Raw genomic sequence first — 57,671 nt, 5'->3', positions numbered from 1 at the left:
TCGGCCCTCGCGCTCGCCGTGGGCGAGAAGGCGGCGCAGCGTGTCCATCAGGCTGCGGCGGTTGGGCAGCCCGGTGAGCGCGTCGGTCGAGGCGTGGGCGGCCAGCTCGGCGTTGGCCTTGCGGAGCTCCACGACCAGCATTTCGCGTTCGACCTGCTGGGCGATCAGCCTGGCAAAGAGCTGGAGCACCGCCTCCGCATGGGGCGCCAGCGGCTGCGCCGTCGCGCTCGCGGCGCACAAGGTGCCGTACAGGCCGTTGCTGTCGGTGCGCACCGGGGTGCTCACGTAGGTGCGGATGCCCAGCTCGCGGGCCGCCTCGGAATCGGCCCAGCGGGTGGCCACGTCGTCGGTGTAGGGGCGGCCTTCTTCGAGGGCGCGCCGGCACAGCGTGTCGGACCAGGGCACGGACAGGCCCTCGGGGATGTTCATGGCGCCCGCGTTGCGGGCGAAGAGCACGCGCTGCAGGCCCTCGCTCAGGTCGATGGTCGTGAGGTAGGTCGACTCCAGGCCCGTGACCACTTCGAGCATTTCGAGCATCGGACGCGCCAGGTCTTCGAGTGTCTTGGCCGAAGAAACCGAGTCGGAAAGCCGTTCAATCAGAGATTCCATGCCCCGTATTTTGACGGCGATAGAGCAATGGTTAACCTTTCATCGCACTAAAACCCCGGAGACCCGTTGTGCCGACCCCAATCGGTGGGCTCAGGACGCCAGTGCTTCCATCAACTCGGTCTCGATCGCGAGCTGCGTTTTCTGGCCCTGGAGTTCCGGACCGCTGATGAGAAAGGTGTCTTCCACCCGCTCGCCCAGGGTCGTGACCTTGGCCAGCTGCAGGTTCAGGTGGTGGCGCGCCAGCACCCGGGCCACCGAGTACAGCAGGCCGGCGCGGTCGCTGGCCGAGATGTTGAGCAGCCAGCGCTGCGCCTTGTCGTCGGGCAGCAGGCTGATGCGCGGCTTGATCGGAAAGCTGCGCACCCGGCGCGACACGCGGCCCATGCTGGGCGCGGGCAGGGCGCCGGCCTCCGTGAGCGTGTGCCCCAGGCCCGACTCGACCATGCTGATCAGGTCGCGGTAGTGGTCGGGCAGGAAGGTGGTGACCACCTGGAAGGTGTCCAGCGCATAGCCGTTGCTCGTGGTGTGCACCTTGGCGTCCAGGATGCTGAAGGACGACTGGTCGAAGTAGCCGCAGATGCGCGCGAACAGGTCGGGCTGGTCGGGCGTGTAGACCACCACCTGCAGGCCTTCGCCCACCGGCGACAGGTGCGCGCGCACGATGGGCGGCGCCTTCGGGTCGATCGGCACGTTGCGCGGCGGCACGAAGCGGGAGAGCTGCTTGGCGTGCCAGGCGATCTCGGTGGCGTCGTGGCGCATGAAGTAGCCCACGTCGAGCGTGTCCCACAGGGCCTTGTGCGCCTCGAAGCGCTGCGCGTGCAGGGCCAGCAGCACCAAGGCCTCGCGCTTGCGCGACTCGACCTCGGCATCCGGGTCGGGCATGCGTCCGCCCAGCGCCCGCAGCGTGTAGCGGTACAGGTCTTCGAGCAGCTTGCCCTTCCAGGCATTCCACACGCGCGGCGAGGTGCCGCGAATGTCGGCGATGGTCAGCAAATACAGCGCGGTCAGGTAGCGCTCGTTGCCCACGCGCCGGGCGAAGGCGCCGATGACCTCGGGGTCGCTCAGGTCCTGCTTCTGCGCGACCTGGCTCATCACCAGGTGCTCGGCCACCAGGAATTCGATGAGCTTCGAGTCTTCGCGGGAAATGCCGTGCTGCTTGCAGAAGCGCTGCACGTCGCGCGCGCCCAGGGTGGAGTGGTCGCCGCCGCGGCCCTTGGCGATGTCGTGGAAGAGGGCGGCCACGTACAGGATCCAGGGCTTGTCCCAGCCGGCCGCCAGTTGCGAGCAGAACGGGTACTCGTGCGCATGCTCGGCAATGAAGAAGCGGCGCACGTTGCGCAGCACCATCAGGATGTGCTGGTCCACCGTGTACACGTGGAACAGGTCGTGCTGCATCTGGCCCACGATGCTGCGGAACACCCGCAGGTAGCGCCCCAGCACCGAGGTCTGGTTCATCAGACGGAACGCATGCGTGATGCCGTAGGGCTGCATCAATATCCGCATGAAGGTCGCGTGGTTGACCGGGTCGTTGCGGAACTTGCTGTCCATGACGTGGCGCGCGTTGTACAGCGCGCGCAGCGTGCGCGCCGACAGGCCCTGCACGCCGATGGTCTTCTGGTAGAGCAGGAAGGTCTCGAGCACCGCGTGCGGCTCGCGCTCGTAAAGGTCGTCGCTGGCAATCTCGATCAGGCCGGCGCGCTCGTAGAAGCGCTCGTTGATCGGCGTGTGCTGCTCGGCGCTGGGCTGCAGGCGCTCAGAAATATTGAGCAGCAAGATCTGGTTGAGCTGCGACACCGCCTTGGCCGCCCAGTAGTAGCGGCGCATCAGCGCCTCGCTCGACTTGCGTTGCGATTCGCCCTCGTAGCCGAAGCTGGCGGCCACGGCGGTCTGCAGGTCGAACACCAGGCGGTCTTCGCGGCGGTTGGCAATCACGTGAAGGCGCGCGCGAATGAGCGAGAGCAGGGCCTCGTTGCGCTTGATCTGCTGCGCCTCGAACGAGGTGGCCAGGCCGTTCTTGGCCAGGTCGTCCCAGCGGCTGCCGAAGCCGGCGGCCTTGGTCATCCAGAGAATGGTCTGCAGGTCGCGCAGTCCGCCCGGCGATTCCTTGCAGTTGGGCTCCAGCGCATAGGGCGTGTTGTCGAACTTCTGGTGGCGGTGCCGCATTTCCTGGGACTTGGCCACGAAGAAGGCCTGCGGATCGATGGCGCGGGTGAAGCGGCGGCGAAACGCCGTGAAGAGCTTCTTGTCGCCGGCGATCAGGCGGGCTTCGAGCAGCGAGGTCTGGACGGTGACGTCCTTCTCGGCCTCGGACAGGCACTCGTCGACGGTGCGCACGCTGGAGCCTATTTCGAGGCCCGCGTCCCAGCACTGCCCGATGAAGGCCTCGATGCGGGCCGGGTCGATGGTGCTGGCGTCGCCCTCGGGCGGCAGCAGCAGGAGCACGTCGACGTCGGAGTACGGAAACAGCTCGCCGCGCCCGAAGCCGCCCACGGCCGCCAGCGCGAGCGATTCGCCGAAGCCGGCCTCTTGCCACAGGGCGCCGAGCGTCTCGTCGGCCAGCGCCGAGAGCTGGCGCAGCACCGTGTGCACGCTGCGGGTGGGGGCCCGCGCAAAGCGCAGGGTGTCGAACAGCGCGAGCTTTTTCGCGCGATAGGCTTCGCGCAGCGTCGCCACGTCGATCTTGGCTGCTTCGATCACGACCGGGCCGCTCGCTTGCGCGTCAGGTCTTGGTGGCGGTGACGAACGAGGGCAGCGCAGGGCTGCCTTCGGACAGCGTCAGCACCTCGTAGCCGGTTTCCGTGACCAGCACCGTGTGCTCCCACTGGGCCGACAGCGAATGGTCGCGCGTGACGATGGTCCAGCCGTCGTACTGGCCGCCCTTGAAGTCTTCCTTCACGTCGCGCTTGCCGGCGTTGATCATGGGCTCGATGGTGAAGATCATGCCGGGCTTGAGCTCTTCCATGGTGCCCGGGCGGCCGTAGTGCAGCACCTGGGGTTCTTCGTGGAAGCGCTGGCCCACGCCGTGGCCGCAGAACTCGCGCACGATCGAGAAGCCCTGGCCTTCGGCGAACTTCTGGATCGCGTGGCCCACGTCGCCCAGGTGGGCGCCGGGGCGCACCTGCAGGATGCCGTGCCACATGGCCTCGAAGGTGATGGAGCACAGGCGCTTGGCCGCGATCGAGCTGTCGCCGATCACGTACATGCGGCTGTTGTCGCCGAACCAGCCGTCCTTGATGACGGTGACGTCGACGTTCATGATGTCGCCCTTCTTCAGGGGCTTGTCATTGGGAATGCCATGGCAGACCACGTGGTTGACCGAGGTGCACAGCGACTTCGGAAACGGCACGCTGCTGGCGCCCATGTAGCCCACCGTGGCCGAGGTGGTGCCCTGCTTGACCATGTAGTCGGCGGCCAGGCGGTCGACATCGTTGGTCGTGATGCCGGGCTTGATCAGGGGCGTGAGGTAGTCCAGTACCTCGGAGGCCAGGCGGCATGCGACCCGCATGGCTTCGATGCCCGCAGCGTCTTTGTAGTTAATGCTCATCCCCGGAATTATCCCATCGAGAAGCGAACCTGCCCCCAACGCGGGCACTTCGTGTCCCCGCTGCCCCGCCGAGGGGGCGGCCCTCTTGGGGCGGCCCGGCGATGGCCTAAAATCCCGGGTTAACGCGGATGACCCCAGTCAGCGGCCATTCGCCTCGATTCCTTGATTCCCAACGCGGCCCCCGAGGCCCCATCGACCGTGACGCAGCCCGCACCTCAAGCCCTTCCTGTCGTAACCATGTTCGAGGGCGGCAGCGCGCTCAGCGACTTCCGCGCACGGCAGCTGCTGCCGAAGCTGCAGGCCATCGAGCCGCGCATCGAGGGCATCTCGGCCCGTTTCGTTCACCTGGTGGTCACCGACGCGGCGCTGGATGCGGCTGGCTGCGAGCGCTTCGCGGCGCTGCTGACCTACGGCGAACCCTTCGAGGCGCCGGCCAAGGCGCTCACCTCGGTGGTGGTCACGCCCCGCCTGGGCACCGTGTCGCCCTGGGCGTCGAAAGCCACCGACATCGCCCACAACTGCGGCCTGGCGCTGCGCCGGGTCGAGCGCGTCACGCAATACCACCTGAAGCTCAAGTCGCCGCTGATCGGCAAGGCGCCGGTGCTCGCGGGCGACGCGCTGGCGGCTGCCTCCGGCCCGCTGCACGACCGCATGACCGAATCGGTGCTGGCCACCGTCGAGCAGGCGGCCAGCCTGTTCAGCGAGCTGCCGGCCCCGCCGATGGCGCAGGTCGACGTGCTCGCCGGCGGGCGCACGGCGCTGGTCGCGGCCAACACCGGCTTCGGCCTGGCGCTGGCGGAAGACGAGATCGACTACCTGGTCGACGCCTTCACCCGACTCGGCCGCAACCCCAGCGACGTAGAGCTCATGATGTTCGCGCAGGCCAACAGCGAGCACTGCCGCCACAAGATCTTCAACGCCGACTTCACCATCGACGGCAAGGCGCAGCCGCAAAGCCTGTTCTCGATGATCCGCCACACCGAGAAGCAGAACCCGCAGCACACGGTCATCGCCTATGCCGACAACGCCTCGGTGATGGAAGGCGCGACCATCGAGCGCTTCATTCCGGCCACGGGCTCGCAGAGCTACGGCAAACAGAGCGCGCTGACCCACGTGCTGATGAAGGTCGAGACGCACAACCACCCGACCGCCATTTCCCCGTTTCCGGGCGCCTCGACGGGCGCGGGCGGCGAAATTCGCGACGAAGGTGCTACCGGCCGCGGCTCCAAGCCCAAGGCCGGCCTGACCGGCTTCACCGTGTCGAAGCTCTGGCCGGAAGATGGTCACTACGGCAAGCCCGAGCACATTGCCAGCCCGCTGCAGATCATGACCGAGGGTCCGCTGGGCGGCGCCGCGTTCAACAACGAGTTCGGCCGTCCCAACCTGCTGGGCTACTTCCGCGAATACGAGCAAACGGTGGCGAGCGACATCGACACGGTGCAGCGCGGCTACCACAAGCCCATCATGATCGCGGGCGGCCTCGGCAGCATCGACGCCACCCAGACCAAGAAGATCTTGTTCCCGGCCGGCTCGCTGCTGATCCAGCTCGGCGGCCCCGGCATGCGCATCGGCATGGGCGGCAGCGCCGCCAGCTCGATGGCCACCGGCGCCAACGCGGCCGAGCTCGACTTCGACTCGGTGCAGCGCGGCAACCCCGAAATCGAGCGCCGCGCGCAAGAGGTCATCAACCACTGCTGGCAGCAGGGCGCGGGCAACCCGATCCTCGCGATTCATGACGTGGGCGCGGGCGGCCTGAGCAATGCGTTCCCCGAACTGACCAACGACGCCGGCCGCGGCGCGCGCTTCGACCTGCGCGCCGTGCCGCTCGAAGAGTCGGGCATGGCCCCCAAGGAAATCTGGTGCAACGAGAGCCAGGAGCGCTACGTGCTGGCCATCGCGCCCGAATCGCTCGAACAGTTCAAGGCCTTCTGCGAGCGCGAGCGCTGCCCGTTCTCGGTGGTCGGCGTGGCGACCGAGGAGCGCCAGCTGCTCGTGTCCGATGAGGGCGCCAAGGTGCAGCCCGTCGACATGCCCATGGACGTGCTGCTCGGCAAGCCGCCCAAGATGCACCGCGACGTCAAGGCCGTCGCCCGCAGCTTCAAGCCGCTGGACCTCACCGGCGTCGACCTGCAGAAGGCCGCCATCGACGTGCTCGCGCATCCGACGGTCGCCTCCAAGCGCTTCCTGATCACCATCGGCGACCGTACGGTGGGCGGCATGAGCCACCGCGACCAGATGGTCGGCCCGTGGCAGGTGCCGGTGGCCGACTGCGCCGTGACGCTGGCCGACTACAAGGGTTTTGCCGGCGAAGCCATGAGCATGGGCGAACGCACGCCGCTGGCCGCGCTCGACGCGCCGGCCTCGGGCCGCATGGCCGTGGCCGAGGCCATCACCAACCTGTTGGCCGCGCCCATCGAGCTGTCGCGCGTCAAGCTGTCGGCCAACTGGATGGCCGCCTGCGGCGAGCCCGGCGAAGACGCCGCGCTGTACGAAACCGTCAAGGCCGTGGGCCTGGAGCTGTGCCCGGCGCTGGGCGTGTCGATTCCGGTCGGCAAGGATTCGCTGTCGATGCGCACGCAGTGGAAAGACGGCGACGAAGCCAGGAAGGTCACGTCGCCCGTGAGCCTGATCGTCACCGCCTTCGCCTCGCTGGCCGACGTGCGCGGCACGCTCACGCCGCAGCTCGACGCCACCGAGGCCGACACCACGCTGGTGCTGATCGACCTGGGCCAGGGCAAGCACCGCATGGCCGGCAGCATCCTGGCGCAAACGCTCAACCAGAGCGGCGACACCGTGCCCGACCTCGACGACCCGGCGAAGCTCGTTGCGCTGGTCAACGCCGTGAACGCGCTGCGCGCCGACGGCAAGATCCTGGCCATGCACGATCGCAGCGACGGCGGCCTGTTCGCCACCGCGTGCGAAATGGCCTTTGCCGGCCACGTCGGCGTGGCGCTGAACGTCGACATGCTGGTCACCGAAGGCGACGGCATTTCCGACAGCCGCATGGAAACCGGCGACGCCAAGAACTGGGCGCAGCAGGTCAGCGCGCGGCGCGAGGAGCTCACGCTCAAGGCGCTGTTCAACGAAGAGCTGGGCATGGTGCTTCAGGTGCGCACTGCCGAGCGCAACGAGGTGATGCAGCTGCTGCGCGCCCACGGCCTCAGCGCCCACAGCCACTTCGTCGGCAAGACGCGCCCCGTCAGCTCGGCCATGGACGCCGGCAAGGGCAAGCTCGAAGTCTGGCGCGACGCCAAGTCGGTGTTCAGCGCCAGCCTGCACGACCTGCACCAGGTGTGGGACTCGGTCAGCTGGAAGATCGCCCGCGAGCGCGACAACCCGGCCTGTGCCGATGCAGAGCACGCGGCCGCCGGCTTGCCTTCGGACCCGGGCATGCATGTCTTTCTCAATGGCGCTGCGCCTGCCGCGCCTGCCATCCTCCAGAACCGCCCCAAGGTCGCCATCCTGCGCGAGCAGGGCGTCAACTCGCACGTCGAGATGGCCTACGCCTTCACCGAGGCCGGCTTCGAGGCCTTCGACGTCCACATGACCGACCTGCAGACGGGCCGGGCCGACCTGGCCGACTTCAAGGGCGTGGTCGCCTGCGGCGGCTTCAGCTACGGCGACACGCTGGGCGCCGGCATCGGCTGGGCTCGCAGCATCACCTTCAACCCGAAGCTGGCCGAGCAGTTCAAGGCCTTCTTCGGCCGCCAAGACACCTTCGGCCTGGGCGTGTGCAACGGCTGCCAGATGTTCGCCGAGCTGGCCGACATCATTCCGGGCGCGCAAGCCTGGCCGCGCTTCACCACCAACCAGAGCGAGCGATTCGAGGCCCGCCTGTCGATGGTCGAGGTGCTCGAGTCGCCCAGCATCTTCTTCGCGGGCATGGCCGGCAGCCGTTTGCCGATCGCGGTGGCGCACGGCGAGGGCTATGCCAACTTCAAGCACCGCGGTGACGCATCCAAGGCCATCGCGGCCATGCGCTTCGTGGACAACCACGGCCAGCCGACCGAGCAGTACCCGTTCAACCCGAACGGCAGCACGGGCGGCCTCACGTCGGTGACCACGCCGGACGGCCGCTTCACCGCGGTGATGCCGCACCCGGAGCGCGTGTTCCGCAACATCCAGATGAGCTGGACGCCGGGCGACAGGAGCGAGCTGAGCCCGTGGATGCAGATCTGGCGCAACGCGCGTCGCTGGGTCGGTTGATTCGGCCGCAGCGGCATTGAGAGCCGCTGCGACGCGTCGGGCCTTCAGCGGTTCAGCAGTGCCCGCACCAGATGCCCGGCGATCTGCGGGTTCTCCTTGATGCGACGGGTGCTGTAGCCGTACCAGTCCTTGCCGTAGGGCACGTAGATGCGCACGGCGTAGCCGGCCTGCAGCAATTGGTCGCGCAACGGTTCGCACACACCGAGCAGCATCTGGAATTCGAAGCGGGAGCGATCAACGTTTCGACTGCGTGCCAGCGCTATCACGCTGGCAACCAATGCGGCGTCGTGCGTGGCGACACCGACGAAGGTGCCGGTGTCGAAGCAACGGTCCACGTGATGCAGAAAGTGCGCATTGATGGTGCGTCTGTCTTGCCACGCGCCGTCCACCAGATGCTGGCTGTCTTCGACGTAGATGCCCTTGCATATCCGCAGATTCTGTTCTGGGCTCAGAAGCAGCTCGATGTCGCGATAGGTCCGCTTGAGGTAAGCCTGCAGAACAAGGCCGACGTTCGAGTGTCGCGGCCTCAGGCGGCCGAGCAGATCGATCTCTCGCTGCGTGCAGCTTGCGTCTTCCATGTCGACGCGAACGAAGTTGCCGTGGCGCGCTGCCGCGCGGACGATGCGCAGGATGTTTTGCTCGCACTGTGCCTCGTCGAGCAAAAGGCCCAAGGCCGAGGGTTTGACGGATACGTTGGCGGATAGATCATGCGCATGAACAGCGTCGAGTACTTCGATGTATTCATCGGCAGTGCGCTCAGCCTGCCGCAGGTCTGCCACGACTTCGCCGAGGACGTCGACGGTTGCGGCGCAACCGAGGGCATTGAGTGTGCGAATGCGCGCGACCGCCTCGTCGACGGTGCTTCCGGCGATGTAGCGGCGGGATGCCTTTTGAACGAGGACGCGCGGAACCAGGGGGATGGCGTGCGCCATCAGTGCATTGAATGTGAGCACAGGAATTCTCCGAAAACGAAAGAACGACGATGGCCCCGCCAGGTTGCGGCGGGGCAGGGCGACGCCCGATGACCGTGCACCCGTGAGGGTGCGCAGTGCCGGAGGGCGCTAGTTCTTTTCGGTGGGAGGCCAGGCTGCGGCTTGCATTCGTGCGGGCTTCGAGCGGAGGTGTGCGGGAGGTCGCGAGTGTCGCAGATGGGTGTGCTGCGCCCCGGTCTACCAGGTTTGCCCCAAAAGAAAAGCGACCCGCAGGTCGCCTTTCTTCCATCTGAAATCGATTTACTCGACCTTCGCCTTCGCGCGCAGGTCTTCCTGGTACTTCTGCAGGCGCTGCTGCTGCAGCTGCTGCGTGATCTGCGGCTTCACTTCTTCCAGCTTCGGCAGTTGCGCCTGGCGGATGTCGTCCACGCGGATGATGTGATAGCCGAACTGCGTCTTGATGGGCGCCGGGGTGGTCTCGCCCTTCTTGAGCTTGATCATGGCTTCCGAGAACTCGGGCACGAAGCTCGCGGGGTTGGCCCAGTCGAGGTCGCCGCCGTTGGCGCCCGAACCCGGGTCCTTGCTCTGCTTCTTGGCGATGTCTTCGAACTTGGCGCCCTTCTTCAGGTCGGCCATGATCTTCTTGGCCTGGTCTTCGGTTTCCACCAGGATGTGGCGCGCCTTGTATTCCTTGCCGCCGTTGGCCGCCACGAACTTGTCGTACTCGGCCTTCACGTCGGCGTCCGACACGGGGTTGGTCTTGCGGTAGTTCTCGAACAGCGCGCGGATCAGGATGGCCTGGCGGGCAAGTTCGAGCTGGTTCTTGTAGTCCTCGTTGGCGTCCAGGCCCTGCTTCTGCGCTTCCTGCATGAACACTTCGCGCGCCACGATTTCCTCGCGCAGCTGGCTTTGCATTTCAGGCGTCACCGGGCGGCCGGCGGCTGCCAGTTGCTGCGCCAGAACGTCCATGCGGGCCTTGGGCACCGGCTTGCCGTTCACGATGGCTGCGTTCTGCGCCAGCGCAGACATGGACGTGGCACCGAGCAGCACTGCGGCCGCGACGGCCTGCAAGATTTGTTTTTTCATGGAATGAATATCGAGCTGGGAAGGAAATGCGCGTGTAGGAAAACGCGCGTGGAAGAAAGCGGAGAGAGACGTGAACGAGGGAAAGAAGGGGAGCCCGGAATCACGGCACATTCGGCGTGCGTTTCCGTTGAACGACTCAGAGCACCTCGATTGCGATGGCGTGCAGACCCTGTGCGATAAAAACCTGGAGGGCATCATACACAAGCCGATGCCGCGCCACGCGGGGCTTTCCGTCGAACAAGGGGGAGGCGATGCGCACCCGGAAGTGCGTGCCGAAGCCCTCGGCGTTGGCGCCCGAATGACCCGCGTGCGCGGCGCTTTCGTCGATCACCTCGAGCTGCGTGGGCGCCAGCGCGTCGCGCAGCGCTGCTTCGATCGCTGCCACGGTCGGCAGGGGAATGGTCGTGGGGGTCGTCATGCCGCGGGCTTGTCTTCTTTGAGGTGCGGCGCGATGTACAGGCCCTGCGCCACCAGGAAGACGATGGGAAACGCATAGCCCCAAAGCTTGAAGTTGACCCAGGCCTCGGTCGTGAAGTACGCCGCCACGTAGCCGTTGATCAGTGCCATGAACAGGCAGTAGCCGATCCACGCCACGTTCAGCCTGCCCCAAACGCGCTCGGGCAGCTCCAGCTGCTGGCCCAGCAGCATCTTCAAAAAGTTCTTCTTCAGCGCCCAGAGCGCCACCGCCAGCGCGATGGCCATCGCGCCGTACAGCACCGTCGGCTTCCACTTGATGAAGCGGTCGTCGTGCAGCACCAGCGTGAGCGTGCCGAACAGCAGGATCAGCACCAGCGTGGCCTTCTGCATGGCCTGCAGCTTGCGCTCCATGGCGTAGATGATGGCCATCTGCGCCACGGTGGCGGCCATCAGCACGCCGGTGGCGGTGTAGATGTCGCCCAGCTTGTAGGCGATGAAGAACAGCAGGATCGGGAAGAAGTCGAGGATCAGTTTCATTTTTTCTGGAAGTCGAGCGAAGCCGAGTTCATGCAGTAGCGCAGGCCGGTTTCGGTGGGGCCGTCGGGGAACACGTGGCCCAGGTGGGCGCCGCAGTTCGCGCAGACGTTCTCGGTGCGCACCATGCCGTGCGAGCGGTCGACGATGTTGCGGATGGCGCCGGGCACGGCTTCTTCGGAGAAGCTGGGCCAGCCGCAGCCCGCGTCGAACTTGGTGCCCGACTCGAACAGCTTGGCGCCGCAGCACACGCAGTGGTAGGTGCCGTCGTCCCAGTGGGCTTCGTATTTGCCGGTGAAGGCGCGTTCGGTGGCGGCGTGGCGCGTCACTTCGAAGGCGGCCGGCTCGGCGCCTTTGTCAGCGAGCAGGGCTTTCCATTCGGCGTCGGTCTTTTCAACGGGAGCGGTCATGAGGAGCAGCTGATTTCAATCGTGGAGGCCCAGTCGGGCGGAAAGCCGGCATACGCGTCGGCGCCGGCATGGTCGTCAAAAGGGGTTTCCAGCAGGGCCAGCAAGGTTGCCACACCCGCGTGGTTCTTTTGCTGACTTGCTTCGATGGCTTGCTGCCCCAGGTGGTTCCGCAGCACGAACTTGGGGTTCGACTTGCGCATCAAATCGGCCGCTTGCGCTCGTCCAGTGGTCGTATGACGCTCTGAAAACGATAGCATCCAGGCGTCGAAGCCGTCGCGGTCCAGGAACAGGTCGCGCACCGGTTCGACGTTGCCGCCGGCCATGTGGTCGGACAGCCGGCGCCAGAAGATCGTGTAGTCGACCTTGCCCGCGGCCATCAGCTTGAGCACGCCCTCGATGAGCGCGCGGTCGCCTTCGGCCGCATCGGCCAGGCCCAGCTTGGCGCGCATGCGGCCTTCGAATTCGGTGGGGAACACCGTCTTGTAAGACTCCAGCGCGGCCACGGCCACCTCTTGCTCGCCGATCAGCGGCAGCAGCGCCTGCGCCAGGCAGAACAGGTTCCAGTACGCCACGTTGGGCTGCTGGTTGAAGGCGTAGCGCCCGCTGGTGTCGCTGTGGTTGCAGATGTGGCGCGGGTCGAAGCCGTCCAGAAACTGGAACGGGCCGTAGTCGATGGTGAGCCCCAGGATGCTCATGTTGTCGGTGTTCATCACCCCGTGGCAGAAGCCCACGGCCTGCCATTGGGCGAGCAGGGCGGCGGTGCGTTCGCTCACCGCTTGCAGGAACGCGGCGTAGGCGTTGCCGCCGAAGCGTTCGGTGGTGCGGCAGGCGGGGTAGTGGCGGTCGATGACGTGGTCGGCCAGCGCGCGCAACTCGTCTTCGCGCTGGTTGGCCGCAAAGTGCTCGAAGTGACCGAAGCGGATGAAGCTGGGTGCCACGCGCGCGACGACCGCCGCGCTTTCGAGTTCTTCGCGCCGCACGCGGGCGTCCGATCCGGTCACGCAGAGCGCGCGCGTGGTCGGAATGCCCAGGCCATGCATGGCCTCGCTGCAAAGGAATTCGCGGATGCTGGAGCGCAGCACGGCGCGGCCGTCGCCGCCGCGCGAGTAGGGCGTGCGGCCCGCGCCCTTGAGCTGCAGTTCGAGGCCGGCTTCGGTCTCGCCGATGGTGATGGCCCGGCCGTCGCCCAGCTGGCCGGCCCACACGCCGAACTGGTGGCCGCTGTAGACGGTGGAGAAAGGGTGAGTGCCCGCGATGGGCGTGCTGCCCGTCAGCGCCGACAGCGTGCTGGCCGACGCATGCCAGTCGGGCGGCAGGCCCAGTTCGCGCGCCACGGCGTCGCTGCGGCACACCCAGTACGGATCGGGCAGGGGCGTCGGGCGCAGTTCGGTGAAAAACGCGGGCCCCAGGGTCGAAAAGCCGGGTTTCCAGCGCAGTCCCAGGTTCGCGACCTCGGTGTCTTCAGCAAGCAAGCTCATGCCCGGATTGTCCGGCAGAGCACGAAACCCCTGGCCGAACGGGCCATCGCGGCCCGCGCCCGGTTCGATCGGTCAGGCGGCGAGCGCCGTCGGGCTGTGCCAGATGCGCGCCCGGTACTGTGCCGGCGGCACGCCGAACCAGCGCTTGCAGGCGCGAAAGAAGTTGCTGCTGTCCACGAAGCCCAGCATGTCGGCCACGTCGGTCAGCGTGTGGCGGTCTTGCGCCAGGTACTGCTGCGCGAGTTCTCGGCGGGTGCGGTCGAGCAGCGACTGGAACGACTCCGACTCCTCCTGCAGCCGTCGCTGCAGGGTGCGCTCGGCCAGCCCCAGGCCCGAGGCCACGTCCTGGCGGCGCGGCTCGCCGTGCTGCAGCCGGCGCGCAATTTCGGCGCACACCAGGCTGCTGGTGGTGGTCTGGCCCAGCAGGGTGAGCTGGTCGTCGAGCAGGTGCTCCTGCATCTGGCCCAGCACCGGGTGCGCGGTGGGCAGCGGCATGGCCATGTCGGCGGCGGAAATCAGCATGCGGTTGGCGGCGGCGTTGAAGCGCACGTCGCAGCCGAAAGCCTCGCGGTGCAGCCGGTCGCTGGCGGGCGCGGGGTAGACGAACTCCATGGCGAGTGGTTGCATGTCGCGCCGCGTGAGCCAGCGGCACTGCATGAGCGTGGTGAGCAATGCGAACTCCACGCGCTGCCGCGGAATGGGCAGGCTGCCGCCGGTGTGTTCCATGACCAGCCAGCAGCCGCGCGCGTCGGCCTGAAGCGAGAACGCCGTCGCGTCCGAAATCACCGCCATGTAGCGGGCCAGCCGCGCGAGCGCCGCGCCCAGATCGGGGCTGCAGGCCATGGCGTGGCCGACCGTGCCCAGCTTGCTGTGCGTGGAGGCGAAGTCGCGGTGCAGGCCCAGCGTGGCCTTGCCCGCGCGCGCCACGGCGAGCTGCCACAGCACGGTGATCTCGTCGACCGGAATGCGGGCGTTCTGCCGGTGCAGCGAGTCGGGGTCGAAGCCGGCGTCGCGCAGCAGCTGGTGCACGTTCAGCCCCTCGGCCTCGAACATCGACAGCACGCCTTCGAGCCATGCGGCCGAGCTGGTGCGCAGCTCGGGCTGCGTGCAGCCGGGGCGGCGCGACGGCCGGCGCACGGGGCGCGGCGTGGAGGCTTGTGAAGTCATTGATTTGGCTCGCTTGCGATAGCGATGAAAACGGCGCCCGTTTCTAGAATTTTTGGGTGCGCGGCGGCCCGGTCGAATTTCAGTATGGCCGCCACGCACCGAGCCAGGAATTCCGATTAACCCGGTGTGGAGACAAAACATGAAGACAGTGGCAACTGCACAGAATCAAGGCGCGGCAGCAAAGGCAACGGTGGCCAGGGCCAGGGCCATCGCCGTCGCGGCGGCAACGGCAGCCCTTGCGGCCTGCGGCGGCGGATCGTCGGGCTCGCAGGGCTTCGCCTTCCTGCCGGTGGCGCCCGCGCCCGCACCGGCCCCAGCACCCCCACCCGAGCCCGTGGCCGACGGCCCCATGGTCCGCCAGACCACGGCCGGCAAGATCGAAGGCGTGGACGACAGCGCCGCCTCGGGCACCTGGTTCTGGAAGGGCGTGCCCTTTGCCAAGGCGCCGTCCGGCGAGCTGCGCTGGCGCGCGCCGGTCGAGCCCGAGGCCTGGAGCGGCATTCGCTCGGCCAGGAGCTTCGGCGCGGCCTGCCTGCAGATCGGCCGCATCTTCGGCCCCGGTGCCAACAACACCTACGACGCCAGCATCGTCTCCACGCTGGGCAAGCCGCTCGGCAGCGAAGACTGCCTGTTCGTCAACGTGTGGCGCCCGGCCACCACCGACAAGAAGCTGCCGGTGCTGCTGTTCGTGCATGGCGGCAGCAACATCTCCGGCTACACGGCCGACCCGCTGTACGACGGCGCCAAGCTGGCCAAGACCGCCAACGCGGTGGTCATCACCGCCAGCTACCGGCTCGGCGTGCTGGGCTTCCTGAACGTGCCGCAGCTGCGCCCGGGCGGCACCGCGGGCGACGATTCGGGCAACTTCGCGCTGCTCGACAACATGGCCGCGCTGCGCTTCATCCAGAACAACGTGGACGCCTTCGGCGGCGACCCCGGCAACGTCACGCTGTCGGGCGAATCGGCCGGTGCCACCAACCTGCTGGCCATCATGACCTCGCCGATGGCCAAGGGCCTGTTCCACAAGGTCATCGAAATGAGCGGCGGCATTTCGATGGCGAGCAACCTGACGGGCAAGCCCGGCGCCTCGCCGGCGCTGAACCCGGCGTCGGTGTCGCTCGCGCAGGGCGACGGCATTCTGAAGAGCCTGCTGGCGGCCGACGGCACCGCTGCCAATGCCGGGGCCGCCGCCACCTACATCGCCTCGCGCACACCGGCGCAGATTGCCGCCTACCTGCGCGCGAAAGAAGGCGGGGCGCTGCTGACGACGGTGCTGAACGCCGGGCTGGGCAGCGTGGCGCCCATTCCCGACGGCACGGTGGTGCCGCTCAACCCCATCGACGCCATTGCCGCCGACCAGTACGTGAAGGTGCCGACCATCGCGGGCAACACGCGAGAGGAGGGCAAGCTCTTCGCGTCGCTGCTGCCGCTGTTCGGCGGCAGCCCGGGCTGGAAGATCGACGACGCCGCGCGCCTCACGCTGATGATGAACTTCAACCCCGACGCGCCCGCGCAGACGCTCACCACGGGCGACATCGTCGATGCGTCCTACCTGCCGGTAGCTACCGCCGGCACGGGCTACAACGCCAGGACCCGGCTCGTCACCCGCCTGCTGTTCGAGGCCAACCGCGACAACCTGCTCGACACCATGAAGACGCGCCAGTCCAACCTGTGGAGCTACCGCCTCGACTGGGCGCAGGAGGCCTATCCCTGGAACGAGGTGTACGGCGCGGCGCATGCGTTCGACCTGCCGTTCGTGTTCGGCAATTTCGGCCCGTCGGTGCTCGCCAACACCATCGGCGGCAAGGCCAACGAGCAGGGTCGCCTGGCGCTGTCGGGCGCGGTGATGGCCAGCATCGGCGCCTTCATGCGCAAGGGCGACCCGAATACGCCCGAACTTGGTGCAACCTGGGCGCCCTGGCCGTCGAAGCTGTTGTTCGACGCCACGCCCACCGCGCTGCAGAACGGCGTGGAGTGAGCCGCTTCGTTCAATCGTGCAGTGCGGGTTTGTGTCATTGTGGAAGTGGCCGAAGCTTGCGTGAATCCCTTGATCGCCAAGTTTTCATGAAGTCATTTCTTTTAGGAGTCCGTAGATGCTGGGTTTGATGCAAGACCAACCGCTTTTGATCTCGTCGCTGATCGAGTTCGTCGAGCGCCACAACGGCGACGGCGAGATCGTCTCGCGCCGTGTCGAGGGCGACATTCACCGCTGCACCTGGAGCGACATCGCATCGCGTGCCAGGCAGGTGGCCAATGCGCTGGACGGCGAGCAACTGCTGTTCAGCGACCGCATCGCCACCCTGGCCTGGAACGGCTACCGCCACCTGGAGCTGTACTACGGCGTGAGCGGCAGCGGCCGCGTGCTGCACACCATCAACCCGCGCCTGCACCCCGACCAGATCGCGTGGATCGCCAACCACGCCGAAGACCAGATCCTGTGCTTCGACCTGAGCTTCCTCCCGCTGGTGCAGGCGGTGCATGCCAAGTGCCCGGCCATCCGCAAGTGGGTGGCGCTGTGCGACGCCGACAAGCTGCCGGCGGACAGCGGCGTGCCCAACCTGGTGAGCTACGAAAGCTGGATGGGCGCGCAGCCCACCGACTACGAATGGCCCACCTTCGACGAGAACTCGGCTTCGAGCATGTGCTACACGAGCGGCACCACCGGCAACCCGAAGGCCGCGCTGTACAGCCACCGCTCCACGATGCTGCACGCGTACGCGGCGGCGCTGCCTGATGTCATGCGCCTGTCGGCGCAAGACTCGGTGCTGCCCGTGGTGCCCATGTTCCACGTCAACGCCTGGGGCATTCCGTACTCGGCCGCGCTGGTCGGCTGCAAGCTCGTGTTCCCCGGCCCGGCGCTGGACGGCAAGTCGGTGTACGAGCTGATCGAGGCCGAAGGCGTCACCTTTGCTGCCGGCGTGCCCACCGTGTGGCAGATGCTGCTGGGCCACATGCAAACCCATGGCCTGAAGTTCAGCAAGCTCAACCGCACCGTCATCGGCGGCTCGGCCTGCCCGCCGGCCATGATCACCGCGTTCCAGCAGCTCTTCAACGTGGAGGTGCTGCACGCCTGGGGCATGACCGAGATGAGCCCGCTGGGCACGCTGTGCACGCTGAAGAACAAGCACCTGTCGCTGCCGCCCGACGCGCAGCTGCAGATCCGCATGAAGCAGGGCCGCGCCATCTTCGGCGTGGACATGAAGATCGTCGACAGCGAGGGCACCGAACTGCCGTGGGACGGCAAGACGCCTGGCGACCTGCTGGTCAAGGGTCCCTGGATCGTGAAGGAATACTTCAAGGGCGAGGGCGGCGACCCGCTCGTGCCCGACGCGCAGGGCCGCGGCTGGTTCCCCACCGGCGACGTGGCCACCATCGACGCGGAGGGCTACCTGCAGATCACCGACCGCAGCAAGGACGTGATCAAGTCCGGCGGCGAGTGGATCAGCTCCATCGACATCGAGAACATCGCCGTGGCGCACCCGGCCGTGGCCATGGCCGCGTGCATCGGCGTGTTCCACCCCAAGTGGGACGAGCGCCCGATCATCGCCGTGGCGAAGAAGCCCGGCGGCGAGGTCACCCGCGACGAACTGCTGAAGTTCTACGAAGGCAAGACCGCCAAGTGGCAGATCCCCGACGACGTGGTGTTCGTCGAAGCCATTCCGATCGGCGCCACCGGCAAGATCCTGAAGACCAAGCTGCGCCAGCTGCTGAAGGACTACAAGCTGCCGACCCTCTGAACCTGCAGGCCGAGCCCTGCCGCACTGTCGCGCACGCGATAGGAAAGCCGCCCCGGCGGCTTTCCTTCCGGGCAATCCCTGTGCGGTGAAAAAAAGGGCGCTTGTACGCTGGCATCCGCCTTACAAAAACTGGAGACTCTTCATGCAATTTGCTATCAAGTCAGTAGCTGCCTGCGCAATGCTGGTGTGCGTTACCGCTGCATTCGCTCAAAAGGGCGAGACCGTCAAGGTCGCCTGGCTCGACCCGCTGTCGGGCCTGATGGCCGCGGTGGGCACCAACCAGCTCAAGACCACGCAATTCCTTGCCGAAGAGTTCAACAAGAAGAACCAGTCGGGCGTGAAGTTCGAGGTCATCGGCATCGACAACAAGCTCAGCCCGCAGGAAACTACCGCGGCGCTGCGCTCCGCGCAGGACCAGGGTGCGCGCTACATCATGCAGGGCAACGGCTCGGGCCCCGCGCTGGCGATCATCGACGCCATCGAGAAGAACAACTCGCGCAACCCCGGCAAGGAGTTGCTGTTCATGAACTACGCGGCGGTCGACCCCGACCTGACCAACAGCAAGTGCAGCTACTGGCACTTCCGCGTGGACGCCGACACCTCCATGAAGATGGAGGCGCTCACCGCCTGGATGAAGGACCAGCCCGACATCAAGAAGGTCTACCTGCTCGGGCAGAACTACGCCCACGGCGTGCAGGTGGCCAAGTACGCCAAGGAAGACCTGAAGGTCAAGCGCCCCGACATCCAGATCGTGGGCGAAGACCTGCACCCGCTGGCGCAGGTGCGCGACTTCTCGCCGTACATTGCCAAGATCAAGGCCTCGGGCGCCGACACGGTCATTACCGGCAACTGGGGCTCGGACCTGTCGCTGCTCATCAAGGCGGCCAACGACTCGGGCCTGAACGTCAAGTTCCTGACCTACTACGCGCCGGGCGCGGGCACCCCTACGGCCATGGGTGCCACGTCCGACGGCAAGGTCTACACCGTGGCCTACGCCCACTACAACATGGGCGGCGAGATCCAGCAGCTGCTGGCCGGCTACAAGAAGCGCATGAACGACGACCTGACGCAGGCCTCGATCTACCACGTGTTCGCGCTGCTCGACGCCGCCTTCGCCAAGACCAAGTCGACCGACCCCGTGAAGGTGGCCGCGGCGCTCGAAGGCATGAAGATCAAGAGCTTCAACGGCGAGGTCGAGATGCGCAAGACCGACCACCAGCTGCAGCAGGGCCTGTACATCTCGCGCTGGGAAAAGGCCAGCGCCAAGTACCCGTACGACGCGGAGAACACCGGCTACACCAACGTGCCCGTGAAGTACTACGAGTCGTACGTGGCGAGCACGCCCACCACCTGCCAGATGAAGCGCCCCTGAGGGTGCTGGTCAGCGCTTTTCGCGCGAATCCTACCCGTTGGTAGCAAAGGTCTACCCGCTGGTAGCAATTCGGCGAAACGCGGTGTCGCCTGCGCGATAGAAACGGGCCTTCGCGACCTCCCTCTTACGGGCATTCCCTGAGGGGAGGGGCTGCAATCGCTTGTACGCTCGTACAGCGTTTTGATTCGGTTCTGATTCGGTTTGACCAGGAGATATAGATTGAAGTTCGCTCTGAAAATCGCTGCCGCTGCCGTCATTGCGGCCACCGCCACCGGTGCCTTCGCCCAGAAGGGTGAAACCGTCAAGATCGCATGGCTCGACCCGCTGTCGGGCCTCATGGCCGCGGTCGGTACCAACCAGCTCAAGACCTTCCAGTTCTTCGCCGAAGAGTTCAACAAGAAGAACGCGGCGGGCGTGAAGTTCGAGATCATCGGCATCGACAACAAGCTCAGCCCGCAGGAGACCACCAGCGCGCTGCGCTCGGCCCTCGACCAGGGCGCGCGCTACATCGTGCAGGGCAACGGCTCCGGCCCGGCGCTGGCCATCATCGACGCGCTCGAGAAGAACAACGCGCGCAACCCCGGCAAGGAGGCGCTGTACCTGAACTACGCCGCGGTCGACCCCGACCTGACCAACAGCAAGTGCAGCTACTGGCAATTCCGCTTCGACGCCGACACGTCGATGAAGATGGAAGCGCTGACCACCTACATGAAGGACCAGCCGGAAATCAAGAAGGTCTACATCATTGGCCAGAACTACGCGCACGGCCAGCAGGTCTCCAAGTTCGCCAAGGAAGACCTGAAGCACAAGCGCCCCGACATCCAGATCGTCGGCGACGACCTGCATCCGCTGGCCCAGGTGCGCGACTTCGCCCCGTACATCGCCAAGATCAAGGCCTCGGGCGCCGACAGCGTCATTACCGGCAACTGGGGCTCCGACCTGGCGTTGCTCATCAAGGCGGCCAACGACTCGGGCCTGAACGTCAAGTTCTACACGTACTACGCCGTGACCACCGGCACGCCGACCGCCATGGGCGCCGCGTCCGACGGCAAGGTGTACCAGGTCGGCTATGCCCACTACAACATGGGCGGCGACATGCAGAAGTACGCTGACGACTTCAAGAAGAAGTTCAACGACGATCTCTACACCACCGACGTGTTCACCGTGTTCCAGGCACTGACCGAAGCCTTCGTGAAGACCAAGTCGACCGACCCCGTGAAGGTGGCCGCCGCCATGGAAGGGCTCAAGTTCAAGAGCTTCAACGGCGACGTCGAGCTGCGCAAGACCGACCACCAGCTGCAGCAAGGCCTGTACATCACCAAGTGGGAGAAGGCCAGCACCAAGTACCCGTACAGCCCGGAAAACACCGGCTACACGCTGGCCCCGGTGAAGTACTACGACGCCTACGTGGCGAGCACGCCCACTTCGTGCCAGATGAAGCGTCCTTCCTGAGCGCCAAAGTCCTGACTCACTGAGTTCCGGAACACGCCAACGCGGTCGAGGCCCGACTTCAACACTCGGGCCTTTTTCTTTTTTCACCTGACACGAAAGACCGATGAACGTCGAATTCTTCGTCATCTCGCTGCTCAACGGCGTGAGCTACGGCTTGCTGTTGTTCATGCTGAGCTCCGGCCTCACGCTGATCTTCAGCATGATGGGTGTGCTCAACTTCGCACACGCCAGCTTCTACATGCTGGGCGCCTACTTCGCCTACACGATCTCGGGCGTGCTGGGCTTCTGGCCGGCGCTGTTCATCGCGCCGCTGCTGGTGTTCGCGCTGGGCGCGGCCTTCGAGCGCTATTGCCTGCGCCGCGTCCACAAGTTCGGCCACGTGCCCGAGCTGCTGGTGACCTTCGGCCTGTCGTACCTCATCCTCGAACTCGTGCAGCTGGTGTGGGGCCGTTCCACGGTGCCGTACGGGCTGCCGCAGGCGCTGCAGGGCCCGCTCTTCACGCTGTACGGCACGCAGTTTCCCAAGTCGCGCTCGTTCATCATGCTGGTGGCCGTGCTGATGCTGGTGTCGGTGTGGCTGCTGCTCACGCGCACGCGCATCGGCCTGGTGATCCAGGCGGCGCTGAAGCACCCCGACATGGTCGAGGCGCTGGGCCACAACGTGCCGCGCGTGTTCATGATGGTGTTCGGCGGCGGCGCCGCGCTGGCGGGCCTGGCCGGCGTGGTCGGCGGCAACACCTACGTCACCGAGCCGGCCATGGCGGGCTCGGTCGGCTCCATCATCTTCGTGGTGGTGGTGGTGGGGGGCATGGGCTCGCTGGCGGGCGCCTTCCTGGCGTCGCTGATCATCGGCGTGGTGCAGACCTTCGCCGTGGCCATGGACCAGTCGCTCGCGGGCGCGCTGCAGTGGTTGGGCATGGCGGTGACGGAGCAGACCTTCGGCTACGAGCTGCTCAAGCTCACGATCTCGCAGGTCGCGCCCATCCTGCCTTATCTGTTCCTGGTGCTGATCCTCATCTTCCGCCCCAAGGGCCTCCTTGGCACCCGGGAGGACTGACGCCATGACCACCGCAACCACCACCAACCCTCCTACCGCCGGCACCGGCACCCCGCCGAAGAAGTACTACCGCTTCAAGCCGCTGAACATCGGCCGCATCCTGATCTGGTCGCTGTTCGCGCTGCTGCTGATCGTGGCGCCGATGCTCTTCAAGAGCAGCCTGGCGCTCACCATGCTGTCGCAGATCGGCTACCTGATCATCATCTGCCTGAGCTACAACATCCTGCTGGGGCAGGGCGGCATGCTCAGCTTCGGGCATGCGGTGTACGTGGGCCTGGGCTCGTTCATCGCCATCCACGCCATGAACCTGGCCAGCGCCGGCAAGCTGCCGATTCCGCTGGTGCTCATTCCGCTCGTGGGCGGCCTGGGCGGCATGTTCTTCGCCATGGTGTTCGGCTATGTGTCGACCAAGAAGTCGGGCACCACCTTCGCGATGATCACGCTCGGCCTCGGCGAGCTGGTGGCCGCCATGGCGCTGATGTTCCCGAGCTTCTTCGGCGGCGAGGGCGGCATCACCACCAACCGCGTGTACGGCGCATCTTTCTTCGGCATCACCTTCGGGCCGCAGAACCAGGTGTACTACCTGATCGCGGTGTACTGCTTCATCTGCACCGCGCTGATGTTCGCCTTCACGGGCACACCGCTCGGACGCATGCTGAACGCGGTGCGAGACAACCCGGAGCGCGTGGAGTTCATCGGCTACAACACGCAGCGCGTGCGCTACTTCGCCTTCATCATCGCGGGCTTCTTTGCGGGCATCGGCGGCGGGCTGGCGGCCATCAATTTCGAGATCGTGAACGCGGCGGACAGCCTGAACGGGCTGCGCTCGGGCAGCTACCTGCTGTTCACCTTCCTGGGCGGCGCGACCTTCTTCTTCGGGCCGATCATCGGCGCTGCGCTGCTGGTGTTCGCTCTGGTGCTGCTGTCGGAGCTGAGCAAGGCGTGGCTGCTGTACGTGGGGCTGGTGTTCCTGCTGATGGTGATGTTCGCGCCCGGCGGCGTGGCCAGCCTGATCATGATGAACGTGCGCGTGGCGCTGTTCGGCAAGATCAAGCGCTTCTACCTGCTTTACGTGGGCCTGTTCATCGGCGCGGCCATCATGCTGGCCGGTGCCGCGGCCATCGTCGAGATGATCTATCACATGCAGCTCAATGCAGCGCTCGGGCCCATGGTGCCGTTCGCGGGGCTGCAGCTCGACACCTCGTCGGCCACGGCCTGGATCATTGCGGGGGCCTTGCTGGCGGTGGGCCTGGGCATCTTCGAGGTGGTGCGCAGGCGCTTCGCGAAGGCATGGGGCCACGCGCAGGAAGAAATCGAAGCCGAGATCAAGCGCCGGGAGGTGGCATAGGCATGACTTACTCACTCGAACTCAAGGGCCTGCGCAAGAGCTTCGGCAAGACCGACATCATCCGCGGGGTCGACCTGGCGGTGAACGCGGGCGAGCGCATCGCGATCATCGGGCCGAACGGCGCGGGCAAGTCCACGCTGTTCAACCTGATCAGCGGGCGCCTGGCGCCCACCAGCGGCGAGGTGCTGCTCAACGGACAGCGCATCGACGGCAAGCAGCCCTACGAAATCAACCGCATGGGCCTGTCGCGCAGTTTCCAGATCACCAACATCTTTCCGAAGCTGAGCGTGTTCGAGAACCTGCGCTGCGGCGTGCTGTGGAGCCTGGGCTACAAGTACACCTTCCTGCGCTTTCTGTCGAACCTGCACGACGCCAACGAGCGCACGGAAGAACTCATCAAGCAGATCGGGCTGGAGAAGAAGCGCGACGTGCATGCGGTGAACCTCACGTACGCCGAGCAGCGGGCGCTGGAAATCGGCGTGACCATCGCGGGCGGTGCCAACGTCATCCTGCTGGACGAGCCGACGGCGGGCATGAGCAAGACGGAAACCTCGCACTTCATCTCGCTCATCAAGCACGTCACGGTCGGCAAGACGCTGCTGACGGTGGAGCACGACATGGGCGTGGTGTTCGGCCTGGCCGACAAGATCGCGGTGGTGGTCTATGGCGAAATCATCGCCTTCGATTCGCCTGCTGCCGTGCGTGCCAATCCACGTGTGCAGGAGGCGTATCTGGGCTCTTCTGTTGCCGACGCACAAGGCGCAGGACACTGACATGCTGAAACTTCAAGACATTCACGCCTACTACGGCAAGAGCCATGTGCTGCATGGCGTTTCGTTCGAAGTTGGCGCCGGCGAAATCGTCGCGCTGCTGGGCCGCAACGGCTCGGGCCGCTCGACCACCGCCAAGGCCATCATGGGCCTGGTGCATGCCGAGGGCGGACTGCACTGGAAGGGGCAGGACATCCTGCGCCGCAAGGCCTACGAAATTGCGCACTTCGGCATCGGCTACGTGCCCGAGAACCGCGACATCTTTCCCAAGCTCACGGTGCACCAGAACCTGCTGCTGGGGCAGAAGGGCACGGGCAAGGGCAGCCGCTGGCAGTTCGACGACATGTACGGCATGTTCCCGCGCCTGAAGGAGCGCCAGCACACCGAGGCCGGCGTGCTCTCGGGCGGCGAGCAGCAGATGCTCACGCTGTGCCGCACGCTCATGGGCGACCCCGACCTGATCATCATCGACGAGCCGACCGAAGGCCTCGCGCCCAAGATCGTCGAGCTGGTGGGGCAGTATTTGCGCACGCTCAAGGACAAGGGCATCTCGGTGCTGCTGATCGAGCAGAAGCTCACCATCGCCATGCAGATCTCCGACCGCGCGCTCGTCATGGGCCACGGCAGCATCGTGTTCGACGGCACGCCCGACAGCCTGCGCGCCGACGCCACCACCCGCAAGGAGTGGCTGGAGGTTTAGCAAACCCCCAGGCTTCGCGCACTTCGTGTCGCTACGCCAACCCCCTTGCAGGGGGCAACACCAGCGGCCCGGCAAAGCCGGTTCCGCGGTGTTCCCCGAAAGTCCCGCCCTCCGCACGAAGGGCTTGTCCCGGCAGCGACTGCATGCCATTGTTGCGCCGCGACAAACGCCTAGAATCCCCCGAAAAAGAACACTCGTGCTTTTTCTTCTTTTTCTTCACACACCAAGGAACGCAGCATGACGGCTGAATACAAAGTGCTCGGCGATGTCGCCGTGATCACCCTGACCAACCCCCCGGTCAACGGTCTCGGCTTCTCGACGCGCATCGGCATCACCGACGGCCTCGCCAAGGCCAATGCCGACGACGCGGTCAAGGCCATCGTCATCACCGGCGCCGGCAAGGCGTTCTCGGGCGGTGCGGACATCAAGGAATTCGGCACGCCCAAGGCGCTGCAAGAGCCCAACCTGCTGAGCGTGATCCTTGCGCTCGAAGCGTCTCCCAAGCCCATCGTCGCGGCCATCCACTCTGTGTGCATGGGCGGCGGGCTCGAGCTGGCCCTGGGTTGCCACTACCGCGTGGCCGCGCCCGGCACCAGCGTCGCGCTCCCCGAAGTCAAGCTGGGCCTCATTCCCGGCGCCGGCGGCACGCAGCGCCTGCCGCGCGTGATCGGTGTGGAAACCGCCTTGAACATGATCGTCAGCGGCGAGCCCGTGAAGAGCGAACTGCTCGCGAGCCTGCCCGGCCAGAAGCTGTTCGACCGGCTGTCGGTGTCGCCCGAATCCGTGTTCGAAGAAGCCGTCGCCTTCGCCAAGAGCGTGGGCGGCAAGACCGGCGAAGCGCTGCCCCTGGTGCGCAACCTGCCGTGCAAGCACCCGCAAGGCGATGCCTACTTCCAGTTCGCCAAGAACATGGTCGGCGGCATGTCGAAGAACTACCCCGCGCCGCTGCAATGCGTGGACGCCGTGCAGGCCGCCACCAAGCTGAAGTTCGACGCCGGCATGGCCGAAGAGCGTCGCATCTTCACCTCGCTGATGTTCACGCCCGAGTCGCTGGCGCTGCGCCACCTGTTCATGGCCGAGCGCGCCGCGAGCAAGATCCCCGACGTGGCCGACGACACGCCCAAGCGCGACATCAAGGCCGTGGGCGTCATCGGCGCCGGCACCATGGGTGGCGGCATCTCGATGAACTTCCTGAACGCGGGCATCCCCGTGAAGATCCTCGAGATGAAGCAGGACGCGCTCGACCGCGGCGTGGCCACCATCAAGAAGAACTACGAAGCCCAGGTCAAGAAGGGCAAGCTCAAGCAGGACAAGTACGAGCAGCGCATGGCGCTCCTGAGCACCACGCTGAGCTACGACGACCTGAAGGATGCCGACCTGATCATCGAGGCCGTGTTCGAAGAACTCGGCGTCAAGGAAAAGGTGTTCAAGGAGCTCGACCGCGTCGCCAAGAAGGGCGCCATCCTGGCGTCGAACACCTCCACGCTGGACGTCGACAAGATCGCCGCCTTCACCGACCGTCCGCAGGACGTGGTCGGCATGCACTTCTTCAGCCCCGCCAACGTGATGAAGCTGCTCGAAGTGGTGCGCGGCAAGGCCACGGGCAAGGACGTGCTCGCCACGGTCATGGCCATTGGCAAGAAGATCAAGAAGACGGCCGTGGTCTCGGGCGTGTGCGACGGCTTCATCGGCAACCGCATGATCGAGCAGTACTCGCGCCAGGCCGGCTTTCTGCTGGACGAAGGCGCGCTGCCGCAGCAGGTCGACAAGGCCGTCGAGAAGTTCGGCTTTGCCATGGGCCCGTTCCGCATGGGCGACCTGGCCGGCAACGACATCGGCTGGGCCATTCGCAAGCGCCGCGCCACCGAGCGCGCCGACATGAAGTACAGCCGCACGGCCGACAAGCTCTGCGAACTGGGCCGCTTCGGGCAGAAGACCGGGGCAGGGTGGTACGACTACCAAGCCGGCAAGCGCGACGCGATTCCGTCGGAGCTGGTCAACAAGATGATCGAGGACCACCGCAAGGAACTGGGCATCACGCCGCGCAAGATTTCCGACGAAGAAATCGTGCAACGCCTGGTGTACGCGCTGGTCAACGAAGGCGCGCACATCCTGGAAGACGGCATCGCGTCGAAGTCGGGCGACATCGACATGGTGTACCTCACCGGCTACGGCTTCCCGATCTGGCGCGGCGGCCCGATGCACTACGCATCGCAAGTCGGCCTGTACAACGTGGCCGAGACGATGAAGCGCTTTGCGAAGAATCCGCTCGACGACGCCGAGTTCTGGCAGCCTGCGCCGCTGATCCAGAAGCTGGTGACCGAAGGCAAGTCCTTCAGCTGAGACTGAACCGCGTCCGGGGTCGAACCGCCAATGTTGAAACGCATCTTTCTCGGGCTGCTGCTGGCCGTCGTGTTGCTGGTGGCCGCCGTGGCGGTCAAGACCTGGACCACGCCGTCGCAGCAGCTGGCGGTCGCGCCGGCACCCCAGCTGAACGTCGACCTGCAGGCGGCCGCCAGGCGGCTGTCCACGGCGATCACGTTCCGCACGGTGTCGGGCCTGGACGACCCGGTCGCCAACGCGGCCGAGTTCGACAAGCTGCATGCCTTTCTGGCGCAGCAGTTTCCCAAGGTGCACGCCACGCTGAAGAAGGAAGTGGTGGGCAACAAGGCGCTGCTCTACACCTGGACCGGCACCGACCCCCAGGCCAAGCCCATCGCATTGATGGCGCACCAGGACATGGTGCCCATCGCCCCCGGCACCGAGAAAGCCTGGACGGTCGACCCCTTCGCGGGCGAGATCAAGGACGGCTTCATCTGGGGCCGCGGCACGCTCGACAACAAGAGCAATCTTTTCGCGCAGATGGAAGCCATCGAGCTGCTCATCGGCGCCGGCTTCAAGCCGAAGCAAACCGTCTACCTCGTGATGGGCGACGACGAAGAAGTCAGCGGCCTGCGCGGCGCGCTGCCCATTGCCGAGCTGCTCAAGTCGCGCAACGTGCGCCTGGACTGGGTGCTCGACGAAGGCCTGCTGGTGCTCGACGGCGTACTGCCGGGCCTGAGCAAGCCCGCGGCACTCATCGGCCTTGCCGAGAAGGGCTACGGCACCTTCTTCCTGTCGCTGGACACGGCCCCCGGCCATTCGTCGATGCCGCCGCAGCACAGCGCCATCGGCAGCATGAGCGCGGCGCTCGCACGGCTCGAGGCCAACCCGATGCCCGGTCACATCCAGGGCGTGGCCGGCCAGATGTTCGGCGCGCTGGCGCCCGAGATGAGCGGCGTCAACCGCGTGATGCTGTCCAACCTGTGGCTCACCGAGCCGCTGGTGCGCGGCCAGCTCGAAAAAAGCCCGAGCAGCAACGCGATGTTGCGCACGACCACCGCGCTGACCGTCGTGCGCGCCGGCAATAAAGACAACGTGCTGCCCGGCCGCGCCGAGGCCGCCGTCAACTTTCGCATCCTGCCGGGCGATTCGCTGGCCAGCGTCGAGGCGCACCTGCGCAAGACACTGGCCAACGACGGCATCAAGATCAAGCAGTACCCCGGCAACGCCGAGCCGTCGCCCGTGTCCTCGACCGACAGCACCGGCTACCGCGCCATCCAGCAGGCGGTGCGCCAGAGCTTTCCCGACGCAGTGGTGGCCCCCGGCCTCATGACCGCCGCGACCGACTCCCGGCACTTCAGCCTCGTGAGCGACGCCGTCTTCCGCTTCTCGCCGTTCCGCGTGAAGGCCGAAGACCTGGCGCGCTTCCACGGCAACAACGAACGCCTGGCCATCTCCAACTACGGCGAGATGATCGGCTTCTATCACCAGCTCCTGAGCAACACCAACGTGGCTCCGGCGCAATGACGACAAGCTCTTTTCCCTTCCATCTTCAAAGGACCTCACCATGACCAGCGCCGTCATCGTTTCCACCGCCCGCACGCCGCTCGCGAAGAGCTGGAAGGGTGCCTTCAACATGACGCACGGCGCCACGCTGGGCGGCCACGCGGTGCAGCACGCGGTGCAGCGCGCCGGCATCGATCCCGCCTCGGTGGACGACGTCATCATGGGCTGCGCGACGCCCGAAGGCGCGACCGGTTCCAACATCGCGCGCCAGATCGCGCTGCGCGCCGGCCTGCCGGTCACCACGTCGGGCATGACCATCAACCGTTTCTGCTCCTCGGGCCTGCAGACCATCGCCACCGCCGCGCAACGCATCATCGCGGGCGAAGGCGAGGTGTACGTGGCCGGCGGCGTCGAGAGCATTTCTTGCGTGCAGAACGAAGCCAACACGCACATGCTGGCCGACCCGTGGCTCGTGAAGCACAAGCCCGAGATCTACTGGAACATGCTGCAGACGGCCGAGCAGGTCGCCAAGCGCTACAACATCGGCCGCGACGCCATGGACGAGTACGGCGCGCAAAGCCAGCAACGCGCCACCGCCGCGCTCGAGGCCGGCTTGTTCAAGGCTGAAATCGCCCCCATCACCGTGCTGGCCGGCGTGGCCGACCCCGTGCTGGGCCTGCGCACCAAGGAAGTCACCATCGAGAACGACGAAGGCATTCGCCCCGGCACCACCAAGGAAGGCATCAGCGGCATTCGCCCGGCCATTCCTGGCGGCGTGATCTCGGCCGGCAATGCCAGCCAGTTCTCCGACGGTGGCGGCGCCTGCGTGGTGGTCGACGACAAGTACGCCCAGCAGAAGGGCCTGAAGCCCATCGGCCGTTTCCTCGGTTTCGCCGTGGCCGGCTGCGAGCCCGACGAGATGGGCATCGGCCCGGTCTTCGCCATTCCGAAAGTGCTCAAGCGCCTGGGCCTCACGGTCAACGACATCGACCTGTGGGAGCTGAACGAGGCCTTCGCCGTGCAGGTGATCTACTGCCGCGACAAGCTCGGCATTCCGGGCGACCGCCTCAACGTGAACGGCGGTGCCATCGCCGTGGGCCACCCCTACGGCGTGAGCGGCCAGCGCCTCACGGGCCACGCGCTCATCGAAGGCAAGCGCCGTGGCGCCAAGAAGGTCGTGGTCACGATGTGCATCGGCGGCGGCATGGGCGCCGCGGGCGTGTTCGAGGTTCTCTGACTCTCTTCCAGCGTGCGGCGCACTGCGTGCCGCCTTCGCCAACCCCCTTCCGGGGGCAACACCAGCGGCCCGGCTGAGCCGGTTCCGCGGTGTTCCACGAACGGGCCTGGCTTCGCCGGCCGACGAGCACTACCGGTGGCGGTCGGTAGCCTCCACATCAAGACCCCATCATGAGCCTGCGTTCCACCCTCGACTTCCTGCTCTACGACTGGCTCGACGCCGAGTCGCTCAACCAGCGCGAACGCTTTGCCGATCACTCGCGCGAAACCTTCGACGCGGTGCTCGACACCTGCGAGCGCATCGCGCGCGAGAAATACGCGCCGTTCAACCGCACGGTGGACACGCAGGAGCCGCACTTCGACGGCGAGAAGGTCGTTCTTCCCAAGGCCACGCACGATGCGCACAAGGCCTTCGTCGAATCGGGAATGATGAGCGCCGCGCAGGACTACGACATCGGCGGCATGCAGCTGCCCTACACGCTGTCGGCTGCGGCCAACAGCTTCTTCGCGATGGCCTCGGTGAGCATCGGCTCCAACATGCTCACGAGCGGCAACGCCAACCTGCTGATGGTGCACGGCACCGACATGCAGAAAGAGGTGTTCGCCAAGAACGAGTTCTCGGGCCGCTGGGCCGGCACCATGTGCCTGTCGGAGCCGCAAGCCGGCTCGTCGCTGAGCGACGTGGCCACGCGAGCGGTGCCCGACGGTAAGGATTTTCAGGACGACCCGCTCGGCCCGCGCTACCGCCTCACGGGCAACAAGATGTGGATCTCGTCGGGCGACCACGAGCTGACCGAGAACATCGTGCACATCGTGCTGGCCAAGATCCCCGACGCGAACGGCAAGCTGGTGCCGGGCACGCGCGGCATTTCGCTGTTCATCGTGCCCAAGCGCATGGTGAACACCCAGGGCGCGCTGACCGGCGAGCGCAACGACGTGGCACTGGCGGGCCTGAACCACAAGCTGGGCTGGCGCGGCACCACCAACACGCTGCTGAATTTCGGCGAGGGCAAGTACCCGGTCGACGGCAAGGCGGGGGCGGTGGGCTACCTGGTCGGCGAGCCCGGCAAGGGGCTGCACTGCATGTTCCACATGATGAACGAGGCGCGCATCGGTGTCGGCACGGCCGCCACCATGCTGGGCATGGCGGGCTACCACGCCTCGCTCGAATACGCGAAGAGCCGTCCGCAGGGCCGGCTGGTGAAGAAACCTGAAGCCGCCGGGGCCGCCGTGGTCAAGGACTCGGCCGCGCCGCAGGTGCGCATCATCGAACACGCCGACGTGCGCCGCATGCTGCTGGCGCAAAAGTCGTACTGCGAGGGCGCGCTGGCGCTGGAGCTGTACTGCGCGCGCCTGGTCGACGAGCAGAAGACCGGCAGCGCGCAAGCCGCCGACGACGCGCGCCTGCTGCTGGAGGTGCTTACGCCCATCGCCAAGAGCTGGCCCAGCGAGTGGTGCCTGGAGGCGAATTCGCTGGCCATCCAGGTGCACGGCGGCTACGGCTACACGCGCGACTTTCCGGTGGAGCAGTACTGGCGCGACAACCGCCTGAACATGATTCACGAGGGCACGCACGGCATTCAGGCGGCCGACCTGCTGGGCCGCAAGGTGCTGATGGAAAAGGGCCGCGGCCTGCAGTTGCTGGCCGAGCGCATGACCGGCACCATCGCCCGCGCGGCCAAGGTGCCGTCGCTGGCGGCCCACGCCAAGGCGCTGGACGCCGCGCTGCAGCGCATCGGCAGCGCAACCGAGGCCGCCTGGTCCACCGGCGACCCGGCGGACGCGCTGGCCAATGCGGTTCCCTACATGCAGGCCTTCGGCCACACGGTGCTGGCCTGGATCTGGCTCGACGTGGCGCAAAGGGCCCTGGACATCGACGGTGCAAAGGCGAGGGCGGTAACAGCTGGCAAGATTGGCGCCACGGACTATTTCTTCCACTACGAGCTGCCGAAAATCGGTGCCTGGCTCCAGGTGGTCGAAACCCGCGACCCGACCTGCACCGCTTTGCCCGAGGACGCCTTTTGATGGCCATCAACAATCCGCCGAACCCCACCCCCACCCCGACCACCACGCCCCCCGCCGCCAAGCCGCCGAAGCCCCATGCGCGGCTCGAGAAGTGGATCTGGATCCTGATCTACGGCGGCCTGTTCGTCATGATTCTTGGCATTGCCACCGGCCGCAACGATGCGGCGCTCGGCTGGGCCATCGCCGTGCCCGGCGGCCTCGTGGCCGCGGTCGGTTTCGTGCTGATCTACTTGCGCTCGCGCCTGCCGGACAACACGCCCGCCAACAGCAGAAAGTAGAGGCCCGCCATGCTCAAGCACATCGTGATGTGGAAGTTCAAGGAACACGCCGAGGGCGCCGACAAGGCGACCAACCTTCTGAAAGCCAAGGCGCTGCTCGACGCCTGCGCCAAGCTGTCGCCCGGCACGCACCGCTTCGAGGTGGCCATCGCCCAGCCCGGACTGGAAGCGACCTACGACCTGGTGCTGTACTCGGAATTCACCGACGCCGCCGCGCTCGCGGCCTATGCGGACCATCCGCAGCACGTGGCGCTCAAGCCCTTCATCGGCGCGGTTCGCGAAGCCCGCCAGTGCATGGATTTCCTGACAAAGACAACACCAACGCCTGACGGAGACACCACCCCATGACGCCCCGCAACATCAAGCAGCTGTTCGACCTCACCGGCAAGACCGCCCTCATCACCGGCGGCTCGCGCGGCCTGGGCTTGCAGATGGCCCACGCGCTGGGCGAAGCCGGCGCGAAGATCATGCTGAGTTCTCGCAAGGCCGACGACCTGGAACAAGCCGCCGCCGAGCTGCAGGCCGCAGGCATCGACGCGCGCTGGATCGCCGCCGACTGCTCGAAGGAAGAAGACACCCGCCGCCTGGCCGACGAGACGCTGCAGCGCATGGGCGCGGTCGACATCCTCATCAACAACGCCGGCGCAAGCTGGGGTTCGCCGGCCGAGAGCCACCCGGTCGAAGCCTGGGACAAGGTGATGAACCTCAACGTGCGCGGCTACTTCATCCTGTCGCAGCAGATCGCCAACGGCTACATGATTCCGAAGAAGACGGGGCGCATCATCAACATCGCCTCGATCGCCGGCCTCAACGGCAACGGCCCGGGCATGCAGACGCTGGCCTACAACACGTCGAAGACCGCGGTCATCGGCTTCACCAAGACGCTGGCCGCCGAGTGGGGCCGGTACGGCATCAACGTGAACGCCATTTGCCCCGGCTTCTTCATGACGAAGATGGCTGCCGGCCTGATCAAGTCGCTCGGCGAAGACAACATGGCCGCCGCCGCGCCGCTCGGGCGCCTGGGCGACGAGGAAGACCTGAAGGGCATCACGCTGCTGTACGCGAGCGATGCCGGCAAGCACATCACCGGCCAGTGGCTGGCGGTGGACGGCGGGGTCAGCGTCGTGCTCGGGGCCTGAGATGTCTTCTTCCGATTCCAGCGACATCAACATCCGTTCGTACACGAGCCAGATTCCGTTCGCTCGCCATCTCGGCTTCGAGCTGACGAAGTTCGAGGGCGGCGAGTCCGAGATCCTGTACACCGCCAAGCCCGAACACCTGAACACCTTCGACGTGACACACGGCGGCGCCTGCATGACGCTGCTCGACATCACCATGGCGGCAGCAGCGCGCAGCGTGTCGCCCGAGACCGGCGTGGTCACCATCGAGATGAAGACCAGCTTCATGCAGCCCTCGGTCGGCCCGCTGCATGCGCGCGGCACGCTCATTCACCGGACCGCCACGCTGGCCTTCACCGAAGCCAAGATCTACGACGCGCACGAGCGCGTGTGCGCCCATGCCACCGGCACCTTCAAGTACGTGAAGCGCCGGCTGCCCACGGGCCCCACCAGCGTCAACGAGATGCGCCCGCCTTCCACCGATTAATTGCATTCCCCGCAGGAGCCATTCATGCCCACCAACAAGCAGATTCACCTCGACAACCGTCCCGAAGGCGAGGCCACGGCCTCCAACTTCAAGCTCGTGACCAGCGAGACCCCCGTGCTCGATGACAACCAGGTGCTGGTGCGCCACCACTACGTGAGCCTGGACCCTTACATGCGCGGGCGCATGAACGATTCGAAGAGCTACACCGCCAACCAGCCCGTGGGCCAAGTGTTCCAGGGCGGCACCGTCGGCGAGGTGGTCGAGAGCAAGCACCCCAGGTACGCCGTCGGCGACAAGGTGGTCGGCTTCGGCGGCTGGCAGGAATACAGCGTGGTCGATGCCTCGCAACCCGGCGCGCTGAAGAAGGTCGACACCACGCACGTGCCGCTGTCGCACTACCTGGGCGCCGTCGGCATGCCCGGCGTCACGGCCTGGTACGGCCTGGTGAAGATCATTGCGCCCAAGGACGGCGAAACCGTGGTCATCACGGCGGCCAGCGGCGCGGTCGGCAGCGCCTTCGGCGCGCTGGCCAAGGCACGCGGCCTGCGCGTGGTCGGCATCGCGGGCGGGCCCGACAAGTGCAAGTACGTGACCGACGAGCTCGGCTTCGACGCCTGCATCGACTACAAGCAGCACCCCGACGTCAAGAGCATGAGCGCCGCGCTGAAGGAAGCCTGCCCGAACGGCATCGACGGCTACTTCGAGAACGTGGGCGGCTACATCTTCGACGCCGTGCTGCTGCGCTGCAACGCCTTCGCCCGCGTGGCGCTGTGCGGAATGATCGCGGGCTACGACGGTGCGCCGCTGCCGCTGGCGAACCCCGCGCTGATCCTCATCAACCGCCTGAAGATCGAAGGCTTCATCGTCAGCGAGCACATGGACGTGTGGCCCGAGGCACTGGGCGAGCTGGGCGCGCTGGTGGGCAGCGGCAAGCTCAAGCCGCGCGAGTCGGTGGCGCAGGGCATCGAGGCCGCGCCCGAAGCCTTCCTGGGGCTGCTGAAGGGCAAGAACTTCGGCAAGCAACTGGTCAAGCTGATCTGAGCCGACTCTTTCAAGAACCACCTCACGGGAACGACCATGGCAGACCTCATCCTTCACCACTACCTGACGTCTCCGTTCTCGGAGAAGGTGCGGCTCATCCTCGGCGCCAAGAAGCTGCCGTGGAAGTCGGTCTTCATCCCGCCGATCATGCCCAAGCCCGACGTGGAGGTGCTCACGGGCGGCTACCGCAAGACGCCGTTCCTGCAGATCGGCGCCGACATGTACTGCGACAGCGCGCTCATCGCCGACGTGCTGGAGCACCTGGCGCCCGAACCCACGCTGTACCCCGAGCCCGAGAAGGGCATGTCGCGCATCCTCGCGCAGTGGGCCGACACCACGCTGTTCTGGGCCGCCATGGCCTGGAACCTGCAGCCCAGGGGCGCGGCCGAAGTGTTCGCCAAGGCCCCTCCCGAAGCCCTGAAGGCCTTCGGTGAAGACCGCGGCAAGATGAGCGCGGGCAACATGACCCGCCTGCGCCCGGCCGATGCCACCAGCGCCTACAAGTCGTACCTGCGCCGCCTGTCGGACATGCTCGACGACAAGCCCTTCCTGCTGGGCGAGGTGCCCAGCATCGCGGACTTCTCGGCCTATCACCCGCTCTGGTACACGCGCCGCATCGAGTCGGTGCGCGGCATTCTCGACCTCACGCCCGCGGTGGTCGACTGGATGGACCGCATGGCCGCCATCGGCCACGGCGTGCCCGAGAAGTTCAGCAGCGACGAGGCCATCGCCGTGGCCAGGGCCGCCACGCCGCACTCGCTGCTGACCGACAGCACCTTCCAGGACGACCACGGCATTCCGCTGGGCACGGCCGTCACCCTTCGCGCCGAAAGCTTCGGCCTCGAAGAGACGCCCGGCACGCTCGTCGCGGCCACGCGCACCCACTACACGCTGGAGCGCAGCGACGAGCGCGTGGGCACGGTGCATGTGCACTTTCCGCGCATCGGCTACGTGCTGAAGAAAGCCGACGCCTGACAGCGCGATCGCCGGGCCGGGGCACCTTCGTGACTGCGCCCGCGCGGGTTCCGTATTTCAATGGCGGCTCCAACGTCAGAGACATTCAACACAAGGACACCGGCAAATGATTCAGGACTTCAAGGGCAAGACGGCCGTACTCACCGGCGCGGGCTCGGGCTTCGGGCTCGAATGCGCGCGCATCGGCGCGGCACGCGGCATGAACCTCGTGCTGGTCGACGTGCAGCAGGACGCACTCGACAAGGCCCGGGCCGAGATGGAAGCCGCCGGTGCGCAGGTGCTGGCGCGCAAGGTCGACGTGTCCGACGCGAAGCAGATGGAAGCACTGGCCGCCGCCGTGAAGGAACGCTTCGGCGCGCCGCACTTCGTGTTCAACAACGCGGGCGTGGGCGCCGGTGGCCTCGTGTGGGAAAACTCCGTGGCCGACTGGGAGTGGGTGCTGGGCGTGGACCTGTGGGGCGTGATTCACGGCGTGCGCCTGTTCACGCCGATGATGCTGGAGGCCGCCGCCCAAGACCCGTCCTACCGCGGCCACATCACCAACACCGCCAGCATGGCAGGCCTGCTCACGCCGCCGAACATGGGCATCTACAACGCGGCCAAGGCGGCCGTGGTGAGCCTCACCGAAACGATGTACCAGGACCTGAACCTCGTCACCGACCAGATCGGCGCGAGCCTGCTGTGCCCGTACTTCGTGCCCACCGGCATCACCAGCAGCGAGCGCAACCGCCCGAACGCGCCCAAGGACAGCGAGCTCACCAAGAGCCAGCTCATCGGCCAGGCCATGAGCAACAAGGCGGTGAGCAGCGGCAAGATCACGGCGGCCGAAGTGGCGGCCAAGGTGTTCGACGCCATCGCCGCCAACCAGTTCTACGTGTACAGCCACCCGAAGGCGCTGGGCAACGTGCGCAGCCGCATGGAGAACATCGTGTCGGGCACGAACCCGGCCGATCCGTTCCTGGAGCGGCCTGAAATCGGGCTGAAGCTGCGCGAGCAGTTGCGCTCCGCCTGAAGCGCTCTTCGAGCGGAAGCGTCTTCTTCTCGAGCACCATGCGCTAGCATCGCCTTCATGTTCGCTCCCGCATTCTTGTTCTCACGCCTTGTGCGCGCATGCTGTTTCAGCGTGCCATGGGGTGCCTGCGGCTAGCGAATCTGTTCACGTCCGCATCCCCGATGGCCACCCGTTGCAAGACCGGTGGCCTTTTTGTTGCCTGCGTTTTCTCGACCTCACGAAAGCCTGCATGTCCCTCGCCCTGTACGACACCTGGTCGCGCGCCGTGCGTCCGTTCGCTCCCTTGCAGCCCGGCCACGTGGGGCTGTACTGCTGCGGCCCGACGGTGTACGACCACGCGCACATCGGCAACCTGCGAACCTACGTGTTCGAGGACGTATTGCGCCGTGCGCTCGAGTTGAACGGGTACGTCGTGCGGCATGTGGTGAACATCACGGACGTCGGTCACCTCGTGTCCGACGCCGACGAGGGCGAAGACAAGATGGAGAAGGGAAGCCGGCGCGCCGGCGAGTCCGCATGGGCCATCGCGCAGCGCTACACCGCCGCGTTCCAGGCCGACTGGCGGGCGCTGAATCTGCTGGAGCCCACGGCCTGGCCGCGCGCCACCGACTACATCCCCGAGCAGGTGGCGTTCATCGGCGAGCTGGAGCGCAAGGGCTTCACCTATCGCACATCCGACGGCATCTACTTCGACACCACCCGGCAGGACGACTACGGCCATCTGGCGCGCCTCGACCGCGAGGGCTTGCGGGCCGGCACACGTGTCGCGATAGGTGAGAAGCGCAGCATCTCGGACTTCGCGCTCTGGAAGTTCAGCCCGGCGGGCGCCCAGCGGCAAATGGAATGGGACAGCCCCTGGGGCCGCGGCTTTCCCGGCTGGCACATCGAATGCTCGGCGATGTCGGCCGCGCTGCTGGGGCCCTGGTTCGACATCCATTGCGGTGGCGAAGACCATGTAGCGGTGCATCACAGCAACGAGATTGCGCAGACGCAGGCATGCCATGGCACCCGGCTTGCCAATTTCTGGATGCACGGTCACTTTCTCACGCTGGACGACAGGAAGATGGCCAAGGCAGACGGCGGCTTCCTGCGGCTTCAGACATTGATCGACCAAGGCATCGACCCGATGGCCTATCGCTACCTTTGCTTGACCGCGCATTACCGAAGCACTTTGCGCTTCACCGACGAGGCGATGCACGCCGCGCAATCGGCGCTGGACAGGCTGCGCAGGGCCTGCGCGAGCTGGCCACGCGGCGGCGCGGCCGATGGCGACTTCGTGGCCCGCTTCGACGCCGAGGTCAACCAGGACTTGAACCTGCCGCGCGCGCTGGCCATTCTGTGGGAGCTGGTCAAAGGCGATTTGCCGCCTGCGGTCCGACGCGCCACGGTCGACCATTTCGACCGTGTGCTCGGGTTGCGCCTGAGTGAGTGGACAGCGCATTCGCACCCGATTCCCGTGGACGTTGCCGCCTTGCTTTCCGAGCGCCAGGCGGCACGCGCCAGCAAGGATTGGGCGCAAGCCGATCGCCTTCGCGAAGCGTTGAGGGCTCTGGGCTGGCAGGTGGAGGACGGCAGCGCCCGTCAACAAGCTGTCTGTCAAGTTGCGCCCTGGCAACACGCTCCCTCCAACCCGCCCATGCCGATAGCAAAGCCACAAGAATGATGGATTCCCGCGTGGCGGCGTTGGTACTTTGAAACAATTTTGTAAGAGTTTTGACTACTCAAAGACTACCATTCAAGGCATAAAACAGACAAGGATCCTCATGGAGACGTACCCGACCCTTCGCCAGGCCACAGGCGTTGCGCGCACCCTCAGCAAACGCGGTCCATGCACCATCGTGGTCTATCGCATGGGCGAGGAAAAGTTCGTGGCCGCGCACGCGACCGACCCCGTGGAAGGCGGGACCATCGAAGGGGTGTACCGCGACGGGTATGTCGTGAATACGCTGCTGACGAAGAAGGACTGACCGGCCCGGTTTCCCCGTTTCAAGAGCCTCCTTCGGGAGGCTTTTTCGCGGGCTCGGCCAAGACCCTGCGGGCAATGCAGGCGCTGTCACACGGCTTGGGCGGCCGGCCCTCTAGAATCGCCGCTCCCTTGGGGAGTAGCCGGCTTCCGGACTTCGGAAGCGCTCACGTCAACATACTCGGTTCGTACCTTGCGACCGTGGCGTGAGCAGCCGAAAGGTTGGCGAGACCAGCGGTGCACGAACGCGGCTTTGGCCGGCGGGTTCGTGTGCCGCGGCGTCTTGAACCGGCCTTGCTTGCTACTTCCAAAATGAACATTGCCTCCACGATCCTTCTTGCATTCGCCATGTCGACGGATGCTTTCGCCGCTGCTGTCGGCAAAGGCGCAGCCCTGCGCAAACCCTCCTGGCGCGAGGCCCTGCGCACCGGGCTCATCTTCGGTGTCATCGAGGCGATCACGCCCGTCATCGGCTGGGCGGCAGGCCTTGCGGCCGCGAGCTACGTCGCGAAATGGGACCACTGGATCGCGGTGACGCTGCTCAGCGTGCTGGGCCTGCGCATGATCTGGAACGGCTTCGGCGCACCCGATGCGGTCGAAGACAAGCCGAGCCGCAACACCTTCTGGACGCTCGCGATCACCGGCTTCGCCACGAGCATCGACGCGATGGCGGTGGGTGTCGGGCTGGCCTTCATCAACGTCAACATCGCATGGACCGCGCTGGCCATCGGGCTGGCCACGATGACGATGGTGACCCTCGGCGTGATGGTGGGGCGCGTGCTCGGCGCGGTGGTTGGCAAGCGTGCGGAGATCTTGGGCGGCGTGGTGCTGATCGGGATCGGGTTCTTCATTCTTTACGAGCACCTGAGCGGCATGGCTTGAGCCGCGATCCAGTCCCACACCGCGCGAATCGCCGGCTCGTTCTGCCGCCCGTGGGCGGCCGCAAGAAAATAACTGCCGGTATCGAGCACAGGCCCGAAGGGCTGCACCAGCGCGCCGCTGCGCAGTTCTTCCGCTGACAGCGTGAGGCTCAGCAGCGCCACGCCATGCCCGGCGAGCGCCGCCAGCGTGGCGTGCGTCTCGTCTGAAAACGACAGGCCCGCGGCTTTCATCGCACGCCCCCTCGGCGGCGCGATGCCGGCTTCACGAAACCAGCGCGGCCACACGGCCGGCGCAAGGGCCTGCGGCTGCCAGTCGCAATGAATGAGCCGGTGCTTCGGCAGGTCGGCCACGCGCTTCAACCCCAGCATCGGACTGCACAGCGGCGCATAGCGCTCGGGCATGAGTTCGCGCGACACCAGCCCCGGCCAGTTGCCGCTGCCGGAGCGCACCGCGATGTCGGCGTCGCCGCGCGCGAGGTCGACCAGCGTGTCGCTCGCGTGCAAGCGCAGTTCGACGTGAGGGCATGCCTTGCGAAACGCCTCCATGCGCGGCAGCACCCAGCGCGCGGCGAAGGCGGTGTTGGTGGTCAGCGTCACGGCCTGCGACGCGGCGGGCCGGCGCAGCTTGTCGACGCCGGCTTGCAGCACGTCGAAGCCCGTGCGCAGATCGTCGAACAGTTGGCGGCCTGCGGGCGTCAGCGCGAGCTGCCGCGTGAGCCTGCGAAACAACGGTTGGCCCAGCGTGTCTTCGAGCGCGCGCACCTGGTGGCTGATGGCCGACGGCGTCACCGAAAGCTCGAGCGCCGCGCGCTGAAAGCTCAGGTGGGCAGCGGCGGCCTCGAAGGCGCGCAGGGACAGCAGCGGCGGCAGCCGGCGGGGAGGGCGGACAGATGAGCCAATGTCGTCCATGGGCAGAGAAATGATCGTTTGTGAGGACGGGGCTGCGTGCCTAGATTCGAGGCATGCGAAGCCATTGTGGCAGCGCAAGGCAGAACAACCCAGCTCACCCATGACAACCCAGACCCATACACAGACTCAGACCCTGAACCTTCTTCACATCGATGCCAGCGCCCGCGCGGGCCGCTCCGGCATCGACCCGCACGGCTCGCACACGCGCCGCCTTACCGCGCGCTTCGTCGAGCGATGGCGCCAGGTGCGGCCCGGCGACCGCATTGACCACCTCGACGTGGGCCAGCATCCGCCCGCGCACGTCGACGGCCGATGGATCCACGCGGCGTTCACGCCGCCGGCCGCACGCGAACCCTGGATGTCCGAGGCGCTGGCGGAGAGCGACCACCTGGTCGACCAGCTCATCGCCGCAGACCTCGTCGTCATCGGGCTGCCCATGTACAACTTCAGCGTGCCCGCGCAGTTCAAGGCCTGGATCGACAACATCGTGCGCGTGGGCCGCACCTTCGGCTTCGACCGCGCGCGCGGCGCGGTGCCGTACTGGCCGCTGCTGGCGGATGCGGGCAAGCGCGTGGTGCTGCTGGGCGCGCGCGGGGACCACGGCTACGGCGACGGCGAGGGAGGCGGCGGACGCGTGGCGCACCTCAACCACACCGAGAGCAGCGTGCGCGCGGCGCTGGGCTACATCGGCATCACCGAGGTGTTCGAGGCGGCGGTGGAGTTCGACGAGTTCGGTGGCGAGCAGTTGGCGCAGTCCCTGCGGCGCACCGAGTCGCGCGTGGACGATCTGGCCGACTTCCTGCTGCGCTCGGTCACGCGCGGGCAGGCCGCCACGCGGGGTGCGCCGCCAGCGGATGCAAGCGGGTCAGGCAGCACGCATCAACGCGGCGTGCTCGACGCAACCGCCCCCGCCGGCGCGTCGTCCCACCCGCCGCCGAGTGCCTTGTAGAGGTTCACGGTGTTCACCGCCTGCTTGAGCTGCAGCTCGATCGCCTGGCGCTGCTCGACGTACAGCTCGCGCTGCGAATCGGCGCCGGCGAAGTAGTCCTCCAGCCCGTTGCGAAAGCGCGTGCGCGAAATGGACGCCACCTTGTCCAGCGCCTGCACGCGCGCCTGCTGCGCGGCGATCTGCGGTTGCAGGTGGCTGTCGGCAATGAGTGCGTTGGCCGTTTCGCGCAAGGCCTGCTGCACCGCGTACTCGTAGCTGGCCATGGCGGCGGCCAGGCGCTCTTCGTTGGCGCTCAGGTTGGCCGAGCGGCGGCCCCAGTCGAAGATGGGCAGCGACACGCCCAGCACGGTGGCCCAGCTGCGGTTGCCCGAGCCCAGCAGGCTGGAGAACTCGGTGCTCAGCCCGCCCGCCACCGCCGTCAATGAAAAGCTCGGATAGAACGCCGCCTTGGCCGCGCCCACGCCCGAGTTCGCGGCCTCGACGCGGGCATAGGCGGCCAGCAGGTCGGGGCGGCGCTGCAGCAGGCTGGCCGGCAGCCCGACCGGCACGTCGGCCACCGAACGCTCGGGCCACGGGCGCTGCATGCCGACGGTCGGCGGCACGGGCTGGCCGACCAGCACCGCGAGCCACTGCAGGTCCTGCCCCACGCGCATGCGGAACTCTTCGCGCTGCACGTTGGCGCGCTCCACCAGCGACTGCGAGCGCAGCACGTTCAGGTCCGACGTGCCGCCCACGGTGCGGGCGCGCTGCATCACGCGGGTGCTGTCGCTCTGGCTGGTCAGGTCGCCCTCGGCGAGCGCCAGCAGGGCGCGGTCGGCGCGCAGCGTGAGGTAGGCGTTCGACACCTCGCCCACCAGGCTCGTGCGCGCGGCGGCCAGGTCGCGCTCGCTGGCCAGGGCCTGCGAGCCGGCCTGCTTCACGCCGGCATCGACATGGCCGAAGAAGTCGAGCTCGTACGCCGTGACGCCGGCCTGCACCGCGTAGGTGGTGGCCACGCGGCCCACCGCCTGGTTGTTGGTGACGATGCCGTCGGGGCCCAGCGACGTGGTCACGTTGCCGCGCCCCACCGAGCCGGCCAGGCCGATCTCGGGGAAGAGGCTGGCGCGCGTGCCGCCGTACACGGCACGCGCCTCGCGCGCCTTGGCGGCGTACACGCGCAGGTCGCGGTTCTGCAGCAGCGCGGTGGCGATGAGGCCGCGCAGCTCGTCGTCGCGCACGAAGGCGTGCCAGGCCATCGGCGCGGCGGCGGCATTGCCCGTGCCCTCGGCCCACTGCGCGGGCACCACCACATCGGCATCCTTCAGCGGCGGCGTGAGGTTGCAGCCCGTGAGCACCAGCACGCCGATCATCAGCACCATGACCATCGGCAGCGGTGCCGCCATGGCGCGCGCAAAGGCCACCGGAAGGCGCGGCCAGTGCCAGCCGGCACTGCCCATGAACGCGATCGCCGCGCGTCCCGGGTTCACCTGCACGGCGACATGGCTGGGCGGCAGGCTGAACACATGGCGGATCAGGTGGTCGTGCAGCACCTCGTCGTGCACGAAGGACAAAGCCACGCCCGCGGCGGAGCGCCCCGTCACCACCGCCGACACCCAGCCGACGTGGTCGACGTGCACGTCCAGCGGCTCGCCCACGGGCATGCGCCGCAGCAGGGCGCTTTCGCGCAGCACCGCGCCGTCGACCGCAATCTCGACGAAGCGCGTGGCGCCCACGCCGGCGGCGCTGCGCATCGTGGTGTCGGCTTCATACGGAAAGCGTTCGTCGTGCTCGGGCCGCGGACGGTCGATGCAGGCGATGAGCGCGGCCAGGCAGTACAGGGTGGTGACGATGGTCCACAGCACGTTGAGCATGTCGCCGGTGGTCATGGCGCTGCCGATGGAGCCGATGGCCGCCGCCTCCATGGCAGCGATGAGCCCGCCGAAGACCAGCACCAGGTTCCAGTGCACCACCGTCCTGGAGCGGTCCTGCCCCTTGGCCGTGACCTTGAAGGGGCGCCCGAAGGGCCGCACCAGCGAGGTGACGATGGTGCGCGTGACGGCCATGGCGGCCACGATCTGCGTGACCTCGGTGAACACGGGCAGGCAGCGGCGCTGGCTGATCCAGTAGGTGTAGCCCCAGAACATGACCAGCGGCGGCAGGCCGTACAGGGCAAAGGCGCGCGGCGTGGCGTGGAAGGCCGACACGCCCGTGTACCAGTACAGCGCGGGCGCCGCCAGCATCATCAGGATGAAAGGCTTGGTCAGCCAGTGCAGCAGGCCGTGCACGTAGTGCACGCGCGCCGCGAAGCTGTAGCCCCGGCCGCGCAGCGGGCCGTCGCGCAGCAGCGCCACCTGGATGGTGCCCAGGCACCAGCGGCTGCGCTGGTTGATGTAGTCGACGATGCTGTCCGCCGAGAGCCCGTTCGACAGCCGCTCGTTCAGCCAGCGCGTGACCCAGCCGAAGCGCATCAGCGTGTAGGTGGTGTAGATGTCCTCGCACACGCTGCCGGTGGGGAAGCCGCCCGCCTCGGTGATGGCGTCGCGCCGGATCACGAACGAGGTGCCCACGCAGAAGGCCACGTCGGCCGCGTCCTTGGCGGGCTGCAGCACGTCGAAGAACACGCGCTGCTCGTCGACCCAGCTGTCGGTGGCGCGCAGGTTGTGCTGGATGGGGTCGGCGTTGTAATAGAACTGCGGCGTCTGCACCAGGCCCACCTTGCGCTCGTCGAACAGGCCCAGCGTGCGGTACACGATGTTGCGGTGCGGTGTGAAGTCGGCGTCCAGCACCAGGATGTACGGCGCGTTGGTGGCCGCGGCCGACTGGCGCAGGCCGTTGTTCAGGTTGCCGGCCTTGGCGTGCGCGTTGTCGGGCCGCCGCGCGTAGTGCACGCCCTTGCGTTCGCAGTAGTCGCGCAGCCAGTCGCGCCGCGTGTCGTCGAGCACCCACACGTTCACGTGCGGATAGTCGATGGCCTGGGCCGCAAGAATCGTCTTCTCGAGCACGCCCAGCTCTTCGTTGTAGGTGCAGATGAAGACATCGACCGCCGGCACGTCGGCGCCGCGCGCACGCAGCCCGGCTTCGCCGAGGTCGGCCTGCGCGTGGTTGTCGCGCCGTCGCGTGAGCATCTGGATCGACAGCAGCGTGTAGACGATGGCGATCATCTCGAACACCAGGAACACCCACGACACCAGCGTGCCGAAGCCCAGGTCGGCCGGCGGCAGCGTCTCGGCCAGGCGCCATGCCACGTAGCGCACCAGCACCAGCGCGGTGAGAAAGCCGAACAGCACGCGGTGCGAGCCGCGGTCCGCGCGGGCATGGAAGATCATGATCAGGGCAAGCGCCGCGACCATCAGATTGACCCTGAACTCGGGCGTATCGATCAGTTCGGACATGGCTTTTCTCCTGAGGAAGCGGTGAGGACGTTGCCGGTGAAAGGGTTCCAGCCCGTGGCCGCGAGCGCGATCCAGGCGGCGGCGCCCAGGTGGGGCCAGCGGTAGTAGAAAAAGTCGGCGCCCACCGAGTCGGGGCCGATGGCCAGGCCGGTGGCGATGCGCGGGCTGGGCGTGGCGTAGTAGAGGCCGTTGGCGGCGCGTTGCGAGGCCAGCAGTTGCCACAGCGCTTCGGGCGCCGAGCCCTTCACGGCCACCAGCGTGGCCGCGGCCTGCGCGCTGCCCTCGGTCCAGATGCCGTCGGGCTGTTGCGAGAAACCGTAGCCGTCGCCGAAGCGGTGGTTGCGCTCGACCCAGGCCAGGCCGGCCCGCCAGGCGCACTGGCCGGGCGGCGCCGCGAGCAGCGGCCACAACTGCGCGTCCAGGCCCGAGCCGGTGGTGGCGATGGTGGCGCCGTCTTCCTTCGTGCCGATGTAGAAGCGCTGCTCGGTGGTGCTCCACATGCGCGAGACGAAGGCCAGGGCCACGCCCGCCTGGCGCGCCTGTTCGGGCCGCGCGCTGCCGCGTGCGGCCCAGGCGGCCGTCATGGCGATGTCGATGTTGTGCTCGGTCGATTTCCAGGTCTGGGCCTTCTGGGCGCTGTCCCCGGTGCCCCATCCGTACCAGCCGCCCTGGTAGCCGTCGGGGGCGACGGTGGCGCGCGTGCGTTGTTCTGTCCACGCGAGCAACCTGGCCGCTGCATCGGTGTAGCGCGGCGAGGGCGCCATGCGGTCGACGTTCAGCAGCAGCAACGCCGCCCACGCCACGTTGCCTGTCGCGGTGCTGACCTGGTACGCATCGGCGATCCACTGGTTCCTGCCGGCGTCCCAGTAGCCGGAGAGCACCGGCTTGCCGTCGGCCAGCGGGCCGGCGCGGTAGGCGTTGCGCACGCGGCCGTCGGGGTACTGCGCGTCGCGTGCCACCGCCAGCACCACGGCGTCGGCAATGCGTCGGGCGGACGCCGTGTCGCCGCAGGCGAGCAGCGCGATGCCGGCCAGCGCGTTGTCGTAGACGAAGGCGACGTTCGCCAGGCTGGGCGAGAGATCGGGCACCCCGGCGATCGGCTGGTCGGTGCGGTAGCTCGACAGGAACAGCGGCGACGCCGCATCGCCGCGCGCATCGGCAGCGACCGCGCGGCGCAGGCCGTCGCAGCTTTGCCGAGCCAGCGCCTGCTGGACCTCACCCGCAGCCATCGCGGCGTGCGTGGCAAAGCCGGATGCCGCCACCGCCAGCAATGCGCAGCTGCGAAAGAGGCGCGAGGCGTGATCCATCGTGCGCCCAGATCGGCTTCTTCGACAGAAGGCCACGCTACGAAGCCAGCCGTGCCGAAACCACCTTGCCGGGCGCGCACAACCCGCGCTGCCCCAGCCATTCCTGAGAGCTCGATTCGACATGTGCAACCGCGTACACCGAACCCTGTTCCGCGAAGGGGAAGGGCACGGCGTAGCGGCTCTGGAAGTCTTCGGGCGCCACCGGCAGTATCTGCGTGACGCGCGCGGACACCTCGGGGCGATCGTCGTCGGTCTTCACCGCGATGGTCGAGCCCATGTTGAGCCGCTTGGCCACGCGCGGCGGAAACACCGCCACCACCTCGACGCGGCTGCAGTCGATCATGCGCACCAGCGTGGCGCCCTGGGGCACGTAGCTGCCTTGCGGCATGAGCACGGTGTGCACCTGGCCGGCCTGCAGCGCACGGATCTCGAACGCCGCCATCTTCTCGATGCGTCGGCGCTCGTCGGTTTCCAGCGCGCTCACCTCGCGCAGTTGCTGCTGCAGGGCCTGGCTGTCGTGCTGCGCGCGTTCGATGTCGCCGGCCAGCGTTTCGCGCCGGTTCGCCATGGTCTGGTAGACGTTGGCGCCGCTGCCGCCCACGAACACGCCGCGGCTCGCGCTGGCCACGTTCTGGCCCAGCCCGGCCGAGGCCTGCTCCGCCACCGCGGCGCTGGCGCGCGAGATGCTCAGCTGCGCCTGCGCGGCGTCCATGGCCTGCGGGCTGACGGCGCCTTCTTCCAGCATGGCGGAGGTGTGGCGCACCTTCAGTTCCTGCTCGGCCACGTTGCTCAGGGCCACCTCGCGCTGGCGCTGCGCAACCTGCCAGGCGTCGCGCGTCTGCGCCATCGAGGCCGAGCGGTACAGCTTGCCCTGCTGCTCGACGAACTGCAGTTCCTCGCTCGACGCATTGAGCTGGTTGGCCAACTGCGCCACCTGGCTCTGCAGCGCCAGGCGCTGCGTGGTGAGCGTGGTGAGGATGTCGCGGTTGATGGTCGGGTTCTGCACCGTGGCCACCACCGTGCCCGCGTCGACCTTGTCGAGCGCGCGCACCGTCATCTGCGTGACCACGCCGCTGATGGGCGAGGTGACCAGCAGCACCGGCGCCTGCAGCACCGTGCGCGTGGCCTGGCGCGAGACCAGCGGCTGGATCAGCGTGGTGACGACGAGCCACAGCACGAACGCCAGCAGGGCGTAGCCCGCCAGGCGCGGCACGATGGATTCCGAATTAGAAGGGGGCCCGCCCCCGCCCTTGTGCCTGAGTCGACGGAACCAGCCGGCGGCTTCGGCGTCTGCAATTTCGTTCGATTCCCTTACCGTGCTTGCGTTCATGTGCGCCTCGCGATCGATGACGTGGTGACCTGTAGAAACCGGCGTCTCCGCTGTCGCGGCACGGCTTTGGGGCGTGCCGTCTGCTCTTGCTGCAACGCAGCAATACACATGCCAAAAGTTAACAATTTATGCTTACATGAGAAACAGGATGTACGGCCTTGCGTGGATGCGCTCTCGTTCTCGGCAACAGCGGTTGCGCAATCCAGGCGCCGCGACAGGCGAACATCCAGACACTTCCGCGCTGCGTAGAACACACCGATACTCACCCGGCAACTCCCGCCGGCAACGCACCGGCCCCGCCAAGATCAATGAACGCATCCGGTCCCTCGAAATTCCGCTTCGGCATGCACACGCGCCTCAGCCTGGGCGTGGCAGCACTGGTGCTGGCGGCGACCTTCGCCATTGCCACCTACGCGCTCCAGCTGGTCAAGAGCAGCATGCAGGCGTCGATCGCGGCCGAGCAGATGGCCCGCGTGAGCGGCATCTCCGACGCCATCGACCAGAAGCTCGGCAGCCGCCGCATCCTGCTGAAGACCTTTGCCGAAAGCGTGGAGTCGCAAGCCTTCGACAACGCCGAGCCGCTGCAGGCCTTCCTGGAAAAGCACGCGTCGCTGCGCCAGGCTTTCGACAACGTCGCCTTCCTGGGCGCCGACGGCACGCTGGTCGCCAACCTGAGCGGCGCGCAGAGCAACGGCAGCGTGAACATCCGCGACCGCGACTACTTCCAGCAGACAGTGGCCACCAAGGCCGGCCTGGTGTCGCAGCCCTATCGCAACCGCCTGAACGGGCTGGCACAGGTGGCCATCACCCAGCCCGTGCTCGACGGCGCGGGCCAGGTCAAGTTCGTGATTTCCGGTGCCATCAACCTGAAGGACCGCAACATCCTCGGCGCGCTGGGCGACATCAAGTTCGGCAAGAACGGTTATCTGTTCATCGTCACCTCGGCCGGCGTGATGGTCGACCACCCGGACACCGCACGCATCCTGAGCGTCACCCAGGCGAACGGCGGCAACCCGGCCATCCTGCGTGCCATGGCCGGCTTCGAGGGCACGGGCGAGGGCGTCGACGACGCCGGCGTGCCCAGCCTCTATGCCTTCGACCGCACCGAGCAGACCCCCTGGATCGTCGGGGCCATGTACCCGCGCGCCGAGGCCTTCGCCCGCATCGACGCCATCGAGCACAACGCGTGGCTGGGCGCGCTGGCGCTCTCGCTGTCCGCGGGGGCGCTGGCCCTGGTGGTGGTGCGCCGCCGCCTGAAGCCGCTGGCCGAACTGCACAGCCACATGCAGTCGGCGCGCGAAACACCCGCTGAAACACAGTTCCCGCGTCCGGCAAGCTACACCCGCGACGAGATCGGCGACCTGTCGCGCACCTTCGACGACCTGATGGCCCAGCGGCGTGCCAGCGAGCTCAGCCTTGCGCGCAGCGAGGCACAGGTGCGCACCATCGCCGACAACATTCCGGCGATGGTCTCGCACGTGGACGCCTCGCTGCGCTACACCTTCGTGAACGAGCGCATCCGCGCGCTGCACCAACATGCGCCCCTGGTCGGGCGCCTGATGCCCGAAGTGCGAGGCGCGGACTTCGCCGTCGTGGAGCCGTACTTCCTGCGCGCGCTTGCGGGCGAGACGGTCATTCTCGAAAAGATCGGCGACCCGGGATTGGGCATCGGCAACCGCACCTTCCAGGCCCACTACATTCCCGACCTCGACGCGGCAGGCGCGGTACGCGGCGTGTTCGCGATGACATTCGACATCACGGACGAAGTGAACGCCCGCAAGGCCGTGGCCGATCAGGGCAAGCGGCTGCGCGACGTGACCGACAGCATTCCGGCGCTGGTCGGTTATTTCGATCGCAACCAGGTCTGCCTGTACGGCAATATCCGGGCGCGGCAGATGGCCGGCCTGGGCGACGCGCCGATCGAGGGCGCCACGCTGGGCACCGTGCTCGGCGAGGCCATCTACGAGCAGCACAAGCCCTACCTGCCGGTGATGCTCTCGGGCAAGAAGGTGCGCTTTCCGGTGCGCGCGCCGGTGCACGGCAAGCAGGGCTACTTCCAGGTCAACCTGATCCCCGACACCAACCCGCGCGGCGAGGTGGTCGGCTTCTACCTGATGAGCTTCAACATCACGGCGCTGAAAGAGGCCGAGCTGCGCCAGGCCGAGAGCGAGCTGCGCCTGCGCACCATCACCGACAACCTGCCGGTGCTCATCACCTACATCGACCGCGACGAGAAGATCACCTTCGCCAACGCCACCAGCCGCGAATGGCTCGGGCTGGACCCGATGCAGGTGGTGGGGCGGCACCTGCAGGACGTGGCCGGGCGCGAGGTGTACCTGTCGCGCCGGCCCATGCTGGCGCGCGCGCTGGCCGGCGAGCGGGTCGAGTTCGAGGCGCGCACCCAGCGCACGGGGTTCGAGCGCATCACGCAGGTCATCTACGTGCCCGACATCCGCGCCGACGGGCTCACGCACGGCATCTTCTCGCTCGCGCTGGACATCACCGCGCTGAAACTGGTGGAGCACCAGCTCATCGAGCTGGCGCGGCTGGACACGCTCACCAGCCTGCCCAACCGGCTGGCCTTCAACGAGCACCTGCCCGACGCGGTGCTGCGCGTGCGGCTCACGGGCAACGCCATGGCGCTGATGTTCCTGGACATCGACCACTTCAAGACCATCAACGACACCTTCGGCCACGCGCTGGGCGACGCCGTGCTGGTGGAGTACGCGCGGCGGCTGCTGGCCAGCGTGCGGGGCACCGACAAGGTGGCGCGGCTGGCAGGGGACGAGTTCGTGCTGGTGATCGAGAACCTGAGCGGGCCGCAGGCCGCGGCCACCGTGGCCGAGAAGATCGTGCAGCGCATCGGCGAACAGCCCTTCGTGGTGGAAGGCCAGACCATCTCGGTCACCACCAGCATCGGCATCGCATTCCACTGGGCGGCCGATTCCTCGGCCACGGCCGAGGAGCTGCTGGCACGCGCCGACGCTGCGCTCTACAACGCCAAGGCGGCGGGGCGCAACCGGTTCGAATTCTTCCTGTCGGCCGGGGTGCCTAAAGACCCGCTGAAGCTGGGCGGTGCGGTGGCCGACCCGGCGCCCGAAGACCAGAACTAGCCTCGGCTCGCCGAGTGGCTCAGTCGGCCGCTGAAAGCTCCGCGCGGTTGCGGCCTTGCGCCTTGGCCTCGTACAACGCCTTGTCGGCGCGGCGCAGGGCAACGTCCACGCTGTCGTCGGCGCGCGTCATCTGCGCCACGCCGCAGCTGATGGTGATCTGGCCGACGGTGTCGAACGCGGTGTTGGCCACCAGCTCGACCAGCGCCCGGGCCATGCGCATGGCCTCGGTGGCGCTGGCCCCGGGCAGCATCAGCACGAATTCTTCTCCGCCCAGGCGTGCCGCGATGTCCGACTTGCGAAGGTGCGACTTCAGTACCGCCGCCACCGAACGCAGCGCGATGTCGCCGGTGGCGTGGCCGAAGCGGTCGTTGATTTTCTTGAAGTGGTCGATGTCGATCATCACGATGCCCAGCGGCATCGCGTCGGGGTGGGTCGCGGGCAGCGTCTGCTGCAACCGTTCCTCCATGCCGTGGCGGTTCAGAAGGCCGGTGAGCGCGTCGAAGCGCGCCTGCCGGTCGAGCTCGGCATTGGCGGTTTCCAGGGCCGAGGTTCGCTCCTTCACGCGCTCCTCGAGCTCGGCGTTGGTGCCCACCAGCCTGGCCGTCATGCCCGCGAGCGCGAGCGACAGCTGCTTGACTTCGGAGCTGCCCGCCGTGGTCGGAATGCCGGCGTCGAGCCGCCCGGTGCCGATGGCCTTGGCCACCGACGCAATCTGGCGCAGCGGCCGCGTGAGCCGCTCCGCCAGCAGCCAGCCCAGAAAGAAGGCGAGGGCGGCGGCGAGCATGCCCAGCATCAGCGCCTTGCGCACGCCTTCGCGCGCGGCGGCACGCGCCACCTCGGCGGGCTCGCGGGCCACCACCGTCCAGCCCAGGTCGATCGCGCGGTCGGTGGCTTGCGTGGGGCCCACCGATGCGGTGGCCACCAGGAACTCGCCGCCCGACGCCTCGCGCGCGTACTTCACGGGCGCGTTCGGCTTCACGCCCGACATGCTCAGCGTGGCCGCTTGGTCGAGGTTGGCGTCCGACGCATAGATCACGCGGTCGTTCGCGTCGAGCACCAGCACCTCCAGCCGGCGCGCCACGGCGTCGTCGGGGAACAGCGACTCGACAACGCTGCGCGTCCATTCCCAGCTGCCGTGCATGCCCAGCACGCCGACCAACTGGCCGTCGCGCTTGATGGGCGAGGCGAAATCGACAAAGCGCTGCGGCCCGCCGTCGCTGCCCTTGGGCAACAGCGAAGCCAGCAGCTTGGCCGGGTGCACGTCGCCCACGTGCGTGCCGCGCAGGCCTTCCTGGAACCAGGGGCGCTCGGCCACGTTGGCGCCGATCAGCAGCTTGCCGGTGGACGTCTGCACGACGCCGTCGGGCGACACCACGCCGATCCATGCGCTGAACGGCGTGAGGGCCTGGGTGCGCGCGATGCTCTGCGCCACGCGTTCGCCGTCCAGCCCTTCCTGCCAGACCCAGGGCGTGCCGGCGAGCAGTTCGATTTCGCGGGTACGGGAGCCCAGGCCATCCGCCAATGTCTTGGCGGCGTTGCTGGCGATGGTGCGCAGCACGGCGGATTCGTCGGCCTCGCTCTTCTGCGCGAACATCGAGCCGAGCGCCAGTGACAGCGTGACCACCAGCACCGCCGCCAGGCCGCCGAATCCCAGCGCGACCTGGGTGCGGAAGCTGCGCAGCAGGTTGCGCAGCCAGCCTCGGGGGCGCGCGGAAGAAGGTGTCTCGGGCGCGTCGGGATGAGAGGGGCGGTCTGGGCTTTTGGAAGACATCGAAGGCGCTGGGGTCGGTCCTGTCCGGAAGAGCGCCGATTGTCCGCCGTTCCGCTCAGGGACGGCCAAGGACGTTGTTTTCGTGACGGTCTTCGCCGAGGGCGAACCAGGCATTGCCCTTGACGACGAAGCCCTGCCTTTCGTAGAAGCGGCAGGCGCGCCGGTTCCTCGCGTTGACCGAGAGCCACAGCGCGTCGCTGCCGGTGCGCTCGCGGGCCGCGGCGCGAGCGGCTTGCAGCAGCGCGGGGCCGACACCGGCTCCCGTGAATGCCTCCTGTACATACAGGGTGCCCAGCTCGGTGTCGCACGTGGGCACCAGCGGCTGTCGGGCGCCGAAACGCACGAGCGCATAGCCCACGAGATGCGCGTCGGCTTCTGCAACGAGCAGCACCGAGCCGGCGGCATCGGCCAGCGCCGCAAATTTGGGCGGCGTGAATTCGTCGAGGACGTACCTTGCGAGCAGGTCGTTCACACCTTCGGTCGCATAGGTGGCGAGCCACACCTGGATCGAGAGTGCGGCCAGCGCGTGCGCGTCTGCCGCGACGGCGGTACGGATCGCGAGGGCCGGCTCGGGCTGCACGGCTGGTATGGCAGCCCTTGGCCGCTCCATGGCGAGCGTCGACGCGGCGAACCCCTGCCTCGCAAAGAACGCATGCGCATCGTCCCGGCCCGCCCTCAGCACCCAGGTGATGTTCGGGTCGGCACCGACGATCGCCTCGACCAGGGCCCGGCCGATGCCTTGCCGCCGAAACGGTTGCGCAACCGCGACCATCGAGAGATAGCCGTTCGACAGGCCGTCGGTGATCGCGCGGGCGAACCCGACCAGCTCGCCGTGCCGCAGCGCCACGGTTGCGCGTTGCGAGGCGGCGATCAGCCGGCCCAGTGCGTCCACGCTGCCGATGCGATGGGACCAGCCACTGGTCATGAGCAGCCTATGCACAGCGGGCAGGTCGGCCGAGTCGAAGTGTCGGACTTCCATGTTTTCGCGCTCCTCGCAGGTTCTGGAAACATCGCCGATGTTGCCTCAGCGCCATGCGCCGCGGCCTCCGGGCGAGGTCTGACCCGGCTGGAGGCCGCCGCGATACCTGGAATGCCTGGATGAAATCAGGCCTGTGCCGAAGCGCAATCCCCGAGCGTGCCGCGCCGCTCGCGCCGCTCCAGCGAGCGGCTCCACAACGCGATCGCCAGCCCCACCAGCGTGAGCAACGCCGCCACCCAGCCCAGTGCCCGCAGCCCCGGTCCATGGTCGATCACCACGCCGCCGACCCATGCGCCGAGCGCGTTGCCCAGGTTGAAGGCCGCGATGTTCAGGCTCGACGCCAGGTTCTGGCCCGCGCCCGAGGCTTTCTCGAGCACCCGCAGCTGCATCGGCGCCACGGTGGCGAACGAGGCCACGCCGAGCAGGCCGACGAACACCACCGCGGTGAACGGCGTGCCGATGGCGAACTGCATCGCGCCCAGCACCACCGCCAGCACCACCAGCGTGCCGAGCACCGCGGCCATCGGCGCACGGTCGGCCAGCTTGCCGCCGAGGATGTTGCCCACCGCCAGGCCGCCGCCGAACACCAGCAGGATCGGCGACACGGCCGACTCCGACAGGCCCGTGAGTTGCGTGAGCAGCGGCTGGATGTAGGTGAACACCACGAACACGCCGGCAAAGCCGAGCACCGTCATCGCCAGGCCGAGCAGCACCTGCGGGCGTGCCAGCACGGCCAGTTCCTCGCGCAGCGGGGCCGGCGCGGCCTCGCCCTTGACGCGGGGCACGAACACGGCGAGCACCGCGAGCGCCAGCAGGCCGATCAGCGTGACGGCCCAGAAGGCCGAGCGCCAGCCGAAATGCAGGCCGAGCCACGCGCCGAACGGCACGCCGAGCAGCGTGGCGGCGGTCAGGCCGGTGAACATGATGGCGATGGCCGAGGCGCGGCGTTCGGGCGCCACCAGGCCGGTGGCCACCACCGAGCCGACGCCGAAGAAGGTGCCGTGCGCCAGGGACGTGACGACCCGCGCGGCCATCAGCATCTCGTAGTTGGGCGCCAGCGCACAGGCCAGGTTGCCCAGCGTGAAGATCGCCATCAGCGCGAGCAGAACGGTCTTGCGCGGCAGCTTGCGGGTGGCGATGGTGAGCACGGGTGCGCCCACCGCCACCCCGAGCGCGTAGCCCGAGATCAGCAGGCCGGCGGCCGTGATGGAGACTTGAAGATCCGTCGAGACCTGCATCAGCAGGCCCATGATGACGAACTCGGTGGTGCCTATTCCGAAGGCACCGGCAGTGAGGGCGAGTAGAGCGATTGGCATGATGTCCTGTACTGTGAAGACATTCGCCATCGATGACTAGAATGCCGCCGGTACAGGGACTTGTGACTTGAAATCACAAACCAGCAAGAAGGAAAGCCATGCCGCGCATCGACGTCAACCGCTCCGGCGAAATGGAAGCCTTCGTGCAGGTGATCGAGTTCGGCGGGTTCTCGTCGGCGGCTCGCCTGCTGGGCATGACGCCCTCCGCGGTGAGCAAGCTGGTGGCGCGGCTGGAGCTGCGCCTGGGCATCCAGCTGGTGCACCGCTCCACGCGCAAGCTGCAACTCACGCCCGAAGGCACCGAGTTCTACGAGCGCAGCACGCGCGTGCTGGCCGACATGGACGAGGCCGAGCGCTGCGCCGCGGCCGGTGCCGCGCCGCGCGGGCGCGTGAGCATCAACGCCAGCGTCTCGTTCGGCCACCACAAGCTGGTGCCGCTGGTGCCGCGCCTGCTCGAGCAGCATCCGCAAATCACGCTCGACATTGCGCTGACCGACCGCATCGTCGACCTGATGGACGAGCGCGCCGACATCGCGATCCGCTGGGGCGCGCTGCCCTCGTCCGACCTGGTGGCGCGGCGTCTCGGCGAGACCAGCCAGGCGATTCTCGCGGCGCCTTCGTATCTCGAGAAATACGGCACGCCGCGCACCCCGCAGGAACTGGAGGCGCACAGCCAGCTCGGCTGGACTTTCAGGCGAAGTTCGCCCGACTGGCCGTTTCGCGTGGACGGCCGCATGGTGTGGATGCCGGTGGCCGGTCCGGTGCGCGCGGGCGACGGCGAAACGCTGCGCCAGTTGGCGATGGCGGGCGCGGGCGTGGCGCGGCTGTCGCTTTACCACACGCAGCACGACATCGACGCGGGCCGGCTGGTGCCGCTGCTCGAGGAGTTCAACCCGTGCGAGGTGGAACCCATTCACGCGGTGTACATCGGCAAGGCCGGCACGCTGCCCGCGCGGGTGCGGGCGGTGCTCGACTTCCTGGTGGCCTGCTCGGGCGTGGACGGCGGGCGCTACACGCTCAAGCGAACGCTGCCGATGCCGGGGAATGCCGCGCTCACCTGATCGCCGCGGCGGCAGGGCAGCACACCGACCCAGGAGCCGGTGGTGACGACGGTGCCCTTGGGGGCCGTCTGGCCGTGGCGCGTGACGTGGCGCAGCCAGATCGGCAGCAGCCATGCCGGATCGGCCAGCGGGTGCGTGCCTTCGCGCACCACGGTCTCGGCGTTGCCGACCTTGGTTTCGCAGCGCTGCGAGGCCCAGTCGATGGCGGCACAGGGAACCCATTCGCCGAGCACCAGCGCGCCGTGCACCTGCGAATCGGCCAGGCGAAGCAGGGCGGGCGTGGCGGCCAGGTCTTGCCAGCGCGCACCGACGATTTCCACCGACACGGCCATGGCGTCGATCAGCGATGCAGCGTTCTCGTGGTCGAGCGTCGCGGCCTGCGCGGGCGTGACGTCCTGGCCGAGGCGCAGGGCAATTTCGGCTTCGATGCCGGGCGAGTGCAGCACGAGGTCGCTGAAGTCGGCCGAGCCGGGCCGCACGCCGGTGGGCGGCAGCGGCGCATGCGTGAGGGTGGCGCTGCGCGAGGCGCCGCCGGATTTCCAGGTGCCGGGCACGGCCTGGCCGTCGAACCAGCCGAGTGCGGCGGCCACGGCATCCTGAACTTCGTACGCTTGCTCGGCGGTGGCGAGCGCGTCGGTCCAGGGCGAGGCGTCGAGGGTGCGGTTGCCGCGGCGTGCGGCGATGAGGGCGTCTGTGAGGGCGGTCTGGGAAGGGTTCATGCGCGAGATCTTCTCAGCTTTCGACGTGGACGTTGCCGTCCTTGACCACCTTGGCCCACTTGGCGATCTCGGTGCCGATGAACTGCTTGAACTTGTCCTGCGAGCCGCCACCGTCTTCCGCGCCGTAGGTGTCCATCCGCTCCTGCACGTCGGGCATGGCGAGCACGGTGTTCACGTCGCGGTTCACCTTCTGCGCAATGGACGCCGGCAGTTTGCCCGGCCCCACAAGGCCGTACCACGTGGTCGCCTCGAAGCCCTGAAAGCCTTGCTCCTGCATCGTCGGTACGTTGGGGTGTCCCTTGGCGCGCTTGGTGCGGGTTTGCGCGACGGCGATGACGCGGCCGTTCTTCACATGCGGCGTGGCGGCCGTCATGGTCTCGAAGCTGTATTGAATCTGCCCGCCCATCAGGTCGGCCAGCAAGGGGCCGCTGCCCTTGTACGGCACATGCAGCGCATCGACACCGCCCTGCAGCTTGAACATCTCCAGCGCCAGGTGCTGCGCCGAGCCCGCGCCCGCCGAACCGAAGCTCACCGTGCCCGGCGCGGCCTTGCAGGCGGCCACGATGTCTTTCACGCTGAGCGCCTTCTGGCCCGGATTGGCGATCAGCAGGTTTGGCGTGACGCCCACCAGCACGATCGGCACGAAGTCGCGCTCCACGTTGTAGCGCAGCTTGGGCTGCAGGCTCGGCGCAAGGGCGTGGCTGTTGATGTGCGCCATCAGCAGCACGCTGCCGTCGCTGGGTTGCTGCGCCACGTAGTCGGCCGCGAGCACCCCGGCCACGCCGCCCTTGTTGTCGACGATGACCTGCTGGCCCCACATGATCGTGAGCTTCTGCGCGACCACGCGCGCCAGCGCATCGGTGCCGCCGCCCGGTGGAAACCCCACCACGATGCGCACCGGCCCCGATGGCCACTCCTGCGCGAAGAGCCGGGGCACGCCCAGCGTGGCGGCCGCACCGGCGGCGGCCTGGATCAGGGAACGTCTTTGCATCATCTGTGTCTCCGTGGTGTTGGGGTCCGATGCGTGCCGCGCGCGATGTGTCGCAGCGCGGCAAGGCGGCCGCCGCATCGTTCGAGCGATGCGTTGCGGCCTGTGTGAGCTGGTGGGCGTGAAGAGCGCTATGCCGCCTTCTGCAGCGCTTCAGGCGCTGCGTGGCTCGCGAAATGGTCCATCGCCGCGTGC

46 protein-coding genes and 1 riboswitch (2 of these 47 cut by a window edge) are annotated in these 57,671 nt (G+C 67.3%); of the genes, 26 read left to right on the top strand and 20 right to left on the bottom strand.

The genetic code is table 11. From position 1 onward, the window contains the following. The 3 genes from ACSFA5_RS30945 to map form a co-directional block, all read right to left on the bottom strand. Positions 1-609, bottom strand: partial view of a sensor domain-containing diguanylate cyclase gene (locus ACSFA5_RS30945; RefSeq protein WP_435447876.1) — the 5' portion only. The gene continues 426 nt to the left of window position 1, outside the view; 609 of the gene's 1,035 nt are visible here — the first part of the coding sequence; the start codon lies at positions 607-609; its stop codon lies beyond the left edge, outside the window. Positions 610-699: 90 nt separating this feature from the next. Beyond that, the gene (locus ACSFA5_RS30940; RefSeq protein ID WP_435447875.1) at positions 700-3,306 is read right to left on the bottom strand and encodes a [protein-PII] uridylyltransferase; all 2,607 of its coding nucleotides are present in this window, start codon (positions 3,304-3,306) and stop codon (positions 700-702) included. Positions 3,307-3,328: 22 nt separating this feature from the next. Next, entirely contained in the window at positions 3,329-4,153 is an 825-nt protein-coding gene (gene map, locus ACSFA5_RS30935; RefSeq protein WP_435447874.1) for a type I methionyl aminopeptidase, read from the bottom strand. 237 nt (positions 4,154-4,390) lie between these two features. Here map and purL point away from each other — a divergent pair, with 237 nt between their 5' ends. Beyond that, the gene (gene purL, locus ACSFA5_RS30930; RefSeq protein ID WP_435447959.1) at positions 4,391-8,359 is read left to right on the top strand and encodes a phosphoribosylformylglycinamidine synthase; all 3,969 of its coding nucleotides are present in this window, start codon (positions 4,391-4,393) and stop codon (positions 8,357-8,359) included. Positions 8,360-8,403: 44 nt separating this feature from the next. Here the strand turns inward: purL and ACSFA5_RS30925 are convergent, their stop codons facing one another. The 7 genes from ACSFA5_RS30925 to ACSFA5_RS30895 form a co-directional block, all read right to left on the bottom strand. After that, a complete protein-coding gene (locus tag ACSFA5_RS30925) occupies positions 8,404-9,312 on the bottom strand; it encodes a proline dehydrogenase family protein (protein WP_435447873.1) in 909 nt (302 codons plus the stop codon). A 279-nt stretch (positions 9,313-9,591) separates the two neighbouring features. Continuing rightward, positions 9,592-10,377 (bottom strand): peptidylprolyl isomerase, encoded by a 786-nt coding sequence (locus ACSFA5_RS30920; protein WP_435440315.1) that lies wholly within the window; start codon positions 10,375-10,377, stop codon positions 9,592-9,594. Between the two features lie 136 nt (positions 10,378-10,513). After that, positions 10,514-10,795, bottom strand: coding sequence for a BolA family protein (locus ACSFA5_RS30915; protein ID WP_435447872.1), 282 nt, complete (start codon positions 10,793-10,795; stop codon positions 10,514-10,516). Further along, positions 10,792-11,331: a septation protein A gene (locus ACSFA5_RS30910; protein WP_435447871.1), complete on the bottom strand. Its 540-nt coding sequence runs from the start codon at positions 11,329-11,331 to the stop codon at positions 10,792-10,794. The genes ACSFA5_RS30915 and ACSFA5_RS30910 overlap by 4 nt, the downstream gene beginning before the upstream one ends. Continuing rightward, positions 11,328-11,738 carry a peptide-methionine (R)-S-oxide reductase MsrB gene (msrB, locus tag ACSFA5_RS30905; protein WP_435447870.1) on the bottom strand — a complete coding sequence of 137 codons (411 nt, stop codon included), beginning with the start codon at positions 11,736-11,738 and terminating at the stop codon, positions 11,328-11,330. Before msrB ends, ACSFA5_RS30910 begins: the two co-directional genes overlap by 4 nt. After that, entirely contained in the window at positions 11,735-13,216 is a 1,482-nt protein-coding gene (locus ACSFA5_RS30900) for a protein adenylyltransferase SelO (RefSeq protein WP_435447869.1), read from the bottom strand. Before ACSFA5_RS30900 ends, msrB begins: the two co-directional genes overlap by 4 nt. Before the next feature lie 72 nt (positions 13,217-13,288). Beyond that, positions 13,289-14,383, bottom strand: coding sequence for an AraC family transcriptional regulator (locus ACSFA5_RS30895; RefSeq protein WP_435447868.1), 1,095 nt, complete (start codon positions 14,381-14,383; stop codon positions 13,289-13,291). Between the two features lie 139 nt (positions 14,384-14,522). On the opposite strand from ACSFA5_RS30895, the gene ACSFA5_RS30890 reads away from it, so the two are divergent. From ACSFA5_RS30890 to mntP, 22 genes are all read left to right on the top strand, one after another. After that, positions 14,523-16,361: a carboxylesterase/lipase family protein gene (locus ACSFA5_RS30890; RefSeq protein WP_435447867.1), complete on the top strand. Its 1,839-nt coding sequence runs from the start codon at positions 14,523-14,525 to the stop codon at positions 16,359-16,361. Between the two features lie 115 nt (positions 16,362-16,476). Further along, a complete protein-coding gene (locus ACSFA5_RS30885) occupies positions 16,477-18,120 on the top strand; it encodes a 3-(methylthio)propionyl-CoA ligase (protein WP_435447866.1) in 1,644 nt (547 codons plus the stop codon). A 142-nt stretch (positions 18,121-18,262) separates the two neighbouring features. Further along, on the top strand, positions 18,263-19,492 hold the full coding sequence (locus ACSFA5_RS30880) for a branched-chain amino acid ABC transporter substrate-binding protein (protein ID WP_435447865.1): 1,230 nt from the start codon (positions 18,263-18,265) through the stop codon (positions 19,490-19,492). A 219-nt stretch (positions 19,493-19,711) separates the two neighbouring features. Then, on the top strand, positions 19,712-20,944 hold the full coding sequence (locus ACSFA5_RS30875; RefSeq protein ID WP_435447864.1) for a branched-chain amino acid ABC transporter substrate-binding protein: 1,233 nt from the start codon (positions 19,712-19,714) through the stop codon (positions 20,942-20,944). Between the two features lie 103 nt (positions 20,945-21,047). After that, positions 21,048-22,001, top strand: a complete 954-nt coding sequence (locus ACSFA5_RS30870; protein ID WP_435447863.1) for a branched-chain amino acid ABC transporter permease — start codon at positions 21,048-21,050, stop codon at positions 21,999-22,001. Positions 22,002-22,005: 4 nt separating this feature from the next. Further along, the gene (locus ACSFA5_RS30865) at positions 22,006-23,349 is read left to right on the top strand and encodes a branched-chain amino acid ABC transporter permease (protein WP_435447862.1); all 1,344 of its coding nucleotides are present in this window, start codon (positions 22,006-22,008) and stop codon (positions 23,347-23,349) included. A gap of 2 nt (positions 23,350-23,351) precedes the next feature. Beyond that, on the top strand, positions 23,352-24,122 hold the full coding sequence (locus tag ACSFA5_RS30860; protein WP_435447861.1) for an ABC transporter ATP-binding protein: 771 nt from the start codon (positions 23,352-23,354) through the stop codon (positions 24,120-24,122). Between the two features lies 1 nt (position 24,123). Beyond that, positions 24,124-24,819 carry an ABC transporter ATP-binding protein gene (locus tag ACSFA5_RS30855; protein WP_435447860.1) on the top strand — a complete coding sequence of 232 codons (696 nt, stop codon included), beginning with the start codon at positions 24,124-24,126 and terminating at the stop codon, positions 24,817-24,819. 237 nt (positions 24,820-25,056) lie between these two features. Continuing rightward, on the top strand, positions 25,057-27,162 hold the full coding sequence (locus tag ACSFA5_RS30850) for a 3-hydroxyacyl-CoA dehydrogenase NAD-binding domain-containing protein (RefSeq protein WP_435447859.1): 2,106 nt from the start codon (positions 25,057-25,059) through the stop codon (positions 27,160-27,162). 30 nt (positions 27,163-27,192) lie between these two features. After that, positions 27,193-28,668, top strand: coding sequence for a M20 family peptidase (locus tag ACSFA5_RS30845; protein ID WP_435447858.1), 1,476 nt, complete (start codon positions 27,193-27,195; stop codon positions 28,666-28,668). A gap of 40 nt (positions 28,669-28,708) precedes the next feature. Continuing rightward, the gene (locus tag ACSFA5_RS30840) at positions 28,709-29,884 is read left to right on the top strand and encodes an acetyl-CoA C-acyltransferase (RefSeq protein ID WP_435447857.1); all 1,176 of its coding nucleotides are present in this window, start codon (positions 28,709-28,711) and stop codon (positions 29,882-29,884) included. Between the two features lie 170 nt (positions 29,885-30,054). Continuing rightward, complete coding sequence (locus tag ACSFA5_RS30835; RefSeq protein ID WP_435447856.1) at positions 30,055-31,908, top strand: acyl-CoA dehydrogenase; 1,854 nt, start codon at positions 30,055-30,057, stop codon at positions 31,906-31,908. Further along, entirely contained in the window at positions 31,908-32,186 is a 279-nt protein-coding gene (locus tag ACSFA5_RS30830) for a hypothetical protein (RefSeq protein WP_435447855.1), read from the top strand. Before ACSFA5_RS30835 ends, ACSFA5_RS30830 begins: the two co-directional genes overlap by 1 nt. Positions 32,187-32,195: 9 nt before the next feature. Next, the gene (locus ACSFA5_RS30825) at positions 32,196-32,534 is read left to right on the top strand and encodes a Dabb family protein (RefSeq protein ID WP_435447854.1); all 339 of its coding nucleotides are present in this window, start codon (positions 32,196-32,198) and stop codon (positions 32,532-32,534) included. Next, positions 32,531-33,325 (top strand): SDR family oxidoreductase, encoded by a 795-nt coding sequence (locus tag ACSFA5_RS30820; RefSeq protein WP_435447853.1) that lies wholly within the window; start codon positions 32,531-32,533, stop codon positions 33,323-33,325. The genes ACSFA5_RS30825 and ACSFA5_RS30820 overlap by 4 nt, the downstream gene beginning before the upstream one ends. Before the next feature lies 1 nt (position 33,326). Further along, positions 33,327-33,791, top strand: a complete 465-nt coding sequence (locus ACSFA5_RS30815; protein WP_435447852.1) for a PaaI family thioesterase — start codon at positions 33,327-33,329, stop codon at positions 33,789-33,791. A 24-nt stretch (positions 33,792-33,815) separates the two neighbouring features. Beyond that, the gene (locus tag ACSFA5_RS30810; protein WP_435447851.1) at positions 33,816-34,832 is read left to right on the top strand and encodes an NADP-dependent oxidoreductase; all 1,017 of its coding nucleotides are present in this window, start codon (positions 33,816-33,818) and stop codon (positions 34,830-34,832) included. Positions 34,833-34,868: 36 nt separating this feature from the next. Next, entirely contained in the window at positions 34,869-35,807 is a 939-nt protein-coding gene (locus ACSFA5_RS30805) for a glutathione S-transferase family protein (RefSeq protein ID WP_435447850.1), read from the top strand. Between the two features lie 106 nt (positions 35,808-35,913). Then, positions 35,914-36,819 (top strand): SDR family oxidoreductase, encoded by a 906-nt coding sequence (locus ACSFA5_RS30800; RefSeq protein ID WP_435447849.1) that lies wholly within the window; start codon positions 35,914-35,916, stop codon positions 36,817-36,819. Between the two features lie 229 nt (positions 36,820-37,048). After that, positions 37,049-38,482, top strand: coding sequence for a cysteine--tRNA ligase (cysS, locus tag ACSFA5_RS30795; RefSeq protein ID WP_435447848.1), 1,434 nt, complete (start codon positions 37,049-37,051; stop codon positions 38,480-38,482). A 100-nt stretch (positions 38,483-38,582) separates the two neighbouring features. Beyond that, positions 38,583-38,786, top strand: coding sequence for a hypothetical protein (locus ACSFA5_RS30790; protein ID WP_435447847.1), 204 nt, complete (start codon positions 38,583-38,585; stop codon positions 38,784-38,786). A gap of 123 nt (positions 38,787-38,909) precedes the next feature. Next, positions 38,910-39,080, top strand: a riboswitch (yybP-ykoY riboswitch). Positions 39,081-39,094: 14 nt separating this feature from the next. Then, entirely contained in the window at positions 39,095-39,664 is a 570-nt protein-coding gene (gene mntP, locus ACSFA5_RS30785; protein ID WP_435447846.1) for a manganese efflux pump MntP, read from the top strand. Here the strand turns inward: mntP and ACSFA5_RS30780 are convergent. Further along, positions 39,637-40,572, bottom strand: a complete 936-nt coding sequence (locus ACSFA5_RS30780) for a LysR substrate-binding domain-containing protein (RefSeq protein WP_435447845.1) — start codon at positions 40,570-40,572, stop codon at positions 39,637-39,639. The two genes, mntP and ACSFA5_RS30780, sit on opposite strands and share 28 nt — an antisense overlap. A 100-nt stretch (positions 40,573-40,672) precedes the next feature. On the opposite strand from ACSFA5_RS30780, the gene ACSFA5_RS30775 reads away from it, so the two are divergent. Beyond that, positions 40,673-41,521, top strand: coding sequence for an FMN-dependent NADH-azoreductase (locus tag ACSFA5_RS30775; RefSeq protein WP_435447844.1), 849 nt, complete (start codon positions 40,673-40,675; stop codon positions 41,519-41,521). Here the strand turns inward: ACSFA5_RS30775 and ACSFA5_RS30770 are convergent. The 3 genes from ACSFA5_RS30770 to ACSFA5_RS30760 are packed head-to-tail and all read right to left on the bottom strand — an operon-like array spanning position 41,452 to position 47,529. Further along, complete coding sequence (locus tag ACSFA5_RS30770; RefSeq protein WP_435447843.1) at positions 41,452-44,892, bottom strand: efflux transporter outer membrane subunit; 3,441 nt, start codon at positions 44,890-44,892, stop codon at positions 41,452-41,454. The two genes, ACSFA5_RS30775 and ACSFA5_RS30770, sit on opposite strands and share 70 nt — an antisense overlap. After that, positions 44,880-46,199 carry a hypothetical protein gene (locus ACSFA5_RS30765; RefSeq protein WP_435447842.1) on the bottom strand — a complete coding sequence of 440 codons (1,320 nt, stop codon included), beginning with the start codon at positions 46,197-46,199 and terminating at the stop codon, positions 44,880-44,882. Before ACSFA5_RS30765 ends, ACSFA5_RS30770 begins: the two co-directional genes overlap by 13 nt. A gap of 37 nt (positions 46,200-46,236) precedes the next feature. Beyond that, positions 46,237-47,529 carry an HlyD family secretion protein gene (locus ACSFA5_RS30760; RefSeq protein ID WP_435447841.1) on the bottom strand — a complete coding sequence of 431 codons (1,293 nt, stop codon included), beginning with the start codon at positions 47,527-47,529 and terminating at the stop codon, positions 46,237-46,239. A gap of 344 nt (positions 47,530-47,873) precedes the next feature. Between ACSFA5_RS30760 and ACSFA5_RS30755 the strand changes: the two genes are divergently transcribed. Further along, positions 47,874-50,642, top strand: coding sequence for a sensor domain-containing diguanylate cyclase (locus tag ACSFA5_RS30755; RefSeq protein ID WP_435447840.1), 2,769 nt, complete (start codon positions 47,874-47,876; stop codon positions 50,640-50,642). A gap of 19 nt (positions 50,643-50,661) precedes the next feature. Here ACSFA5_RS30755 and ACSFA5_RS30750 read toward each other — a convergent pair whose 3' ends face one another. The 3 genes from ACSFA5_RS30750 to ACSFA5_RS30740 form a co-directional block, all read right to left on the bottom strand. Next, a complete protein-coding gene (locus ACSFA5_RS30750; protein WP_435447839.1) occupies positions 50,662-52,413 on the bottom strand; it encodes a sensor domain-containing diguanylate cyclase in 1,752 nt (583 codons plus the stop codon). Between the two features lie 55 nt (positions 52,414-52,468). Further along, a complete protein-coding gene (locus ACSFA5_RS30745; protein WP_435447838.1) occupies positions 52,469-53,392 on the bottom strand; it encodes a GNAT family N-acetyltransferase in 924 nt (307 codons plus the stop codon). Between the two features lie 125 nt (positions 53,393-53,517). After that, entirely contained in the window at positions 53,518-54,708 is a 1,191-nt protein-coding gene (locus tag ACSFA5_RS30740; RefSeq protein ID WP_435447837.1) for an MFS transporter, read from the bottom strand. 98 nt (positions 54,709-54,806) lie between these two features. Here ACSFA5_RS30740 and ACSFA5_RS30735 point away from each other — a divergent pair, with 98 nt between their 5' ends. Further along, positions 54,807-55,769, top strand: a complete 963-nt coding sequence (locus ACSFA5_RS30735; RefSeq protein ID WP_435447836.1) for a LysR family transcriptional regulator — start codon at positions 54,807-54,809, stop codon at positions 55,767-55,769. On the opposite strand, the gene ACSFA5_RS30730 is transcribed toward ACSFA5_RS30735, so the two are convergent. The 3 genes from ACSFA5_RS30730 to ACSFA5_RS30720 all read right to left on the bottom strand — a co-directional run. Continuing rightward, positions 55,718-56,488, bottom strand: a complete 771-nt coding sequence (locus ACSFA5_RS30730; protein WP_435447835.1) for a fumarylacetoacetate hydrolase family protein — start codon at positions 56,486-56,488, stop codon at positions 55,718-55,720. The genes ACSFA5_RS30735 and ACSFA5_RS30730 overlap by 52 nt on opposite strands. Positions 56,489-56,501: 13 nt before the next feature. Further along, on the bottom strand, positions 56,502-57,479 hold the full coding sequence (locus ACSFA5_RS30725; protein WP_435447834.1) for a Bug family tripartite tricarboxylate transporter substrate binding protein: 978 nt from the start codon (positions 57,477-57,479) through the stop codon (positions 56,502-56,504). 128 nt (positions 57,480-57,607) lie between these two features. Next, on the bottom strand, positions 57,608-57,671 hold the final stretch of the coding sequence (locus ACSFA5_RS30720; protein ID WP_435447833.1) for a pyridoxal-phosphate-dependent aminotransferase family protein. 1,178 nt of this gene lie beyond the right edge of the window; 64 of the gene's 1,242 nt are visible here — the last part of the coding sequence; the start codon falls outside the window, past its right edge — the gene reads right to left on this strand; its stop codon occupies positions 57,608-57,610.

Source organism: Variovorax monticola (assembly GCF_051216855.1).
In the GTDB taxonomy this organism is placed as follows: Bacteria; Pseudomonadota; Gammaproteobacteria; order Burkholderiales; family Burkholderiaceae_C; genus Variovorax.
Note: the sequence above shows the minus strand (reverse complement) of the source record. Positions and strands in the feature narration are given on the sequence as shown.

Coding starts and splice junctions, on each gene's coding strand:
- map (WP_435447874.1), bottom strand. CDS start 4,153: ATGAGCATTAACTACAAAGACGCTGCGGGCATCGAAGCCATGCGGGTC.
- purL (WP_435447959.1), top strand. CDS start 4,391: ATGTTCGAGGGCGGCAGCGCGCTCAGCGACTTCCGCGCACGGCAGCTG.
- ACSFA5_RS30920 (WP_435440315.1), bottom strand. CDS start 10,377: ATGAAAAAACAAATCTTGCAGGCCGTCGCGGCCGCAGTGCTGCTCGGT.
- ACSFA5_RS30915 (WP_435447872.1), bottom strand. CDS start 10,795: ATGACGACCCCCACGACCATTCCCCTGCCGACCGTGGCAGCGATCGAA.
- ACSFA5_RS30910 (WP_435447871.1), bottom strand. CDS start 11,331: ATGAAACTGATCCTCGACTTCTTCCCGATCCTGCTGTTCTTCATCGCC.
- msrB (WP_435447870.1), bottom strand. CDS start 11,738: ATGACCGCTCCCGTTGAAAAGACCGACGCCGAATGGAAAGCCCTGCTC.
- ACSFA5_RS30900 (WP_435447869.1), bottom strand. CDS start 13,216: ATGAGCTTGCTTGCTGAAGACACCGAGGTCGCGAACCTGGGACTGCGC.
- ACSFA5_RS30895 (WP_435447868.1), bottom strand. CDS start 14,383: ATGACTTCACAAGCCTCCACGCCGCGCCCCGTGCGCCGGCCGTCGCGC.
- ACSFA5_RS30890 (WP_435447867.1), top strand. CDS start 14,523: ATGAAGACAGTGGCAACTGCACAGAATCAAGGCGCGGCAGCAAAGGCA.
- ACSFA5_RS30885 (WP_435447866.1), top strand. CDS start 16,477: ATGCTGGGTTTGATGCAAGACCAACCGCTTTTGATCTCGTCGCTGATC.
- ACSFA5_RS30880 (WP_435447865.1), top strand. CDS start 18,263: ATGCAATTTGCTATCAAGTCAGTAGCTGCCTGCGCAATGCTGGTGTGC.
- ACSFA5_RS30870 (WP_435447863.1), top strand. CDS start 21,048: ATGAACGTCGAATTCTTCGTCATCTCGCTGCTCAACGGCGTGAGCTAC.
- ACSFA5_RS30865 (WP_435447862.1), top strand. CDS start 22,006: ATGACCACCGCAACCACCACCAACCCTCCTACCGCCGGCACCGGCACC.
- ACSFA5_RS30860 (WP_435447861.1), top strand. CDS start 23,352: ATGACTTACTCACTCGAACTCAAGGGCCTGCGCAAGAGCTTCGGCAAG.
- ACSFA5_RS30855 (WP_435447860.1), top strand. CDS start 24,124: ATGCTGAAACTTCAAGACATTCACGCCTACTACGGCAAGAGCCATGTG.
- ACSFA5_RS30850 (WP_435447859.1), top strand. CDS start 25,057: ATGACGGCTGAATACAAAGTGCTCGGCGATGTCGCCGTGATCACCCTG.
- ACSFA5_RS30845 (WP_435447858.1), top strand. CDS start 27,193: ATGTTGAAACGCATCTTTCTCGGGCTGCTGCTGGCCGTCGTGTTGCTG.
- ACSFA5_RS30840 (WP_435447857.1), top strand. CDS start 28,709: ATGACCAGCGCCGTCATCGTTTCCACCGCCCGCACGCCGCTCGCGAAG.
- ACSFA5_RS30835 (WP_435447856.1), top strand. CDS start 30,055: ATGAGCCTGCGTTCCACCCTCGACTTCCTGCTCTACGACTGGCTCGAC.
- ACSFA5_RS30830 (WP_435447855.1), top strand. CDS start 31,908: ATGGCCATCAACAATCCGCCGAACCCCACCCCCACCCCGACCACCACG.
- ACSFA5_RS30825 (WP_435447854.1), top strand. CDS start 32,196: ATGCTCAAGCACATCGTGATGTGGAAGTTCAAGGAACACGCCGAGGGC.
- ACSFA5_RS30820 (WP_435447853.1), top strand. CDS start 32,531: ATGACGCCCCGCAACATCAAGCAGCTGTTCGACCTCACCGGCAAGACC.
- ACSFA5_RS30815 (WP_435447852.1), top strand. CDS start 33,327: ATGTCTTCTTCCGATTCCAGCGACATCAACATCCGTTCGTACACGAGC.
- ACSFA5_RS30810 (WP_435447851.1), top strand. CDS start 33,816: ATGCCCACCAACAAGCAGATTCACCTCGACAACCGTCCCGAAGGCGAG.
- ACSFA5_RS30805 (WP_435447850.1), top strand. CDS start 34,869: ATGGCAGACCTCATCCTTCACCACTACCTGACGTCTCCGTTCTCGGAG.
- ACSFA5_RS30800 (WP_435447849.1), top strand. CDS start 35,914: ATGATTCAGGACTTCAAGGGCAAGACGGCCGTACTCACCGGCGCGGGC.
- cysS (WP_435447848.1), top strand. CDS start 37,049: ATGTCCCTCGCCCTGTACGACACCTGGTCGCGCGCCGTGCGTCCGTTC.
- ACSFA5_RS30790 (WP_435447847.1), top strand. CDS start 38,583: ATGGAGACGTACCCGACCCTTCGCCAGGCCACAGGCGTTGCGCGCACC.
- mntP (WP_435447846.1), top strand. CDS start 39,095: ATGAACATTGCCTCCACGATCCTTCTTGCATTCGCCATGTCGACGGAT.
- ACSFA5_RS30780 (WP_435447845.1), bottom strand. CDS start 40,572: ATGGACGACATTGGCTCATCTGTCCGCCCTCCCCGCCGGCTGCCGCCG.
- ACSFA5_RS30775 (WP_435447844.1), top strand. CDS start 40,673: ATGACAACCCAGACCCATACACAGACTCAGACCCTGAACCTTCTTCAC.
- ACSFA5_RS30770 (WP_435447843.1), bottom strand. CDS start 44,892: ATGTCCGAACTGATCGATACGCCCGAGTTCAGGGTCAATCTGATGGTC.
- ACSFA5_RS30765 (WP_435447842.1), bottom strand. CDS start 46,199: ATGGATCACGCCTCGCGCCTCTTTCGCAGCTGCGCATTGCTGGCGGTG.
- ACSFA5_RS30760 (WP_435447841.1), bottom strand. CDS start 47,529: ATGAACGCAAGCACGGTAAGGGAATCGAACGAAATTGCAGACGCCGAA.
- ACSFA5_RS30755 (WP_435447840.1), top strand. CDS start 47,874: ATGCACACGCGCCTCAGCCTGGGCGTGGCAGCACTGGTGCTGGCGGCG.
- ACSFA5_RS30750 (WP_435447839.1), bottom strand. CDS start 52,413: ATGTCTTCCAAAAGCCCAGACCGCCCCTCTCATCCCGACGCGCCCGAG.
- ACSFA5_RS30745 (WP_435447838.1), bottom strand. CDS start 53,392: ATGGAAGTCCGACACTTCGACTCGGCCGACCTGCCCGCTGTGCATAGG.
- ACSFA5_RS30740 (WP_435447837.1), bottom strand. CDS start 54,708: ATGCCAATCGCTCTACTCGCCCTCACTGCCGGTGCCTTCGGAATAGGC.
- ACSFA5_RS30735 (WP_435447836.1), top strand. CDS start 54,807: ATGCCGCGCATCGACGTCAACCGCTCCGGCGAAATGGAAGCCTTCGTG.
- ACSFA5_RS30730 (WP_435447835.1), bottom strand. CDS start 56,488: ATGAACCCTTCCCAGACCGCCCTCACAGACGCCCTCATCGCCGCACGC.
- ACSFA5_RS30725 (WP_435447834.1), bottom strand. CDS start 57,479: ATGCAAAGACGTTCCCTGATCCAGGCCGCCGCCGGTGCGGCCGCCACG.